The sequence below is a fragment of the Lactobacillus helveticus genome (assembly GCF_046109915.1).
GTDB lineage: Bacteria > Bacillota > Bacilli > Lactobacillales > Lactobacillaceae > Lactobacillus > Lactobacillus helveticus.
This window is the reverse complement of the sequence record NZ_CP151471.1, coordinates 1-57,671: the sequence shown is the minus strand read 5'-3', so window position 1 is coordinate 57,671 and position 57,671 is coordinate 1. Positions and strand designations below refer to the sequence as shown.

The window sequence follows — 57,671 nt, the reverse complement described above, 5'->3', positions numbered from 1 at the left end:
ATAATTAAAATAACTTTCTTTTCCTGAAAGATAAGTTGTCGCATGTAACTTCATTAAAATATCTAAAACCTTATTTTTCTTTTTTGAAGTTATATGAAAATCTGAACTTTTTATTAATTTAGTATTTACGTTCAAATACTCTAATAATTTGGTTACAAAATTCATGTTAAAATCAGCTAAATTATTAGTAGGATACATAATTAATTTTTTTATTAATGGATACACATCTAAAAAATATTTTTCATGATTATATGCTTGAAAAATGAAACTGTCAAATAATCGTGTCGGGCTAAATATAGCTAATAAAATTGTTATAAAACCTATTATCCAAATAACAATCTTATTCGTAATTCCTTTATATACACCAGATATATTACAAAAAATAAAAAGATCAGTAATTATTGAAAAAACAGTAAGTAATAATATCAAAAAGAAATTAATTATCATGATGCTTTCTATGATGCTTTCTATGATGCTTTCTATGATGTTTTCTATGATGTTTTCTCATACTATTTTTATATGCTTGCCACAAAGGTTCCGAATCGAATCCAATTAAATTTACATATGGATCAGTCGTGCTACTATCAACAACATATTTTCCTAAACTCACATTATACTCATCTACTACAGCAGTTGCATATTGTTCACTCACGCTTCTTCCATTAGATGCAGCACTTACTTGTTTAGGTATAGCCATTAACATCGCTACAGCTCCCGCTAACATTAATAAACCGATCCCTATTTTTTTCAATTTCATTATTTTATACCTATTTTTAACAATAAACGTAATCGGAAGTATAATATCATATTTTAATCCACTATGAGCAAATCATCATATTCGCCTGCATTTGACATCAAATTTGAAATTGAAGTGCATGGACGCTGGATTAAGGTGGAAAGATAATCACTTCTCACTCACATAAACCTGATGACTTCGTGGAAACTCACGCTTAAACGCCGCAGTGAAAGCATGCCTTGCAACATTATCAGCAATCGCAAATGTATTAACAGTATTCTCATACCCTTGCTCAGTTAATTTCATCTGTCCACTATCAACTTCAATTGTTAACGAACGATCTTTCTTCTTAGTAAGCAACACCACACATTTCGGTTCTTTGCTTTTCAATAGCTGTTTTATTAATGACTTTACTTGTTTAATTGGTATTTCACGCATAATTATTCGCCCAGCAACACTTTTGCTCTTCTTAAAACCGGTAACTCTCTGGCCGCAATTAATTTACCAATTTTAGTTTCCGCACATTTTTTATATTCTTCTTCGGCATCCCGATAACTCAACCTTAAAGTCGACAAATGAAAATCTTCTATTTCATCCCTAGTTAAATGTTTTTTCACCAAAAGAAGTGACTTTGCAAAGATAATAATTATTAATATTATGGCGATGAATCAAATTATAGTAGTCACTAACTACACCAATCTTCGTAATAATTTCAACTTCAGCACCTAATTCTTCCTTGAGCTCTCGCTTAAGCGCAGTCTCTAGATCCTCACCGGCTTCAACACCGCCACCAGAAGTTTCGATTAAAGTTGCCTTACCAAAATCATCATCACGCTTAGCTCTAACAAAATAATAATTCTGTTGATCATCGACCACAATTGCTCGTACAATTTGGCGATCATGATCAGTATAAGTTAATGGCCATTCATTGTCTGACAATTGAATACTTAATTCCTGCATATCTAAATCCTCTTTTGCAAAAAAATAAAGCCCAGCAAAAGCTGAGCTTTATTTTAATTAATAATCAATGATTATTCTTCGTTTAATGATGAACGGTCGAATGAAGCATCCTTAAGTTCGTCATCGATGGTCTTAGTACCCATCCAAGAAATCATTTCCTTCATCTTAGCAGTAATTGCTTCAGCACCTGGCAATAATAACTTACGTGGGTCGTAACCCTTGTTCTTCTTGTCAAGGTCCTTTTCAGCTTCGATGTACTTACGAGTAGCATCTTGGAATGCTAATTGGAATTCAGTGTTGATGTTGATCTTAGCAATACCAAGCTTAATAGCCTTCTTAACTTGGTCTTCAGGAATACCTGAACCACCGTGCAATACAAGTGGAGTGTCAGGAACAGCTTCAGCAATTTCCTTAAGACGGTCGAAGTTCAAGCCCTTCCAGTCTGCTGGGTAAACACCGTGGATGTTACCAATACCACAAGCAAGCTTGTCAACGCCAGCTGCAACGAACTTCTTAGCATCTTCAACAGAAGCTAATTCACCGCCGCCTTGGTTTTCACCGATCTTACCGATTTCAGCTTCAACTGAAATACCACGTTCGTGAGCTAACTTGATGATTTCCTTAGTCTTAGCTAAGTTTTCTTCAGTTGGAAGTGCGTGACCATCAAACATAACTGATGAGTAACCAAGTGCAATACATTCCTTAGCTGATTCAAAGTCACCGTGGTCCAAGTTCAAGATAACTGGAACTGAGATGTTCATTGAATCCATTTGGTCAGCTACCATGTCCTTAACGAACTTGTAACCACCCATGTACTTAGCAGCACCAGTTGAAACTTGGATAAGTAATGGAGTTCTAGTTTCTTCTGCAGCACGTAATTCTGCACGAGTCCATTCCAAGTTGTTAGTGTTGTAAGCACCTACAGCGTAGTGGTTCTTACGAGCATCTTTAAAGATTTGATTACCGTTGTCAAAATAAGCCATTAAAAAATACCTCCTAAATATCTTACATGCATATTGTACCCTAATTCTCGAATTATTAACAATTTTTCACAAAATGTAAGCGTTATTTTTATATTTTCATGATTTTCAATTACATTTCCTTAGGAGCGTTAACGCCCAAAAGTCTAAGTGCTTCAGTCAAAACAATTGATGTAGCTTGAACTAAAGCAAGACGAGCACCAATCTTGTCATCCTTAGTTAAAATCTTCACGTTTGCGTAGTATTTATTAAATTTCTTAGCTAAATCAAGAGCAAACTTAGCAATTACAGATGGTTCAAACTTATCAGCACTTCTTGCAATAATTCTTGGGAAGTCAGCTAAGTCCTTAGCTACGGCAAATGCCCAGTCATCATCTAAGGCAAAGTCGCCTTCACTTGGCTTTTCACCCATTGCAGCGGCTTTACGCAAGACACTTTGTGCACGAGCATTAGTGTATTGAACGTAAGGACCAGTGTCACCTTCGAAACGTACAACTTCATCTAAGTCAAAGTCAAAGTTGTCTAAACGATCATTCTTCAAATCGTGGAAAATAACTGCGCCGACACCTACGTCATGAGCCACTTGATCCTTATCAGCTAAATCTGGGTTCTTTTCTTCAATTTGCTTTTTAGCAAGAGAAACAGCATCCTTTAATACTTGATCAAGGAAGACAACGTTACCCTTTCTAGTAGATAACTTCTTACCGCCTTGGGTAATCAAACCAAATGGAACATGGTGAATTTCATCGGACCAATCATAGCCCATCTTCTTAAGAACAGTCTTAAGTTCTACAAAGTGTTGAGCTTGTTCGTTACCTACAACGTAGAGCATCTTAACAAAGTCGTATTCCTTCATTCTCCACTCAGCAGCTGCTAAGTCACGAGTTAAGTAAATTGAAGTACCATCTGATTTAACGATAATGGCTGGGGTTTCATCAGGTCCCATATCTACAACTTGTGCACCGCGTGATTCATGAAGCAAACCTTTTTCCTTCAATTCATCGATTACTGGTTGCATCTTGTCATTGAAGAATGCTTCACCGTTGTATGAATCAAAAGTTACACCCAATTCCTTGTAGATGCGCTTGAAGTCTTCAAGAGAAACTTCACGGAACCATTTCCACAATTTAACTGCTTCTGGATCACCGTCTTCAAGTTTCTTGAACCATTCACGACCTTCATCATCGAGTTCAGGATTATTTTCAGCTTCTTTGTGGAAACGAACGTAGTAATGGAAAAGATTCATAATTGGATCTTTCTTAACGTCTTCTTCGTTGCCCCAGTGCTTGTAAGCAGCAATCAACTTACCAAATTGAGTACCATAGTCACCAAGGTAGTTAATCTTGATTGGAGTATAACCAACCTTTTCCATTGTCTTAGCAATTGAATTACCAATTACAGTTGAACGAAGGTGGCCCATTGACATCGGCTTAGCAATGTTTGGTGAAGACATATCAATTGGTATGTTGCCTTCACCCAACTTTTGATCACCGTAATGTTCTTTTTCAGATAAAACATCCTTCAGAGTTGAAGAAACAAGCTTTTCATGATCAATTGCAAAGTTTACGTAAGGTCCAACTGCCTTGATGCTAGCAAAATTATCACTACTTAAGTTTTCTGCAATATCTTGGGCAATCATTGCAGGATTCTTGCGCAAAGTTTTAGCCAAAATAAATGCTGGGAAAGCATAGTCACCCATCTTAACATTCTTAGGACGTTCAATTAATGCAGCAATTTTTTCTTTTGGTAAATCAACTTGGCTAGCAACTAAGTCAACAACTTCATTCTTAAAGTCCATATTTTCCTCTTTTCTAAACAAAAAAGCCTCTTCCTATCCTAGATAGAAAGAGACGAGCATTAACCCGCGGTACCACTCAAATTGATACAAAGTATCCGCTTATTTAAAATCATTATTATTCAGTTAGACACGCCTTCGTTATTCCTTAATACCTATCTTCCACCAACATAGGCTCGCTTAAAAAAGAAAATAATTACTACTTCTAACTTACTGGCAAAGATGATTATAGCAGGAAAGAATGGTGCTGGCTACTAATTTAGGTAAAAAACTATTCTTGTTCCGCTTCTAGCATCAACTTTTTTAATTCAGATTTACTAAAAGTAGCTCCATAATCTTTGATTAGCTTCGACATAATCCAATCATCAGACTGATCAAGTTCGCGCACATTTTGAACGAATTTTTTTACACCTATTCTTTGAGCTTCCAGTTTGCCTTCCGCTTTGCCTTCTCGACGCCCTTCTTCACGGCCTTGGCGACGTCCTTCTTTTCTAGCTTCTGCTCTTTCATCAGCTAACAGTACATCTAAGCTCATCTTTGCATCCCTTCACTCCGTACCTCTAATGTAATCTAAACGTTCCCGATCAATCTTCTTAATGAAATTACTACTATCTTTAGTCAACCCATATTTTATATAATCCAAAAATTCTTTTAGCTCTGGTGTAATCTGGCCTTTATAGCCTCTAGCATTAATCGAAATCCAATGTATTTTCGTATTAGCTTGCGAATCAGGATTATCTTTATCTAAAAGAAACATACCTTCATAGATATATTTTCCTTCGCCGAATGGATCGAATGGATAAATGAAAATAATATATGTTTCTCTAATTTGATCCAGATCTTCACCAGGCTTCAATGAATCTTGATCTGCGATAGATTGATAGTAGCGAAATCTGACACCAGGCCATTTTTGCTTGGTCGTTTGCATTTCTACATCAAAGATTTTTCCATCCTTGTTCTTTGCACACAGATCCATGATTACATTCTTCTCTAGCAAATTCTTGTTTAACTGCTTCTGAGGTGTAACTTCGACTTCAGTTATCCCCAGATCTGGAAGAATACTCTGCAACAAGTGCAAGCAATTCTCTATTTTGCTAAAAACATGCCCAAGGATGGGATCGCGAGTAATCGTTAGATTATGGTTTTCGTTTCGTACCACAATTATACCTTCCTTAACATAATTTGAGGTAAAAAATACCTCTACTATTTATTACGCAAAAGGGACAATTTTTTCGTGGGAAGTTACAAAAATTTTAAGCATAAAAAGTTCTTGCATTTTATGTAAATATCGCCATATAACATTTGTGTCGATAACGACTAATAAAAGATTGAATAAAAATTTACTAGCAGGAGGAAAAATAATGGCAAAATTAAACAACATGAATAAAGAATTCCACACCTTAGAAGACTTCGTGGGTACTCACTTCATCTACACTTACGACAATGGTTGGGAATATGAATGGTACTGCAAAAATGATCACACTGTTGATTACCGCATTCACGGTGGCATGGTAGCTGGCCGCTGGGTAAAAGACCAAGAAGCTCATATCAATCTTTTAACCGACGGAGTATACAAGATTGCTTGGACAGAACCAACCGGTACTGATGTTGCACTTGACTTCATTCCTAATGAACACAAATTAAACGGAACAATTTTCTTCCCTAAATGGGTCCAAGATCATCCCGAAATCACAGCTTGTTACCAAAACGAACACATCGATTTAATGCATGAATCTCGTGAAAAATACGATACCTACCCAAAGATGGTAGTTCCAGAATTTGCCAAAATCACTTATATCGGAGATGCTGGCACAGATAATGGAGAAACTATCGCTGAAGCACCTTATGAAGGTATGACTGACGACATTAGAAATGGCAATTATTACGATGAAAATTACCGCATCATCAAAAAAGATGGTCACAAGTACGTTCAAAAATAATTAATTTTTCTTTTTTGGTAAAATGAACTTATCAATTAAAGAAAAGATGATTCCATGCCAAAAAAACGCATACTTCCCTACATCATTATGGGAATTTTAAAACAAAACCCTAATTCAACAGGTAAAGAATTAACCAATCAATTTAACGAAGAAATCGGTGAATTCTGGAAAGCATCCCACAGCCAAATCTATCCTGAACTCAAAAAGATGCTAGCTGATGACTGGATTACTGGAACTCAAAAGGAAAACAACGAAAAAGAGATCAATTACTCACTAACTAAAAAAGGCGCTCTCCAATTAGAAAACTGGATAAAGCAGCCTATCACAGAATTAGCAGTCAGCCATGATCTCTTTTCACTCAAATTATTCTTCATTAATGATCAAAATGATCCACGGATTGCGGAATTAATCAATGAAGAAAAAGCATTGATCAAAACACAGTTGCAACACTTGTATGCTCGCAAGAAATTACTATTCAGTAATCAAAAAGATATAGAAAAAAACTATGGTCATTACTTGATCTTAACGCGGGCTATCTCTCGTAATGAGGGTCAACTTGAATGGCTCAACTCACTATGAAAAAAGCGCTACTCAAAACTGAGTAACGCTTTTTCTGTATTAATGATCTTTAATAACTACCTTAGTGCCATCAGGAATATTATCCATTAACCACTTAGAGTCTGGTACACTGAGTCGAATACAACCATGAGAACCTTGAGTTCTACCCAACTTAGCAGCTTCCTTCATATTATAGCTACCATCACCCTTAGTTGGCACAGAGTGGAATAAGTAAACATTATCTGGACTCCAACTAGTCCAATTGTTAGCCCCTTCATTCAAATTATAGTTAAAGAAGCTATCACCACGACCAGCTTGAATAGTATAAGTTCCAGTTTGAGTAAGAGACTTGCCCTTCTTATAAATACCACCTGTTGACAGCATAGTATAAATTACTTTACCTTTTCTAAGCAAGTAGGTACGGTTGCCTTCAAGTGATACTCTTAAAGTCAAATCTTTTTCAGTAGGACTAATCTTAGGATGATTTTTAGTTTCGCTCTTTTTATTCCAAGTCCCCGCCTTTCTTAGATCCTTAGGATCTTTATAAGGGCGCAAAATATCACCATCTGCTTTGGTATTTTTATGTTTAGTTTTATTTTTCTTTTGTTTAGCAATTTTTTGGGTAGAAACAGCCTCTTGAGAAACGTCAGACTTCGGCGCACAAGCCTTAGCCAAACCAATAATAGCTCCGAAAGCAATTATAATACTAGCTACAACAACAATATTTTTCTTCATAAATATATTAATCTTCTTTATCTGTAGTTTTTAATAAAAATTATGCTACGCGTCTTCATAGCATTATGTTAAAAAACATCCCTAAATAGTGGGATGTCTTTATGACTACTAAAATTTTAACATGTTTAGTCTAATTCGGAATATTTTTTCATTAATTTAGGCAATATTTTAGAAATTTTTGTTGGTCTAACCACATAATTATCTTTATTAATTAAATCACCAGCCAAAGAATGAATGTAAACTGCAGCTAAAACCGTATCCACGCTTGGGCCAAATTGTGCTACAAAGCCAGCAATAATGCCAGCCAAAGTATCGCCCATGCCGCCGGTAGCCATGCCAGGATTGCCAATTGGATTAACGAAAAATTGACCTGTTCCATCATAAACATGCGTATGATTGGATTTTAAAACCAGCATTGCATTGCTATCTGGAATCAATTGATTAAGAGCATCAATATTTGCGCTATCTGTTTGAAATGGAATACGAATTTGGCTTAATCTCTGCCATTCCATTTGATGCGGCGTCAAAATCAAATGTCCAGCATTAGCAGGTAACACAGTTTTATCTTCACCGATCAAATCCAATGCACTAGCATCTAAAATTACCGTTTGATTTTCTGAAGTACATCTTCTTAAAATTACCAAAATTTGTCTAGCCAAATCGCTCATTCCAAGACCTGGTCCGCAGACAACTACGTCTACCTTTTTAATCAAATCAGCTAACTTGCTATCGCGCCAGTCAATGAACATTGCCTCTGGCAAACGAGCATGTAAAGCTGACATATTAAGGGGATGCGTTGCAGTCGCTACTAAACCAGCACCAGCATTAACAGCACCTTCAGTAGACATAATAATTGCACCGCCATAGTTTTCGCTACCGCCGATTAAAAGCACGCGACCATATTTTCCTTTATAACTGTCGCTGGCTCTTTTTTTGATAACTTTCTTTAAAATGTCTTCAGTTATTTCTGTCATTTTATCTGCCTCCGAAAAGCATCCGCCAAATTCTTACAAAGAAGTTAACCTTACCATTTGCGGCAAGTGCCTTAGCTTTTACATTCATTCCGTTAGGATTTGATAATGAAACAATCTTTTCATTGCCAGACTTAAATTGATAATTGCCAACTACTTGACCTTTAGTAATTGGTGCTTCGATTGTTTGCTTGTTTAATTTAGCTACTAAAGTCTTGCCATCAGCAGGATCCCAAATAGTGGTCTTTTCCTTAAGACCTAAATTAGTAGTAGCGTTATCTCCATCAGTTACCTTGATGTTTTTGGCACCAGCCATTTGACTGCCTTCATTAAAAGTTACAGGACGATACTTAGTGAAGACATAGTTCATTAACTTCTTAGTTTGCATAAAACGTGCAGGATCAGTACCATCCTTATGACGTGCACCCATGACTACAGTGATTAAACGCGCACCAGCATGATTAACAGTTCCGATAAAGCAAGCACCTGCAGCATCAGTGGTACCAGTCTTCAAGCCATCTACTGGGTATGCTTGGTCATATTGAGAAAGACCTTTTAGCATCCAATTAAAGTTAGCCATCTTAGTAGTATGACCTTGGTCTTTGAAATCTAAATGAGCTAACTTAGTAGTATCTAAGACTTCAGGGAAATCTTGAATTAATTTTTGACCTACAATTGCCATATCCTTAGCTGACATGGAATTTTCAGCATTTTTATTTACACCAGGATATGCATCCTTACCTAAATTACCATTTGGTAAACCACAAGCAGTGTAAATTTTAGCGTCTTTAATGCCCCATTTCTTAACTTGTGCACGCATTTGATCGATAAATGCCTTTTGTGAACCAGCAATGATTTGGCCAAGAAGCATGGCAGCACCATTAGCTGATTCGATTAAAGTTGCTTGATAAAGCTGCTTAATAGTGTAAGAATGACCCATTTTAAGAGGGACATTTGAATATTCTGCATTGTTAGCCACTTTTACAATTGGAGCAGTTGGCTTAACTTTTTGATCCCAAGATAATTTTTGATTCTTAATCGCATTTAAAGTTAAGTAAACTGTCACTAGTTTAGTCATAGAAGCAATTGGCAATGTTTTATCTGCATTTTTTGCATACAAAACTTGACCGCTATTACTATCAATAGCAATCGCTGACTTGACATCTAATTTAACTTGATCCGTTTGATAATTAGCCACATCCGCCTTAACAGGTGCTGAAAATGTTGCACCACACGATACTAATGAAATAAGAGCAACGAGACTGATAACAGCTCGTTTTATCTTTTTACTAAAAAACATGAAACCCGTCCTTTTGAATAATAAAGTATATTTATGCTTACATTTTACCAAATATTTGGTATTATTATTCATGTACATGAGAAAAATGCCCGCTTGGCGGAATTGGCAGACGCGCAGCGTTCAGGTCGCTGTTCAGGTGACTGAGTGAAGGTTCGAATCCTTTAGCGGGCATAAGTAAAGACCTAGCAGTATTTGCTAGGTCTTTTTGCTATAATCAAAAAATCACTGCATATTACTATCACCGTCACTTGCTGTATAATTATAAGTAAGCAATAGCAAATAGAAATGAGGCTATTATTATGCAAAAAAGATTAACTAAATCACCTGATAAAATTTTAGCTGGTGTATTTGGCGGTATCGCTAATTACTTCGGTTTTGATCCAGCTTGGGTAAGAATTATAGGTGCAGCTGTAATTCTGTTCACTGGTATTTTCCCTGGCATCGCACTTTACATCATTGCCGCAATGGTAATGCCAGAACCTGGTGCATCATCCCCTAAAGCTGAAAAACACGACACAGATTATCACACCGGTCGTTCTAACAGTATGGATAGTGATTTTACCAAAACAAATGATGAAAAAGAATCAGATTCTAAAGACAATGAATAACTAGAAAACGAGGAAGTTGCATTAAAAATAACTTTCTCGTTTTTTGTCTAATATCATTATTATTCAACATGTGCAATGGCTTCACGTACCTTAATATTCGTCGTATCAAGACCTGGCGTTTGACCATGCATATCAAAGTCAAGTTTAACTTCTGGTCTAAATAGCAAAACATGAGTAGATCCGCAGAAGTGGAACATCCCTAACTGGTCACCTTTGTTAACATGTTGTCCAATGCGAACAGTGATCTCATTATTAGAAATATCCCCCATACCGACAGCTACAAAGCACATCAAACCAATCTTAGGATTATCGGCTTGAATGAAGATAACTGCTCTAGTAGCAGTCGATGTCAAAAATGCTTGAGAATTATTTGCGGCAACCTTATCAGGGCCATTTGGATTTTCAAATCCTTGTGCTAAAGCTTCACCATAATAAGTACCATCGAGGTTATAAGCCTTAACAATCTTGCCACTAACTGGACTATTCCAGCGGTGATAACTAAGAGCACTTAAGAATGCTTGATATAAGGTTCCGCCCTCAAATTTAGAAGTCCATGGATCATTGTGCAATAGATCGATCAATGAATATGGTTGACCCTTAATCCAGAACTTGGCTTTAAGTGGGACATCGTGTGCAATACGAAATGGCGCTGATTCACATGCATTGGCAATTACGTCATCATCATCTGGTGAGGCAACCGGTCTAATACCTGCTTTAAATTTCCGAGTAAAGAAATCGTGTAGCCCAACTTTTGTTTAACATCAGTTGAGCGCACAGCAAACAAATCTAAGAAATTATCTCTATCTGATTCTTTAGCCATTTCATTTAAAGCATACGGTGAAAGCCAACCTTTATCTGAAGTATTCAAAACATAGCTAGAATCTTCGCTTTGTAAATACCGACCCCAATAGTCAAGAATTCCTTTCATTTTGGCATTAACACGTGGGTCGTTGAATAAAACGTAACCTGCACGTGTTCCCATTGGATAATCAAGTACGGCATTAATTGACGTACCAACCAAGCCAGTTGTATTAAATTCTGGGGCACGCTGAATAAGACGATTAAGTACTAATAATAGTTCATGATAGTCGCGAACCTGTGGTGTCCCTGCAGGTGTATCAACATCTTTTTGTGGAATCTCATCAAACATCATCTGAAATAGATTCCAAATATAACGATCTGATTCAATTAGTTCTTTTAAGGCTTGAAGCGGTGGAAGCAAATTTTTATTTTCTTCACTCTTAGCTTCCTCATAAACCTTTTTACCCATTTATTTTCAAATTCTTGATCGCTGGGAAGCCACTTTCCAACGTTAAATTTATGTCTTGTCATAATGCTAGGCCTCTTTTTCTGTTAAATACTGATAGTATCTTTACCCTCATTATAGTCTTTTAAGTATCCGCTTACAGTATTCAACACTTTTATTGATTAATTGCCGGAGAAAACACGGGATTTTAATCCCGTGATGAATCCGGCCTTTTTTAGTTTTTTTGCTTGTTCCCCCCTTCTTTCTTAAACATATGTTTGATATAATCTTAAAAAGAAAGGAGGGAACAAATGTGCTAAAAGGGATCAAATTAAGACTCTATCCTAATAGAACACAACAAAACCAGCTTGAGCAGATGTTTGGCAATGATCGCTTTGTTTGGAATCAAATGCTGGCCATGATGAATGAGCGCTATCAGAATAATAAAGCTTTGCCTTTTTTAGGCAAGTTCAAGCTGAATTATCTGCTTAAGCCGCTTAAAAAAGAATATCCTTTTTTGAAAAACAGCGATTCTTCAAGCTTGCAGGTAGTTAATGAATTCCTAACTCAATCTTGGAAGAACTTCTTTCAAGATAAAACTGGTCAAATTGGCAAGCCTCGTTTTCATTCACGCAAGTATCTGAAAAAGTCTTATACAGGCAAGTCAATCATAAAAACTGCAGGTAAAAGGTACTTGCAGATTCCTAAATTAGGCTATGTCAAAACCAGCAAGACTGGAGTTTTGCAAAACACTAAGATTAAGCGCTACACTGTTCTGCTTGAACCAACAGGAAAATATTATTTGTCTCTACAAGCTGAAATATCTGAACCAGAGAAGTACAGCTTAACTGACAAACAGGTTGGGATTGATGTTGGCGTGGCTGATTTAGCAATTCTGTCTAATGGGCTAAAATATCCTAGTTTTGACAGTTCTTATTTTGAAAAGAAAGCCAAAGTCTGGCAAAGAAAATATGCTCGTCGCAGACATTTAGCTAAATTATTAGCTTTGCAAGACAGTAATAAAAAGGTGCTTTGTCCTAGAAGCTTAGAAAGCTTTGCTAATTGGCAAAAAGCGCAAAATTCAAAAGCCAGATACCAAGCAAAAATAGCTAATCAGCGCAGAGATTATCTGCATAAACTAACTACGCATTTAGTTAAGCAATATGATGTAATTGCGATTGAAGATTTGAAAACCAAGAATCTTCAGAAAAATCATCACTTAGCTAAATCGATTGCAAATGCTTCATGGCGGATGTTTAGACAAATGCTAGAATACAAATGCGAATGGTATGGCAAGAAACTAATTGCAGTTGATCCCAAGAACACTTCCAGAATTTGTTCAAAATGCGGCTATAATAGTGGCGCTAAGCCATTAGAGATTCGTGAATGGATTTGCCCTAAGTGTCAAACCAAGCATGATCGAGATATTAATGCGGCAGTTAATATCCTGCATAAAGGAAGTACAAAGCTAAATGGTCAGGGACTGGCCATGGTAACAAGCTGAGTTCCGTGAGTTAGGTATTTGACTAGTTCAATGTAAGATCCTAAACACTACTCAGTGTTCCCAGAAACCCGGCACTTCAGTGTCGGTGTAGTTCATTAGACCAACAAAAATACCTCATAATTGTGATCCAACTATGAGGTATCTTCCTATATCCCAGATAATTTTTGCATTTCTTGATGTAAATCTAAGACACTGTCAGGCGTGTCATCACCGTGACTGGTAATGTATCCTGCTAAAGCCTTATCAAGAGCTAGAGCTACTTCTTGCATCGGTTTGCCAGCATCCCTTCTACCATAAGCTGTCCGCAAGCTGTCCGCACGATCTCTATCAATTCTGGATTTTTCTTTACTTCTTCATCATGATTAACGATATATTCAATTTTGTCTCTAATAATTCTTTCTTCATCTTGAACCATAAGCGAGATCTTCTTTCTAACTCTATTATAGAGCTATCCGTATCCGCTTACACTACAAAACATTTTTAATCGCTTGAGCCACTCCATCATGATCATTATCAGCAGTTACCACATTTGCAGTGCTTTTAACTAAATCAGTTCCATTCCCCATTGCAACACCGGTTCCTGCATATTCAATCATACTCAAATCATTCGCTTCATCTCCGATTGCCATAACGTTTTCTGGAGTTAGTCCCAATTTTTCTGTTAAAGCTTTTAAAGCAGTTCCTTTATTTACTCCTTTACGAGTAGCTTCTAAATAAAACGGAGTACTCTTAACTAACATGTATTCCTTAGCTAATTGGTCAAAATCAGCTTGATACTTAGCCATTGCATTGCTTAAAATCTCAGGATCATCGACATACATGCATTTATAAATCTTTTTATCTGCCATTTCTTCTTGTGTGCGGTATTTAATACCTACACTACACAAAACAGATTCGTGCACAGTATATTTACCAATATTGCGATTGGCAGTATAAACACAATCATCACTGCTAGCATGAAAATGCAAATTAGCTTTTCTAGCTATTGCTTCGATTTTAATATAGTCATCATACGATAAAGTCTCTTCGATCAAGCCGTAACCAGTAGTAGTTTCAACTAGCGCTCCACCAAAACTGATAATATATTGGTCATCCTGCCCATCAAGACCTAATGGCTTAAGATATTCACGTGCTCCAGCGAGTGGGCGTCCTGTACAGATAACTACCTTTTTCCCAGCTGCGTTAGCTTGCTTAATGGTAGAAATTACGCCTGGAGTTAACTTGCGCTCACTATTTAATAATGTACCGTCTATATCAATGGCGATTAATTTAATATCTTTCATATTTTCCTCGTTTATATTTTTGTTACTTTGGCTATTTATCGATTATGTATTTAACTCTAATTCTATCATTTATATTTTTTCAATTATTGAAAAACATTTTATTGTAAGTGTCAATATTTTTGCGGTAGCCTAAAAACCATTAGTCTGACCTTAATTTCTTAATAATTTATGTGGTTTAACTTTCGATTGAATTTACTTAAATAGCTTCCCCCCCGACAACCTCTGCTGCTAGTGCTCCGTGTTGAATGCCAACATGAATTTCATGGCGACGCTTCAAGCTGTCTCTGGTCGCTGCCAGCAGCTTCTTGTGATCTAAGCTGATTAATTTGCCTGCTTCAAAATCACTATTTAGCCATTGTTCTAAGTCACGATTCTTGATACAGGTCAAAATCCGAAGCATGCCTTCTGCACCAGCTTCAGACCAGTATTTGCCTTGGCCTTTAACACGATAAGTGTACTTACGGTGATTACTCTCACAGCTACCGATTGCTTTAGTAACCTTCAAATTACGCATCTTGAACGGCTTGATATCGTCCCAGCGTCGATTAATATAGCTGCGAAGCCGTGCAAAATGCTCGTGATTTTTTGGCGTATCTAACTCATCAATTAGTTTACTTTCAGCGGTATTCAAGATTGTATTCACTAAGTCGCGGTCGTATTTAAACTCTAAGGCATAGATTAATTTACCCTGCAGTTCTGGAGCGAAACAAAGTCGGTCTTTAATCTTTTTGTTCAAATGGAAGACATCCAAAAAGTGCTCATGTTTAGCGCAACGACCGGCAATTTCATCAAAGTCCTTTTTCGCGTAACCAGCACCGCCATCGCCTTCAAGATAAAGAACTGGCACTTGCTTCTTTGCAGTTTGAGCATCATAACGACTATCAGCTTCTTGTTGTTCTTTGATCTTTTGACCTGCAGTCTTAACTAAATTGCCAATCTGAGCGTGACTAATATTAAAACCCGAAAGACAATTAACAGCTAAGGCAGTATTGCGATAAGTAGCGACGCTGCTTACTTCCAGGATATTTCTTACTGCCAAGACGCTATAATGCTTGTACTTATCAAAGCCCATGAATTTATCTAAAGGATAGCGACTTTCTTGCCCAGCTTTAACGTACCTTCTTCTGACATAAGTCGCTTCGCCAAAAGCCATATTGATTGAACGTTGATTCTTCTTTTCAATTTGGTAGCCCTGATTCTTCATTGATTCACTTAGCTCTTAATCTACTCGTTCCAAGGCTAAGGACATCAATTCTCTGATCAAATTGAGAAAGAAAAAGGCTATAGCTTTTTCACGCTTAATAATATTAGTTTCAGACTTTATAATTTTGACGATTTCAGTTACAATTAATTCCATAAAAGACCAGCTTCTAATGTGTTTTTTTGCTTAACATCAGACTACTGGTCTTTTTGTTTTGGAGTCAAGTCCTGAAATGGATTTGACTCCTTTTAATTTATATTTAAACGTTACCGCAAACTATTTTACACTTAGCATTTTATTTTAAATTCTTGAAAAAATTTTGCCAACTTTTTGCGTATTAGATTGATGACATTATAATAAATGCTAAAGGAAAGCCCAACGGTGAAAGCAAAGACATGTTAGGATTAGTCGATTTGATCAATGATCGTCCAGTGCATTTAAACAAATACTTTGACTGGGCACAGAAGAAAATTAAGGAATTAAATGATGATTCAAAATGGAGGGACAAGATTATGGACTATGAGACAAGACTTTTAGAAGAAAAAAAAGAAGGGAAAGAAGAAGCTACAATTGCTGGTCTTAAGAAGTTGATTTCTGCTTTAAGAGACTTTGGTGGAACCAATCAGCAAATTCTACATCGATTAGAGATTGATTATGGTGATCAGTTCACTAAAAAGGAATTAGAAAACTTCATGAAACAAGCTTAACCAATAATTTGCAAACAAAAAGTCGTTACTCACTTTTGAGCAACGACTTTTATTATTAACTTACTTTTCTTCTGCCTTAACTTTTTCTAACGCTTGTACAAATACTTCATATGGTTGTGCACCGCTTGATTGCATATTTATTGTTGATCACAAAGAATGGCGCACCTTGAATGCCTAATTGCTGTGCTTCAACTTCATCCCCAACAACTTGGCGTTCATATTGATCAGAAGCAAGAATTTTTTCTACTTCATCTTTATCAAGACCAGCTTCAACTGCAGCTGCAGTCAACACGTCTTTATCCGCAATTGATTTTCCATCTGTGAAGTATACCTTGTAAAAACGATTGATTACTCTTTCCACCAAGTCACGATCATTTTTACTCTCAGCTAACTTGATCAAACGGTGAGCATCCATCGTATTAGTAGGTACAACTTTATCTAAATGAAATTCCAAACCTCACCAGCAGCCATTTGTGAGATGTACGCCATCTTCTGCTTAGCATCTGCTTCAAGTTCTTTCTTGCCACTAGTAAAGTGATTGATATAGTCTCCACTTTTAGCAGTCTTAGCTTCCATTGGATTCAATTGAAATTACTTAAGTTCCAACTTAGTATCATCGTAGATGCCAACTTCCTTCATGGCCTTCTTCATTCTAGTTGAGCCAATGTAGCAAAATGGGCATGCAATATCTGACCAGTATTTAATTTCCATCTTCTACCTCATTAATCAGTTAATTCGCTAATATATTCGAAGGCGTTTTGACCGGCAATACCACCTTCACCAACAGCTGTTACAATTTGACGCAATTTCTTTTGACGAACATCACCAACAGCATAAATTCCAGGAACTGTGGTTTCCATTTGATCATTAGTGATAATCCAGCCTTGATCATTGGTAATCTTTAATTCCTTAAAAGGTTCACTGTTTGGCACATTACCGATGTAAATGAAGACACCTGAAGCATCAATCACTTTATCTTCGTCAGTCTTCTTATTGTGTACCTTAACACCAGTGACTTTGTTTTCATCGCCAACAATTTCTAATGGAACACTGTCCCAAGTAAATTCCATCTTAGGATTCTTGAAGGCACGTGTTTGCAATACTCTTTCAGCACGAAGTTGATCACGACGGTGAATTACATCGACATCCTTAGCCAAATTTGCTAAGTAAAGTCCCTCAGAAATGGCGGAATCACCACCACCTACGACAGCAACATTTTCATCTTTGAAAAATGCACCGTCGCAGACAGCACAGTAAGAAACGCCTCTGCCGCTATATTCTTCTTCACCAGGAATACCGAGCTTACGATTAGTTGAACCAGTCGCAATAATTACTGCCTTAGCTGTGATATCTTCTGGATCCATCTTAACGATGCGTTTTTGACCATCTAATTCAATCTTTTGCACATCGCCATAGACAAATTCAACGCCTTGTTCAGTAGCACTCTTGTACATTTTTTCGCCCAAATCTGGTCCCATAATTGATGGAAAACCTGGGTAGTTTTCAACTTCAGCAGTATTATTCATTTGACCGCCATAAACTCCACGATCAATCATTGCAACCTTCAAATTAGCTCTAGCTCCATACATTGCGGCAGTCATACCACCAGGACCTGCACCAATTACAACTAAATCATATTCTTTCATCGTTATTACCTCGTTAAGTTTTATCCTAAATAGTTATTCTACAAATTCGTTGAGCTATATATTATAGTATCACTAACTTTTTGTAAGTCAATTACTTAGCTAAAAAAATTAAATCTACTTCGCAGCTTTTTCATTTTGCCACTCAGCTACACTATGGTTAAAGACACTAACATGCTTGTAACCCTTAGCCTTCAGCTCTTTACCAACAAAGTCTGCATAGCCACATAGACGTCCGCGACAATAAACCATCACATCTTGATTTGGCTTAAATGGCAAATTTTCAAAATCAATTTCATTAAATGGAATATTATGAGCTCCAGGCAAATGAACATTGTTAAATTCATCGGTCGGACGCAAATCTAATATATATGTCGTTGCCATATTTTGATTTTTCAAATCTGATATTTCAGTTTGTGGCAACGTATCATACGATTTCTCAAGATTTCGCATTTCTGGCAATGATTTTTCGGCTAAATTCGTCAGCAATACTAGCAATTGACTTACCTGTTCATTGGCTAATGCATAAAAAACAAAATTTTTGCTTTTTTCCTCTTTAACTAAATTTCCCTGCTTTAATATTTGCAAATTCTTAGAGGTGGTACCAACGCTAATATTAATTGCCTTCGCGATCTCCTCCACAGATTTTGGGCCTTGGTCCAAAATGAAAATAATTTTCAAACGAGTCAGATTGCTGACGGCTTTACCGATGCGCAGCACTTGATCAAAAGCATTATTTTGATAGGTAATTGCTGGATTATCTTGCATGCTCCTTCACCTCTTTTGATTTTAACGCACTAAAGTAATAATCAAATAATGTTTTGAACTGATTGAGATCTAAAAATTTATTAAATTGATCAACTTTATGTCCGTTCTTAATCAAGACAATGCTAGGTGCTGACCAAACTGCAAATTTAGTAGCCAATTCCGGTTTTTCATTTACATTTATTTCGTAAAAAGGCACCGCATCGCCAACTATTTGAGCAAATTCTTTTACAACATTAGTTTCGCTATAACATTGAGCGCACCAATCATTGTCAAAATATAAAACTGCATTTTCTGGCATTATATCCAGATTATTTTTGATCATCTTTGACATTTTTCTTAGCTTTGCTCCAATCAATTTCACAGCCATCTGGACCACAAACGCCTGCACTTAAGTTGTTGTCATCATTAAGAGAAGCAAAAGCTGATTGCAATTTCTTTTTGTCTTGATTCTTTTCAGTCATTTCATTTTTCTCCTTAAGTATTCTACGTTTTTGTTTAATTATATGATCACCACATCACTTACTTTTTATTAGTCAATATTTTTGTACAAAAAAGCGATGCATTTGCATCGCTCTTCATTAGGGGAAAATGTTATCTAAAAATTATTGGTTTAATTCGTGTGACGTCTCTTCACACCGGTCAAGCCAATAAGACCGAGGGCTACGGCGGTTCCTCCTAAAACTGCTGCAACTACATTTTCATTGTTGCTTTCGCCAGTTTGTGGCAAAGTATGATGAATCTTTCCATTTGCATCAACGTAGCCAACTACATTGCCGTTATGATCAACTACTTCGCCGTTTGGCAAAACAGATTCGCCATTGCCTGGGGCAGTTTCACCAATTGGTTTGTAATTACTATTCTCACCATAAGGGCTTCTATTGTTTGACCAATTATTCATCGTTTTTGAAGCTGACGTATGCTTCTTGTTCTTGTGGTGACGACGTGGCGTTGGAACATCAGGTTCATCTGGCTCTGGTTCATCAGGTTCTGGAACATCTGGAGTTGGCTCGCTAGGCTCTTGAGTATTATCCTTTTCTGGAGTCTTTGGTACGCCTGGAATTGGGGTACCTTCTGGATCTACTGGAATAATGTCGGCAAGTTTGTCATAAATAACTGTGTCTTCTAGATTTCTTTGTACCTTGATTTGACCAGGAACAATATTAGTAACAGGTGCACCATCTTTGGTAGTCTTTTCAGCTACATAACCAATTTCAACTGGAACATTGAAGTTATTGTATCTATCATCGTTGCCAACTAATTGCCACTTAGTAGTATATTCACCATCTGGCACTACCTTATTAGTAACTTCATCAACAGTGACTTGACGAATCCAATTTGATGATTGAACTGCATCTGGAGCAAGCTGTTTGCCTTCTTTAGTTTGGTAATGCAAGGTTGAAGTAAATGTCTCAGTTAATTGATCAGGATTTACTCCATGCTTATCTGGAGTATTTGGATTTACCGGAATCATATTATGAGCCAAGTGAACAGTTACCGTCGTGTCTTGAGCAGGAATAGTTGTTGGAAGAGTACCATCAGTTCTTACATAGTGGTAGTGCTTCTTTTTCCAACCTTCGATGGCTTTATTGATATCATCTTGAGTGTACTTAACAGGTGTACCTTCATCTTGTTCACCTGAAGTCCAGCCTCCTGGCAAATTCTTGTCATCGGTATCATCGTGATAAATAACAGTTACAGTTGCTTGTTGAACATCTGGATTCTTAGCTTTATAAACAACATAAACATCGCCTGGTGTCATCTTATGAGCTGGCTTGCCTTCTTTCTTGAACCCAGCCCTCACCTGCAACACAAACCAAAGTTTGAGGAACAGTGTGCATGTGCCAATGATTAATGCATCCCGGCTCAAATGAAACATTTGAAATACTGCAATTAGCCTTATTAGCAAGTGGGTTCAAATAACTTTCACCAGTAAAATATTTCGCATAAGCTGTGTTAGGTTCACCAAAACCAAATGAACTGTTTTTTTACTTCTTCTTCGTTTTTAGCCATTTTTCTTCTTCTTTGCTTAACTCAATTACATTGTATGCTTAGAAATTAAGCTTGAGAAATATCTATAATTACTGGCTAGCCATAACTTTTACTTATGCAAAATGCTATAATGGACTTCCTTGGCAGGGGCGACAAAGACAATTTCTCAGAGATTTCGTCTTTTTTCTCCGTTTTTTAATGTAAGCGCTTTATATTTATTAAATTATATGCTAAAGTAAAAATTGTAAAGATAAAGAGTATGAATAAGATAAATATCAAAATTATTTATCTCCAAACTAAGGGGATGGCAATTATGACTACAATTATTGGAATTTCTTTTTTGGCACTTGAATTGCTCGGTGTATTTATTTTATCAGCAGTTTCACCAAATTGATTTTTAACCTTTTAGACTCCTAAAATTATTAATATCACTCAAAGACTACTAGATTCCTAGATGGATCTAGTAGTTTTTTCTATTATTTTTATTTTTCAAAAAAATTTTACCTGTTTTTTGCGTATTAGTTTTACCTTTTTTTCAGATGGTTTAGTTGAAAGCTTTTCTTCCACCGCTTTCATTCCGCGATCCATATTAAAACCATGGTCACCATCACCAATTGGTGTATCAAGATCACTCAAGTATTGCTTATTTGTTTCAATTTTATCAGCAAATTTATTCATCCATACAATTAATGTATCAACCGTTAATGTCATTTTATGTCCTTTCTACCAACCAATAGTCTCAACAGGATAATTCAAGTAGTCAAGCCACTTGTCATCTTTAATTTCAAATAAAGTTAAAGAAATACCAGCCATATCAATTGAAGTCATATAATTACTGACTTTCATAAAGCTTGGCTTAATATTGAATTCTTCTAATTTATTTAAAACATCGTTGGCAAAAACGTATTGTTCCATAAGTGGCGTAGCACCCGTGCCATTTACAAGAAAAGCATATTTCTTATTACCATCTAGCTTCATTTCATCATTTAATTTGCCAACTAGCTCTTCAACTAAAGCCTTTGAAGGCTTAATCTTCTCACGACGATATCCTGGTTCACTATGAATACTAACACCGTACTCTATCTCATCTTCTTTTAAAACAAAGCCTGGTTTACCAACTTCGGGATTAGTTGCAGCAGAAAGAGCAACCGCAATCGTTTTAATATTAGGCAAAACTTTATGTGATAATTCATCAATTTCATCTAAACTTGCACCCTGTTGAGCAGTAGCACCTAAAATTTTATGCATGAAGATCGTTCCTGCAACACCACGATGCCCTTGTGTATATGTGCTATTTTCGACAGCAATGTCATCATCAACAACAATTTCTTTAACAGGGATATCATCCATACTTGCTAAGTCTTTTGCCATATCAAAGTTCATAACGTCGCCAGAATAATTTTTAACAACTAAAAATACACCTTGGCCTTGGTTAACTGCCTTAATTGCAGCATAAATTTGATCAGGAGTTGGTGAAGTAAATATTTGTCCACAAACAGCTGCACTCAGCATCCCTTTGCCTACATAGCCTGCATGAGTTGGCTCGTGACCTGAACCTCCGCCGCTGACAATACCAACTTTACCTTTCATTGATTCTTTATCACTACGGACAACTGCTTCTGTACCCTCAATTTTTTCAATATATTGTGGATATGAACGTGTCATTCCATCAACCATTTCTGGAACAACATCGTGTGGATCATTAATAATCTTTTTCATGAAGATCCTTCCTCCTTAACTAATAAAACGGTTCCATTATTTTTCTAACCTAATTCTGTATTAATACTTAAATTATGTATTTATTTTTATCATTTAAATGGCATACAAAAAACGAGCAGCATCATGCTACTCGTTTTGACTTTATTCAATTTTTAAGACTGAATATGCAATTTAACTAAAATTCGTTCAATCTTGCTACCCATTACCTTTTGGGCTAAATCTGTCTTTATCGTGGCAAAACCATAAAAGATAATTCCCACGCCTACCGATAAAATTACCAAAATCAAAGCGGAAATTCGATGATCTGGGTTTAAGAATCTGCCTAAGCCCATCTCAACTAATTTAACAATTAGGAACATCCCTATCGAAAATGCGGTAATACCTACTAAGCGTCGGCTCGTTCTATTCAAGTTGAAGTCGTATTGTACTTCTAGGTGCTTCAATGCCAGCAAAACGATTACTACTAGTCCTAAGTTGGTAGCAACCAAAGGTCCGTACACCTTGAATAAAAAGATCATTGGGTATTGCAAAATCCCCTTCAGGATTAAACCTAAAACCAAGTATTTGATTGCTAATCCATTCTCTGATAGACCTTGCAAAACTGCCATCAATACCGTAAAAAGTCCTAAAATAATTGCAGTAAATGATGACAAGTATAAGACGTTGCTACCTAATGGATCTGGACCATAGAAAACCGTGTAAATTGGCTTACTAATGGCAGCCATACCAAATGCGGCAGGAATCATTACGAACAAGAACAAGTCCATCGTATTAGCAATTTGCTTAGAAATGCTCTTAAAGTCGCCTCTAGTGTGTGCAGCTGATAACAGCGGAATCGCCGTTACTGCCATTGCACTTGCCAAAGATACGATAATCATGATCAACTTATTGGCATTAAGACCAAATAAGGCATACCAATCTTCAATCGTGTCTGAACTTGCATGTACCAAGCCAGCAATCATTGGGTGGAATGTATATTGGTCAACCAATGAGAATAAAGTGATTCCCGAATCGATAATGATAAATGGAATTGCTTGTTCGATAATCTCCGCAAACAGTTCAGTTGTAGAAACCTTTAATCGGTTATTCGAATTGGCAACCAAGTCATCTAGCTGTTTTCGCTGTGAAAACAAGAACCAGACTAACAAGCCAATCCCAAATGTGGCACCAATTGCAGCAGCTAAATTTGACTGAATAACAGCATGAACATAGGAGCCGTGCTGCACCTGCATGATGACAAATGCAGTTAATAGCATCCAGACTACTCGGGCAAACTGCTCCACGAATTGCGACATCGCACTTGGCATCATATCCGCGTACCCTTGGAAGTACCCACGCATGATACTCAGAATCGGAATAATCAAAATTGCGTACGACAAACTGCGCATAACCGCAATCTGTCTAGGATCGCTTTGACTACCGTTAGATGCTAATAGCGGTGAAGCAAAATACATAATCGCGGCAGAAATCACACCTAAGAAGGCCATTAAAATCAGCCCTTTATGGAACAATTTTCGTCCAATTCCATACTCATTCAAAGCATTATACTTGGCTACTTGTTTGGCAATCGCTCCCGGAATTCCGGCCGTCGAAATTAGAATAAAAATAGTATAAATATTATAACTTCGAGCAGTTAAAGCATTGGCAATATTCCCATAGTCGCCCATCCAGGCATACCAAGGAATAATATACAATGCACCCAAAATTCTAGAAGCAATCGAACCAAAGGTCATCCAGGCAGAGCCTTTTAAAAAAGTACTTTGTGTATCCTTGCTATCTAAATTATTTTCTTCTTCCATCAATTTTTCCTAATAAAAAGTATTAACTAATTAATTGTCACGCAATTTGCCCTTTGAAGTTCAACTTCACCGAGCTTTTAGGAAAAACTTAATTTATTTAGCAACAATATTAACGATCTTGTTAGGTACAACGATAACTTTCTTAACGTCCTTGCCTTCCAAGAATTTTTGTACGTGTGGTAAAGCCATAGCTTGCTTTTGAACGTCATCTCTATCTGCATCCTTAGCAGCTTCGAACTTGCCACGAAGCTTACCGTTAACTTGAACCATGATTTCTACAGCAGATTCAACTAATTTAGCTGGATCATAAGTTGGCCACTTAGCGTAAGTAATTGATTCATCATGACCAAATACTTGCCAGATTTCTTCCATCATGTGTGGAGCAACTGGTGCCAAAAGCTTAACGAAACCTTCTACGTATTCCCGTGGAATAGTCTTAGCCTTTTGAGCAGCGTTGATGAAGACCATCATTTGAGAAATAGCGGTGTTGAAGTGAAGAGCGTCAAAGTCTTCAGTAACCTTCTTAACAGTTTCTGCGTAAACCTTGTCGAGTTCACCATCGTTTTTATCCACAATTCTTTCTTGTGGAATTGCCTTCAAGTCAAGATCATTAACGAACAAACGCCATACACGGTCTAAGAACTTCTTGGTTGAAGCTGGACCGTTGTCATCCCAGTCGATTGAAGCATCAAGTGGGCCCATGAACATTTCGTACATTCTAAGTGAGTCTGCACCATATTCATCGATTACTTCGTCTGGGTTAACTACGTTACCCTTTGACTTAGACATCTTTTCATGGTTCTTCAAGATCAAACCTTGGTTGTACAAACGTTGGAATGGTTCCTTGGTTGGAACAACACCCAAGTCGTAAAGAACCTTGTGCCAGAATCTAGCGTAAAGAAGGTGACGAACTGCGTGTTCTGCACCACCGATGTAAAGGTCAACTGGAAGCCATTGTTTCAATAAGTCGTAATCAGCTAATTCTTTATCATTGTGTGGATCAACGTAACGCAAGTAGTACCAGCTTGAACCAGCCCAGTTAGGCATAGTGTTGGTTTCACGCTTACCTTTTCGACCATTTTCATCAACTACATTTACCCAGTCAGTCAAGTTAGCTAATGGACTTTCTGGAGTACCTGATGGCTTAATATCAGTTGCATGTGGCAAACGAAGTGGAAGTTGATCTTCTGGAACAAGTGAAGTAGTACCGTCTTCCCAGTGGATAACTGGAATTGGTTCACCCCAGTAACGTTGACGACTGAAGTCCCAGTCGCGAAGCTTGTAGTTAACTTTCTTTTCACCGCAGTTGTGTTCTTCAAGCCAGTCAACCATCTTCTTCTTAGCATCCTTGATGTTCAAGCCATTCAAGAATTCTGAGTTAATGTGTGGACCATCTTCAGTGAAGGCAGCCTTAGAAAGATCGCCGCCTTCAAGTACTTGATTAATTGGCAAATCAAACTTTTTAGCAAAAGCGTAGTCACGATCATCGTGAGCTGGAACTGCCATTACGGCACCAGTACCATAGCTTGCTAAAACGTAGTCAGAAATCCAAATTGGCACTTCCTTGCCGTTAACTGGGTTAATTGCATAAGCACCAGTAAATACACCAGTCTTATCCTTGTTCAAATCAGTTCTTTCAAGGTCAGACTTAGATTCAATCTTCTTGATGTAGGCATTAACTTCGTCTCTATGACCATCTGTGGTAATTTCTTGAACCAACTTGTTTTCTGGAGCAAGAACAGTGTATGAACAACCAAATAAGGTATCAGGACGAGTGGTAAAGATGTCAAAAGTCTTGTCACTATCTTTAATCTTGAAAGTTACTTGTGCACCAACTGAACGACCAATCCAGTTACGCTGCATTTCCTTAACTGGTTCTGGCCAGTCCAAGTCATCAAGGTCTTCCAAAAGACGATCTGCATAAGCAGTCATCTTAAGCATCCATTGACGCATGTTACGACGGTAAACTGGGTATCCACCACGTTCAGTCTTACCATCGATAACTTCTTCGTTAGCTACAACAGTACCTAGGTCTGGTGACCAGTTAACTGGTACTTCAGCTTCATAAGCAAGACCCTTTTTGTACATTTGTTCAAAGACCCATTGAGTCCACTTGTAGTAGTTAGGATCACTAGTAGTAATTTCACGATCCCAGTCGTATGAAAAGCCTAACTTGTTAAGTTGACGCTTAAAGTTTGCAATGTTGTTCTTAGTAACAACAGCTGGATCTTCACCAGTCTTCAATGCATATTGTTCTGTTGGAAGTCCAAATGCATCCCAACCCATTGGGTGAAGCACATTGTAGCCTTGTGCACGCTTCATACGTGAGACAATATCCGTTGCAGTATATCCTTCTGGGTGACCTACGTGAAGTCCCTTACCAGATGGGAATGGGAACATGTCCAATGCATAATAATTTTTCTTCTTGGGATCTGTACCTGTCTTGAAGGTATCATGTTTTGCCCAATAATCTTGCCATTTCTTTTCAACTGCTTTGTGGTTATACAAGATTTTTCTCTCCTTTTACAAATAAAAAAGCCCTATGACGTTAATCATAGGACGAGTTATCGCGGTACCACCTAAGTTTCACAATCTGTGACACTTAATTGCTCCTTAACGCGGATGGCGACGATAGGTTTCAATACCAGGACAAGTTCGCAATTCCACTTTAAGACTTCACAGCAACCAGTCTCTCTCTGAAAAAATATCCTTGTTACTACTTCCTGACCTTTATTTTCTTATAGATAATGATTATAATTTACCACAAATGCTAAAAATTACAAGGGGAGACTTTCTTTGATTAATACAAAAAATCCACCAAGAGATACCCTGATTCCAGGGATAATCTTTGTGGTCATCTACGCAGCGTGGGCGATGCTAGTGTCATCTGGGTCACAGTTTATCCACAGCTTTGACAACGCAGTCATCGGCATCGTTTGCAACAACAATCCAGCTAACGTGGCTTTTGCAAAAACTTTTACCAATTTAGGCAATACTAGCACGATCACGATAGAAACGATTATCTTATTTATAATTTTAATTACGTTTAAACAATATGCCTACGCCTGGTTTACGGCGGGGGTGATGATTTGTGCCAACGGTTATAACTGGATTATCAAACATGCAGTTGAGCGTCATCGTCCCACTGTTCACCATTTAGTTTATGCCGACGGCTACAGTTTTCCATCCGGTCACTCAGTTGGTAGTGCCGCATTATTCGGAGTTTTAATTATTTTGACTATTTTATTAATTAAAAGCAAATTCTGGAAAACTCTATTGATCATCATTTGGGCGCTGTTCCCAATCCTGATTGGCTACACAAGAATATTCGTCCATGTACATTATCCATCTGATGTTTTTGGTGGCTGGCTTGAAGGAATCACCTTTGTTTTAGTTGGTTATTCTTTCTTGTATCACTTTTACATCGAACCAAAGATGTTAGAAAAATCGCAAAAATAAACAAAAAACTAGTGAATTTAATTTTTCACTAGTTTTTTTGTTGGTAAGATTCACAATCTGCGTAACAATAAGTAATGGAACTATTTGAACAAATCAATTAAACGATAATAATTTTATTAGTTTAAGGAAACGATTTATGAAAAATTTTAAGCCTTGGAAAAAATATCCACTTATTGCTGGTGAACTAGCTGAAGTCGATACTTTGATTCAGCACACCATTCAAACTCCCCATCAGAGTTTACAAGCTACTTTATTAACAATGGCTGATAATGGCGGCAAATATTTACGCCCTAGCCTTTTATTATTAGCAGCCCATGTAGTCGGGAAAGTTAATCAGCAAACTATTAATTTAGCCTCATCCATTGAAATTTTGCATATGGCAACTTTGATTCATGATAATATCATCGATGATTCTGATTTGCGCAGAGGCAATATCAGCATTCAAGCAGAATTTGGCAAAGACGTTGCAGTTTATGCTGGTGATTTATTGTTTACCAACTTCTTTGACTTGATGCTTGAAACCACTACGGAACATGAATATTTAGTGCGCAATGCCCAGACCATGAGCCGTATTTTAAATGGTGAACTAGATCAAATGGCTGAACGCTTTAATTTAGAGCAGACTTTTACGGATTATCTAAATGATATTAAAGGCAAGACTGCCGCCCTCTTTCGCCTAGCTGCCGAAGAAGGTACCCATTTTGCTGGTGGCAATGCTGAACAAAGCACAGCTTTGGCCAATTTTGGAGAGAATTTAGGAATTGCCTTTCAAATTGTGGATGATCTATTGGATTATACAGGCAGCGCTAAGCTTAACAAGCCTACTTTAGAGGATTTAGCTACCGGCATATATTCACTGCCACTTTTACTTGCGCTCGATCAGCCTGAGCTAAAAACGAAACTGTTGCCTATTTTAAACAAAAAGCGCCAAATGTCAGTTTCAGATATGCAATTAATTCAAGAAATCCTTGTTAATAGTGCCGTAATTGAAAAAAGCAGAAAATTAGCGCAAGAATATGCTCAAAAAGCAGTCGATTGCTTAGACATTTTTCCAAATAATAGTGCAACAACATTGCTTAAGAAAATGCCGCAACAATTATTGAAACGTAGTTTTTAAAAGATGGAAAAGCCAGATGCATTGAATGTGCATCTGGCTTTTTTTACTTGGTATTAATTTTTTGTTCGCGATAAGTTCGGTTCAAAATAATAGAAACAATTATTACGATTAATGACACAACATAGACGGCTTTTAATCCACCTAAAAGGGCCTGCCTCAATTGCGGAATCGTATCTGCTGCTAAAGTTTTGGCATTTTCTGCGGAAACGATTTTGTTCATCATCCCTTGCGTCAAGCCAGGGTGCTTAGCTAAACCATGAGCTACTGAAGTATTAAAAGCAATACCGTAGATGGAAATCATCATGGTTTGACCTAGATACTTCATCAAAGTGTTAAACGAAGTAGCCACACCAATGTCGGATTTAGGCACCAATACTTGTGAACGAACCTGAGAGGCTGTTGTAATAACCCCAAATGCGGTTCCGTTAAAGGCTGCGACAATGCAAAATACCCAAAACGGCGTGTAAATTGGCACTAACAGCAACACCAAATCAGTGATCACTAATACACCTAACATATAGTCATAAGTCCTCTTAATGCCCCAACGGCCAAGCATCCAGCCTAGAATGAATGAACCAACAATCCACATCAGTGAACTTGGCGTAACGGCAAAACCTGCAAGAGAGGCATTCGTTCCGTTAATTCCCTGCATCCAAGTGGGAATATAGAATTCAAATCCGATAACTACCCCGCAGATCAGCAAAGTAATCAAATTCAATGCAAGGAACTCTCGATTTTTTAACATTGAGAGTGGCATTATCGGGTCCGTAGCGTGTTTTTCAGTCTTAAAGAAGGCAATTACCGATACCGCAACTAAAAGAGCTAAGACAGCCATTATTGCAATATTGGTATTCTCACCAAGATCTTGCAAAAAGAACATTAATGCCAATAACAAAATCACCAACCAGGTGGTTCCTTGCAAGTCTAACTTAGATTTGGCATTATGCTTCGGCTCTTTCAAATAGAAAATTACCAGCAAAAATGCAATAATTCCGATCGGTACATTAATGTAAAAGACCCAATGCCAAGATAAGTGTTGAACAATAAATCCACCTAATAATGGAGCAATTACTGAAGCTACTCCCCAAAAGCCAGAGTTAAGTCCTAAGAGTTTGGCACGTTTTTGCAAAGTATACAAATCGGCAATCAGCGTAATAGCAACTGGCTGAACTGCTCCTGAACCTAATCCTTGAATTGCTCTAAACACAATCAATTCAACCATGTTTTGAGCTAGGCCACACAATGACGATCCAATGACAAAAAGTGCAATTCCAAACAAAAAAACTGGCTTTCGCCCAATGCTATCAGCCAGTTTTCCATATAAAGGAGTTGACACGGCTGTCATCAAAAGAAAGATTGACACGACCCAGTTCATAATTTCCAATCCATTCAGATCAGAAACTATAGTTGGCATCGCGGTAGAAACAATTGTTCCTTCAACACCAGACATAAAAGTAGTCATAAAAATCGCAAGCGTGACAAGTGACACGTTTGTTTTCTTCATTTTTACTCCCTCTTTTTATTATTTATTGTTTTTGATGTAATCAAGTAAATCTTGAGTTTTATCGGTCTTTTCCCATGGCAAATCGACGTCTGTTCTGCCGAAGTGACCATATGCGGCAGTTTGTTCATAAATAGGACGACGCAAATCAAGCATCTTGATAATACCTGCTGGGCGAAGGTCGAAGACATGACGAACTGCTTCAGTCAAAAGATCATCGTCAACCTTACCAGTACCTGCAGTATCGATCATAATTGATACTGGGTGAGCCACACCAATAGCGTAAGCCAATTGAACTTCACAGCGATATGCAAGACCTGCTGCCACAATATTTTTAGCAACATAACGAGCTGCATAACTAGCACTACGGTCAACCTTTGTTGGGTCCTTACCTGAGAAGGCACCACCACCGTGACGAGCATAACCACCGTAAGTATCAACGATAATCTTACGTCCAGTTAAACCAGAGTCACCCTTTGGTCCACCAATAACGAAACGCCCTGATGGGTTAATCAAGAACTTAGTCTTTTCATCCAAGTAACGAGCTGGAATAACTTCTTTAATTACTAAGTCAATCATAGCTCGACGAATTTCTTCGTTAGATACTTCCGCATCAGTTTGAGTAGAAATAACTACAGTATCAACGCGAAGTGGATTATTGTTTTCGTCGTATTCAACTGTAACTTGTGCTTTAGCATCTGGGCGAAGCCAGTCTAAGGCATGATCCTTTCTTAATGAAGCAACACGTCTCATTAAGCGGTGAGCAAGTGAGATTGGTAAAGGCATTAATTCTGGTGTTTCCTTAATAGCAAAACCAAACATTAAACCTTGATCACCTGCACCAATTTGATCCAATTCGTCTTGATCAGACTCATTTTCTCTTGTTTCAAGTGAATGATCTACACCACCTGCAATATCAGGTGATTGTTCATCGATATCCACCATGACAGCACAGTTGTTGCCGTCAAAACCTAATTCAGGACGATCATAACCAATTCTCAAGATGGTCTTACGTACTACGTCTTGAATATCAACATAAGCACTAGTTGAGATCTCTCCGAAGACAAAAACCATACCTGTAGTTACGATCGTTTCACATGCTACGTGTGAATTAGGATCTTTTTCCAACATTGCATCCAGAATAGCATCTGAAATTTGATCAGCAACTTTATCTGGGTGTCCTTCAGAAACTGATTCTGAAGTAAACAAATGTCTTTCCATAATAGTCCCCCTATATAGACATTAGCTATTCGGTTACAAGGCATCTTCACTAATAATAGTGAATCCTTTCAGGACTTGAACCGATAAAATTATTTTGTTCGTTCTTTTTGCATAAAAAAAGACTACCGTCTCCGCGGTAGTCCCGAACAATGGAGGATACAGGGCTCGAACCTGTGACCTCCTGCTTGTAAGGCAGATGCTCTCCCAGCTGAGCTAATCCTCCATAAGTGACCCGTACGGGATTTGAACCCATGTTACGGCCGTGAAAGGGCCGTGTCTTAACCACTTGACCAACGGGTCATATCTCTTAATCAAGAGCGCTTTATTATAATAACTAAATCAGTTTTAAAAGTCAAGAACTTTTTTAACTTTTTTATTTTTTAGTTATCTGAGTGACATCTCAATCACGACGTTTATTATATTACTAGATATCCATAATTTATGCAAGGGTTATTTTGAAAAAATTTGAAATAATTTTTGATAATTGCTTTTCATCCAGTGATAATAGCTCACACCATTAGGCATCGTCTCCCGTACATCAAGTACTGGCACATCTGAGCGCTTAGCCAAGTTAACCATATTATTAACCGTACTGCTTGATGCTTGAATATTATTAACAAAGAAGGCAATTTTTCTTTGTTTAATATCCATTTGCATCTTGTGGACCACTTTTGCATTAGGATCTGTTTCATTTTCCACAGCCTCTTCAAAAGCGTGATTTCCAATCTTAAAATGGCACCGCTCTAAAGCATAATCAAATACTGGCTCACTTACATAAACCGGCTTTGCTTTTTGTCCATCTATTTTATCCGCTAACTTCTTTATTGTAGTTATTTTGTTCAAATACATTTTGGCATTATTTTTAAAGTAAGGTGCGTGCTTGGGATCAATTTGACTAGCTTTTTTAACAAGATAGGCAACATATTTTTGTGGCATATCCAGGTTATACCAAATATGAGGATTATCTCCCTGTTTTAGCCCCATAAGCTGCTCTCCCACTTTAGTAACGTGAATATCATTAGCATTAGCTAAATTGGTCATCCAGCTGTCATATCCTAAGCCATTTGCTATCACAATATTGGCATTCGCTACTTTTTTAGCGGAACCAGTAGTAGGTTCAAAATCATGAGGATCTGTATCTCCATTGTTAATAACTGCCTCTACTTTGCCATGCTTACCTACAATATTTTTAGCAATATTGGCATAAATATTAGTTGATGTGACAATATCGACTTGGTGTTTTCTAGTATTTTCATCTTTTTTGGTTGAACAAGCTGATAAACAAAACAGTAAAACTACTATTAACAAAGATGAAAATATAAATGTTTTCTTATTTTTCATTTAAATACCTCTTGTTAATTATTATAAGGTAAGAAAAAAGAGATCATAACGAATATGATCTCTTTTTTTCATTTATCTACGGAGTGTGAGGGATTTGAACCCTCGATACAGGTATAAGCCCGTATACATGATTTCCAATCATGCTCCTTAAGCCACTCGGACAACACTCCATACAAAAGTACTCCGGCTGTCAGACTCGAACTGACGACATCTTGATTAACAGTCAAGCGCTCTACCAACTGAGCTAAGCCGGAATATTAAAAAAGAGCACGACAGCTTCCTTTCCTCGCAGGCAGTTGCCCACCAACTACTTTCGGCGTTAAGAAGCTTAACTTCTGTGTTCGGCATGGGAACAGGTGTATCCTTCTTGCTTTCGCCACCGTACTCTTTTGAGCTACTACGCTCAAAACTAAACATAATCTTTCGCAAAAAACCTTCTTCTGATTGCTTGGCCTTTGGTCAAGTCCTCGACTGATTAGTACTGGTCCGCTCCATTCTTCACAGAACTTCCACTCCCAGCCTATCTACCTCATCGTCTTTGAGGTGTCTTACTGCTTGCGCAAAGGAAATCTCATCTTGAGGGGGGCTTCGCACTTAGATGCTTTCAGCGCTTATCCCTTCCGCACATAGCTACCCAGCGATGCTCCTGGCGGAACAACTGGTACACCAGCGGTGCGTCCATCCCGGTCCTCTCGTACTAAGGACAGCTCCTCTCAAATTTCCTACGCCCACGACGGATAGGGACCGAACTGTCTCACGACGTTCTGAACCCAGCTCGCGTGCCGCTTTAATGGGCGAACAGCCCAACCCTTGGGACCGACTACAGCCCCAGGATGCGACGAGCCGACATCGAGGTGCCAAACCTCCCCGTCGATGTGAACTCTTGGGGGAGATAAGCCTGTTATCCCCAGGGTAGCTTTTATCCGTTGAGTGATGGCCCTTCCATGCGGTACCACCAGATCACTAAGTCCTAGTTTCCTACCTGCTCGAGCTGTTTCTCTCGCAGTCAAGCTCCCTTATACCTTTACACTCTGCGAATGATTTCCAACCATTCTGAGGGAACCTTTGAGCGCCTCCGTTACACTTTAGGAGGCGACCGCCCCAGTCAAACTGCCCACCTGACACTGTCCCTGGCCTGGCTTACAGGTCGAGGTTAGAGCATCCTTCAAACAAGGGTAGTATCCCAACATTGCCTCCAGCAAAACTAGCGTCCTGCTTTCCTTGGCTCCTACCTATCCTGTACATGTTTAAAAGATACTCAATATCAAGCTACAGTGAAGCTCCATGGGGTCTTTCCGTCCTGTCGCGGGTAACCCGCATCTTCACGGGTATTATAATTTCACCGAGTCTCTCGTTGAGACAGTGCCCAAATCATTACACCTTTCGTGCAGGTCGGAACTTACCCGACAAGGAATTTCGCTACCTTAGGACCGTTATAGTTACGGCCGCCGTTTACTGGGGCTTCAATTCAAACCTTCGCTTGCGCTAAGCTCTCCTCTTAACCTTCCAGCACCGGGCAGGTGTCAGCCTCTATACGTCATCTTACGATTTTGCAGAGACCTGTGTTTTTGATAAACAGTTGTTTGGGCCTATTCACTGCGGCTAACCATTCTCATGGCCAGCACCCCTTCTTCCGAAGTTACGGGGTCATTTTGCCGAGTTCCTTAACGAGAGTTCTCTCGCTCACCTTAGTGTTCTCCACTCGACTACCTGTGTCGGTTTGCGGTACGGGTATGTTCTCTCTGGCTAGAAGCTTTTCTTGGCAGTGTGACTACCACACCTTCGCTACTTTTATTTCGCTCCTCATCACGACTCGTGTTGCTGGTTAGAAGCATTTGACTCTTAACCGCACTTGTCGCTTGAACATCGTTCCATCGCGATGCGTGCTTCACCTCCTGCGTCCCTCCTTCGCTCTTAACGATTGAACACAGTACAGGAATCTCTACCTGTTATCCATCGACTACGCCTTTCGGCCTTGCCTTAGGTCCCGACTTACCCTGGGCGGACGAGCCTGCCCCAGGAAACCTTAGTCTTTCGGCGGATAGGATTCTCACCTATCTTTCGCTACTCATACCGGCATTCTCACTTCTAAGCGCTCCAATTATCCTCTCGGTTAACCTTCGCCGCACTTAGAACGCTCTCCTACCACGTACTTACGTACATCCACAGTTTCGGTACTATGCTTAGCCCCGGTAAATTTTCGGCGCAGCGTCACTCGACTAGTGAGCTATTACGCACTCTTTGAATGATGGCTGCTTCTGAGCCAACGTCCTAGTTGTCTGCGCAACTCCACATCCTTTTCCACTTAGCATAGATTTTGGGACCTTAACTGGTGATCTGGGCTGTTTCCCTTTCGACTACGGATCTTATCACTCGCAGTCTGACTCCCGTGTATGGATATCTGGAATTCGCAGTTTATCTGGATTCAGTAACCCCTGACGGGCCCCTAGTCCAAACAGAGCTCTACCTCCATTATCCTCTCCACGAGGCTAGCCCTAAAGCTATTTCGGAGAGAACCAGCTATCTCCAAGTTCGTTTGGAATTTCACCGCTACCCACAACTCATCCCCGCAATTTTTAACTTACGTGGGTTCGGCCCTCCAGCGCGTTTTACCACGCCTTCAGCCTGGTCATGGGTAGGTCACTTGGTTTCGGGTCTACGTCACCTAACTTCTCGCCCTATTCAGACTCGCTTTCGCTCCGGCTCCGTCTTTTCTGACTTAACCTCGCTAGATAACGTAACTCGCCGGTTCATTCTACAAAAGGCACGCCATTGCACTTTAATGTGCTTTGACTACTTGTAGACACACGGTTTCAGGTTCTATTTCACTCCCCTTCCGGGGTTCTTTTCACCTTTCCCTCACGGTACTGGTTCACTATCGGTCACTAATTAGTATTTAGCCTTGCGAGATGGTCCTCGCGGTTTCAACCGGGATTTCTCGTGTCCCGGCCTACTCAGGATTCTGCTAGGCGCGCTTGCAATTTCGCTTACGGGGCTCTCACCCTCTCTGGCTTACCTTCCCAGATAATTCTGCTATCGCTCACGCTGCCACGTCGCAGTCCTACAACCCCAAATGATAAATCACTTGGTTTGGGCTCTTTCCTCTTCGCTCGCCGCTACTAAGGAAATCGATTTTTCTTTCTCTTCCTGCAGCTACTTAGATGTTTCAGTTCACTGCGTATTCCTTTGATTGACTATCTATTCATCAACCAATAATGCATCGCTGCATTGGGTTCCCCCATTCGGACATCTCCGGATCACTGCGTACTTACCGCTCCCCGAAGCTTTTCGTAGTTCGTCACGTCCTTCATCGGCTTTTAGTGCCTAGGCATTCACCGTGCGCCCTTTTCTACTTGACCTTACTCAAGAATTCTCTTCTCGGTCGCCTTACAATCTGTTCTCTTTGATTTTCTCGGTTTTTTACTTGGATTATATTCAGTTTTCAATGTACTAGCTCTTTGACCCTTTCGGATCAATGGAGGCTAACGGGTTCGAACCGATGACCTCCTGCGTGCAAAGCAGGTGCTCTCCCAACTGAGCTAAGCCCCCAAGTCTTTTATTTCAGCCAGACATAACTTTATCGCTTTTTAGCCGTTATGTCAATGGGCCTAAATGGACTTGAACCATCGACCTCACGCTTATCAGGCGTGCGCTCTAAACCAGCTGAGCTATAGGCCCGACTAACGCTTGGTGTTTTTATTTAAATCTTTGAGGTACTACCCTCAAAACTAAACAAAGTTTCTCAGTGTGCTTCCGCTTGCTTTTGTGACTTCTCTTAGTATCTCTACTCTCCATCACTTCAGCTTCCTTAGAAAGGAGGTGATCCAGCCGCAGGTTCTCCTACGGCTACCTTGTTACGACTTCACCCCAGTCATCTGCCCTGCCTTAGACGGCTCCTTCCCGAAGGTTAGGCCACCGGCTTTGGGCATTGCAGACTTCCATGGTGTGACGGGCGGTGTGTACAAGGCCCGGGAACGTATTCACCGCGGCGTTCTGATCCGCGATTACTAGCGATTCCAGCTTCGTGCAGTCGAGTTGCAGACTGCAGTCCGAACTGAGAACAGCTTTCAGAGATTCGCTTGCCTTCGCAGGCTCGCTTCTCGTTGTACTGCCCATTGTAGCACGTGTGTAGCCCAGGTCATAAGGGGCATGATGACTTGACGTCATCCCCACCTTCCTCCGGTTTGTCACCGGCAGTCTCATTAGAGTGCCCAACTTAATGCTGGCAACTAATAATAAGGGTTGCGCTCGTTGCGGGACTTAACCCAACATCTCACGACACGAGCTGACGACAGCCATGCACCACCTGTCTTAGCGTCCCCGAAGGGAACTCCTAATCTCTTAGGATGGCACTAGATGTCAAGACCTGGTAAGGTTCTTCGCGTTGCTTCGAATTAAACCACATGCTCCACCGCTTGTGCGGGCCCCCGTCAATTCCTTTGAGTTTCAACCTTGCGGTCGTACTCCCCAGGCGGAGTGCTTAATGCGTTAGCTGCAGCACTGAGAGGCGGAAACCTCCCAACACTTAGCACTCATCGTTTACGGCATGGACTACCAGGGTATCTAATCCTGTTCGCTACCCATGCTTTCGAGCCTCAGCGTCAGTTGCAGACCAGAGAGCCGCCTTCGCCACTGGTGTTCTTCCATATATCTACGCATTCCACCGCTACACATGGAGTTCCACTCTCCTCTTCTGCACTCAAGAAAAACAGTTTCCGATGCAATTCCTCGGTTAAGCCGAGGGCTTTCACATCAGACTTATTCTTCCGCCTGCGCTCGCTTTACGCCCAATAAATCCAGACAACGCTTGCCACCTACGTATTACCGCGGCTGCTGGCACGTAGTTAGCCGTGACTTTCTGGTTGATTACCGTCAAATAAAGGCCAGTTACTACCTCTATCCTTCTTCACCAACAACAGAGCTTTACGATCCGAAAACCTTCTTCACTCACGCGGCGTTGCTCCATCAGACTTGCGTCCATTGTGGAAGATTCCCTACTGCTGCCTCCCGTAGGAGTTTGGGCCGTGTCTCAGTCCCAATGTGGCCGTTCAGTCTCTCAACTCGGCTATGCATCATTGCCTTGGTAAGCCGTTACCTTACCAACTAGCTAATGCACCGCGGGGCCATCCCATAGCGACAGCTTACGCCGCCTTTTATAAGCTGATCATGCGATCTGCTTTATTATCCGGTATTAGCACCTGTTTCCAAGTGGTATCCTAGACTATGGGGCAGGTTCCCCACGTGTTACTCACCCATCCGCCGCTCGCGTCCCCAGCGTCATTACCGAAGTAAATCTGCTGGTTCTGCTCGCTCGACTTGCATGTATTAGGCACGCCGCCAGCGTTCGTCCTGAGCCAGGATCAAACTCTCATTTTGAAATTTAAGTTTGAATGATTGCTCATTCGATTATTTAAGATCTTTGTCTCAAATTTATTGCTTGCGAATTGACTTCGCTTCTTGTTTGGGTTTTTACACCCGCACACTTTTAGCGAAACTTTGTTCAGTTTTCAAAGTACTACCTCCGTCTGGCTGAACCAAACGGCTTTTATATTTTATCAAATTCATAATTCTTTGTCAAGAACTTTTTGAATTTGTTTTTTTGCCGCTCAAGCTCTCGCCTGACGACATTTAAATATATTACTCGTTTTGCTCTAACTTTGCAAGTCTTTTTTCAAAAACTTTTCTAAAGCTTGCGAGCTCTTCGTCATCTCTCAAGACGACTTTATTAATTTACCCTACTTTCTCTCTTTTGGCAAATCCTCTTTTTGTTCGCGTTATTGATGATACACATGGCTGTGTTGTAACACAATTGTTTTTATTCATTAACTTTTTTAGGGTTCGTTTTTCTTTTTCAATAAATAAATAGGTCATTTATCTTTGATTAGCGAACTTTGTGCTGCAAATATTTCTTTAAAAATTTTTCGAAAATATAAAAATAGCATCGCAATCTTGTGATTGCGATGCCTCTAAATACCATATTTGCGGTGAATTTCACGTTTTTGATCTCGTTCTTTGATTGTTTGACGCTTGTCGTATTCTTTTTTACCTTGTCCTACACCTATCAAAACTTTGGCAAAACCATGCTTCAAATAAACCTTTAATGGAATAATAGCTATTCCACGTTCAGACTGCGCCTTTGCAAGACGTGCAATTTCCTTTTTATGTAAAAGAAGACGTCTACTTCTCAAAGGATCATGATTATAACGATTTCCTTGTTTATATTCACTAATATGAACGTTCTCTAAATAAGCAGAGCCACCATAAATTTGAACATATCCATCACGCAAGTTTATTCTACGCGCACGAACAGATTTTATTTCAGTTCCAGTTAATGCAATTCCTGCTTCAACGGTCTCCTTAATAAAATAATCATGCCGCGCTTTTTTATTTTGCGCGATTAAATTATCATCTTTTTCTTTCTTCATTAAGAATCACTCCTAATGCTTAAAGTTTCTTTGATTTCTTCTATTTCCTTGGCCGTGATTGCGGCGATTGCCACGACTATTATAATTACCGCCACCGCGGTGCCCACGATTATTGTGGAATCCAAGATTCCCGTGACGACGATTGTTCATTCCTCGATCATTATGCTTCTTCTTAGGCGCATTAGGATCATAGACTTCAAAGTCTAATTGATGCTGTTCAACATTCGCATTAATCAAGGTAACCTTAATAGGCATCCCTATCTTATATTGCTTGTGCGTACCACGACCAGTTAACGTTAATGATTTTTCATTAAAGCTATAGAAGTCATCAGTTAAATTAGAGATGTGCACTAATCCTTCAACGGTATTAGGCAATTGAATGAACATACCAAAACTAGTGACTGATGAAACTACGGCATCAAAATGTTGACCAACTTGGTCTGCCATGTATTCAGTCATCTTCAAGTCATTTACTTCACGTTCAGTATCAATTGAACGACGTTCTTGGGTAGAAGTTTGTTCAGCAACATCTGGCAAATAACTAGCAAAATGTTTTTGCATATCTTCAGTAGTCCCGTTTTCTTGATATGCATGAATCATTCTATGAACCATCAAATCGGAATAACGTCTAATTGGTGAAGTAAAGTGAGTATAGTATTTAGCTGCTAAACCAAAGTGTCCTAATGCATCTTCAGAATAATGTGCTTGCTTTAAACTGCGCAGCATCATCATTTGAACTACAGCTTCTTCTGGTGTACCTGTAGTCTTAGATACAACTTTTTGTAAATCAAGTGGCTTAATGTTTTCTGGATCAGCATGAATATTTAAGCCAAATGCACTACAGAATTCAAAGAAGCTCTTAATTCTTTCAGCATCTGGAGTTTCGTGAACACGATACAAAAATGGAACGTGCTTTCTAAAGAAATCTTCAGCAACAGTTTCATTAGCCATCAGCATAAATGATTCAATCATCTTTTCGGCAGTACCACGTTCATGCAAAACGATGTCAGTTGGCTTGCCTTGATCATCGACAATAATTTTTGCCTCAGGTGCTTCAAAGTCAATTGCACCGCGCTTATGCCGTTGCTTGTATAAAATAGCATGCAAATCGGCCATTTCTTCAAGCATTGGACGTAATTTTACATACTTGTCTTCTAGACCATCCATCTCGCCCTTAAGAGTCTTGTTAACCTTGTTATAAGTCATACGGCCGTGTGAGCGCATAACAGAAGGATAAATCCTGTAGCCTACTCTCTTACCCTCTGGTGTAATTTCCATATCACAGGACAAAACAAGACGGTCTACGCCTTCATTTAATGAACAAATACCATTTGAAAGTCTAAATGGCAACATTGGAATAACTCGGTCTACCAAGTATGTACTATTGCCACGAGCAAATGCTTCTTCATTTAAAGGCGTATTTTCTTTTACATAGTGTGATACATCCGCGATGTGAACACCTAAATGATAATTTCCATTAGGTAATTTCCATAAAACAACGGCATCGTCAAAGTCCTTAGAATCATCCCCATCAATGGTTACTGCAGGTTGATCAGTAATATCAACTCTGCCCTTCTTTTCTTCTTCAGTAACATGATCAGGAATTGCATTTGCTTGAGCCATTGCATCTTCTGGCCAATCAGTACGAACATCATGGGCAGAAACAATTGACATAATATCAACGCCTGGATCATTCTTGTTACCAATGATCTTAGTAACTGCACCAGTCATTGATTCAGGATAATCTTCTTCAGGATAATCCTTGATAGATACCCTTACCATGTCTCCCATTTGTGGAATAAGTCCATTTTCAGTCAAATAGACACGGTATTTATGCAATTTCTTGTTATTGCTCAAAGCGTAGCCGATAAAAGGACTGATTTTTCTTTGTTCATCAGTTAATGGGTGAAATTCACCGACTAAGCTTTCAAGACTACGTTTTAGGATCTCTTCGATTCGACCTTCTGACCCTTTGCCATTCCAAGGATTACCGTCAGCTACGATCTTTACCTTTACTCGGTCACCATCAACGGCATACTTGGTATAATCAGCTGCGATAAAAACATCATCAACATTTTCATCGTCTAACTTTACAAAACCAAAGCCCTTGTCATTAGCCTTAAAGATACCTTCAACAATTGTGTTGGCTTGAGCCAATTGATATTGTCCCTTGCCATCAGTAATAATTTTATTTGCATGTTCTAAGAAAGAAAGAGCCTTAATTAATTCTGTAAAATTACCCAATCTTTCATGACGCGCTTCTCGTTCAATTTGATCTACGCGAAATTGTTTTTGTGGATTATGGCGAAAAATTTCTAAAACACCGGCCAAAATTTTTTTGTTTTGTGCCATGTAATTAATCTCCAATCTTTTAATATAAATATAAAAAAAGCCTCCCCATCACTTTTGATCGGGAGGTACAAAATTTATTTTGTAGACATATAAGCTAGAATAATAGCAAAGACGAAAAAGAGAACCAATAAAACTGCGGTTACTTTTTCCATAAATGCCTCAAAACCACGTTTTTTGGTTTGACCACTAAAAACGGCACCGCCAGATAAGGCGTTCAATGCATCTTGTTGTTTTTGTGGCTGCATCATTGTTGCAATAACGATCAAGATTGAAACAATGATTAGTAGCGTCATAATTAAATTATACAATGCGCTGCCTCCAATACACACATACACTTACCTATTCATTTTATCACAGATTGCTTATTTTTGCAGTTATTTTTTGAGCTCTGGAGCATCGGTCTTAAAATCTTTTTGCGTTGATTTTTTATGATTTTGATACCAGAGCGATGTCTTACTTGGATCATCAAACAACTTCTTCAAAGAAGCTGCTTTGTTATAATCATAATCCTTTGGCTTCACCTTAGTAAACCACTTTGGACGATAAAAGCGGAGCAAATTACCATCAATTACACGATCAGACAAGGAGAGCTGAGTTGTTACCTTGTTAGAAATAGCGGTTAATTTTGCCTTCAATTTCTTATCTGGTTTAATTCTTTCTCCAGTCTTAATGTAGTAATAATCACTACCAACTTTAGAATATTCTGGAGTAATAAAGTCACCGTTTCGTTGAGCAACAATTTGCGGTGCATCCTTGCTAAGCAAATCGTAACCAAATTGAATAGTATCTTTATCCTTGATGCCTAATAAATTCAACAGGGTTGGCAAAACATCAATTTCACCACCATAAGTATGATTAATGCCGCCCTTCAAGCCCTTCATATGGAACATCAACGGAACTCGTTGGAACTGCAGATTATCAAAATCACTGAATGAATCTTTTTTAAGCAATTCAGCACTTGCCTTATGGTGATTACCAGAAATACCATAGTGGTCACCATAGAAGACAAGCAAAGTCTTCTTATCAAGCCCCGTCTTTTTCATCCAACGCATTAATTCACCAATGGCTTGATCAAGATAATGCGCAGTTTGGACATATCCATCTACAGTTTCATCCCCTGTATTGGTCTTATCAATTGATTGATTCTTTTTATCCAAATTATATGGATAGTGGTTAGTCACCGTAATCATTTTCAAATAAAATGGCTGCGGTAAGCGTTCAATGTACTTAATTGACTGATCAAAGAAGATCTTATCTTTCAAGCCATAACCAATATAATAGCCTGGCTTATTTTTGTAGAAAGAAAGTGGCATAAAGTATTGATAGCCAAATGACTTATAAGCATTATCTCTATTCCAAAATGATCCTGCACCACCATGCATTACGGCAGTCGTATAACCGGCTTGCTGATGCAAAATAGCTGGTGCACTTTCAAAGGTATTAGAAGTGCCATAAGTCGACATAGCTGAACCTGATTGCAATCCAAATAATGAATTTTCCAACATCATTTCAGCATCAGAAGTTTTCCCCTGACCAACTTGATTAAAGAAATTATCAAAGCTGATCGTATCTTTTTGATGATAGATTTTATTTAAGTTAGGAGTTACTTCTTTGCCCTTCCATTTGTAGCCGATTAAAAATTGTTGGAAACTCTCTAAGTGAATTACCAAAACATTTTTTCCTTTAGCTACACCATTATAAGCTGGATTCGGCTTTACATAGTTTGACTTCAAATATTCTCTAACCGAACGCAGGTCAGATACATTAGCCTTAGCCATCTGCGCGTTCGTTTGAGCTGTCTTATAGCCATCATAAATAGCATATTCATTAATGCCCAGATACTTAACAATATAATTATTATCAAAAGTTCTAGTTAAAAGACCTGAACGATCTTTTTGTGCCATTAACAAATTGAGCCCCATCAAACTGAGAGCCAATAATTCAACTAGTAAATTGACTTTAAGCTTTAGTGGACGCACATCTATTTTGATGACCTTAGTAATTAATAAAACAATAATTGCTGCAATATCAATAAAGACTAAGAAATCACTAGCTAGCGTAATTCCCGCAATACTTTTTCCTAAATTATCTGAAGTTGAGCCTGAAGTCTTAATAATCGAAAAAGACAAGAAATTCGAAAACTCACGATAATAAAGTATATTTGCAAAAAGCCACAGCGTTAATAAAAAGTCTATCGCTAAAATAATCCAGTACGATTTTCGCCCTTTGAATAAGCCAATACCTAACAAGAGCATCCCTGATGGTATAGGGTTAATCAAAAGCAAAAACTGCTGCATTGGACCAACCGCGCCCAAATTAAACTTTGTTAAATATATAAAATATGTTTTTAGCCAAAACAGTACTAAAACAATCGTAAAAAAGCCAAGTTTAGTTTGCGTTAGCCATTTAAAAAAAGACTTGGTACGTTCCATTGCTTTCTCCTCTCATTACGATATTTTATCTTACTACGGATTTAAGCAAGACGCATTTCTTTTAAGAAAAATTAATTACTTTCCGAACTTTTTATCTTTTTTGGTTTAAAAATCCAACCAAAGATACCCAAAATCATGCCAAAAAAGTAAGTCGAAAAGCGCCAGATAAACATTGCTAAAATCAGAGCACCATGAGAAGAAACAAACGTTGAAAATAAGGTTTGGAAACTATATTCCGCACCACCAGATGCACCTGGAATTGGGATAATGGCCATGAACATAATAATCATGATATTCATTTGCGTTACATTAGCCCATGAACATGGCACATTTAAGGCGGTTAATACCATGAATGGAATCGAATAAAAGAATAATAACTGTAAAACAGTCAAAATCGAAGCTACAATTAGCTTCTTTTTTTCTTTTTTTAATTTTTGGCTTTCTGCATAAAAAGTATCAATTTTTTCTAAAGTAGCAGCACGCCATTTTTTCACACGTTCTTTTTTGAAAAATTTTTCCAATAAATTCATCAAGGCATTAGTGGAATTCTTCGTAAAATGATAGGCAAACATAATTGCCAACAAGAAAATAATGGAACTAACGTGGATTAGAAAACCGATTGCGATAAATATAGCTAGCCCCGCAAATTTGGTCATTACCATATGAAAACCGAAAATAATCGTAAAGACATAGGCAAATAAAACCACAATCTGATAAATGATAAATTTCATTAACAGAATGGAAGTTGATCTACCGCCTTCCATACCCATTTGAATCATCACAGCTAATTGTGATGGTTGACCACCAGTTGACATAGGCGTGATTGCATTGAATAAAGCTTGGATAATTGGAATTCTTAAAAATGACCATGCAGATCTTTTAGGCTCTTCTTTACGATGCGCTAATGTAGCTAAAATCCCGGCTTCACACACGTATGATAAAAGCATCAAGCCAAAAACCATTATTAAGGCTACAATATTAAGACCATGAGCTGCCTTTAATATTTCTGATAATGGCGTTGACTTTAGATCCATATATAAGACAAAGGCACTGATTGCCAATACAATCAAGATGCCCCATAAATGCTTTTTATTCATTAATGAATTTGTCCCAGTTCCTTACCCAATTTGTATTGCTCATGATAAAACTCATTCCAAATATGGGCTAAGCGATCTTCTGAATATTCCTGACTTGCTTTAATAGATAAATCACTATATTTCTTTAATAAATGCGGATCATTTTTTGCCTTCTGCAAGACCTGATTCATCTCGCCAAAATCTTTTCCGTCCATATAATAGCCGTCGATGATTGCTTTATATAAGTCGAGATCACGTAAAAGTACTGGCGTACCACAGCTAAATGCTTCCAAAACAGACATTGGAAATAATTCATCATATGATGGCAAAACAAATAAATCAGCAATATTCAAATATTTAACTAGTTTCTTACGATCTACAATTCCAGCAAAGGTTAAATTCTCAGGTGGATTATCTACCATGTCTTTATAGTGACTGTAGCCATCCGTAATCTTGCCAAAAGAAAAGCCACCTGCCCAGATAAACTGAACATCTGGATTAGCTTTTGCCATTTTGACAAAATCATCTATTCCTTTTCTTTCCTGAACTTGTCCATCACCAAAAACTACAAATTTATCTAACGGAATGCCTAACTCATGACGAAATGCATTTTTGCTTGCAAGTGATTCTTCATAAAATTCAGTTTTAGAAACGAAATTAGGAATATATTTAACCTTTTCGCGCTCAATACCATAGTTGACCAATTTATCAATAAAAATTGGATTAACCACTACGATTTGATCCATACGTTTATAAAAATCAATTACATATTGATAAAATACTTTTTTCGCAACGCCAGGCAATTTGATTGAGCCTTCTAAAGTATCTGGTAAAAAATGAACATAACCTATTTTTCTACCACGTGCTGGTGAAAAACTATTAGCATAATAAGTTGGATTGATCGTATGATAATGAGTTAAATCACTATTGCCATATTTATTTATTGTTACATAAAATTCATCTACTAAATGAGTTCTCAATAATTTAATTAATTCGTTATATGCTGAGCCAACCCCTTGACCTTTAACGGAATCAGCTTGTGAGAACATATTAATTCTAATCATCTATATCCTCTTTTTAATCTTCTTCATGCTTAGGTTGATAATGATCAATTACATATTGATAAAAATCATGCACATTTGTAGCAAATTGATCTGATGAAATACTCTGCAATTTATTTTGCAGCAATTCTTGTGGAATTTTTGAACGCTTCTGTTTAAGCAAAGAAATAATTTCTTCTTGCATCTCTTGTTGCGTATTAAATCTTCGTCCAAAAATGTCTTTGTCAAAAATATTTTCCGTATAATCAGTATCATAAACTACGCATGGTGTACCGGCTGCTAAAGCTTCAACGTATGTTAATCCTTGAGTTTCAGTATCACTGGCAGAAACAAAGATGTCTGCCATTCGATAGTAATTTCCTACATCTCCATGATCAACATTTCCCGCAAAAATAACGTAATCCTCTAACGTTAAACGCTCAACTTGCTCTTGAAGCACCTTAATATCGGGACCATCACCGGCAATTACGAATTTAACATTAGGAATTTCATCTATGATTTCTGGCAGTACATTTAAAATATGATTTATCTTTTTTTCTGCAGCAATTCTGCTTAATGTCAAAATAACCGGTGCATCTTTATCAATACCGAGATCTTTACGTACATCGCGGTCTGCATCTCTATTCATGCTTTGAATGTCCACTCCAGTTGGAATTACCCGAATTGGAATTTGAACACCGTAACGGCGCAATAATTCTTCTACTCGGCCACTAGGAGCAATACAGCCATCCATATTTTTTAAATAGCTTTTCACAAATTGCTTCACATGATATGGCCTTAGCAAATGGCCATTCAAAATATAGTGTAAGTAATCTTCATACATCGTATGATAAGTGTGAATAGCCGGAATATCTAATTGATGAGCTACGTATTTTCCAATTGTTCCCAATGCAAATTCAGTTTGAGTATGAACTATGTCTAGATTTACTTCTTTAGCCACTTTAGTAGCTTCAAAGAGTCCTCTAAATGCAATTCTACGATCGGTAAATGAAACAAAAGGAATACTGCTAAAACGAAAGATATTAGGCTCAACCGTTCCCTTTTTCACATTAGGATCTGTTGTTGTAAAAATAAATACATTATGCCCCTGTCTTTCCAGCGCATCTTTCAGCGTCTTAATAGAAGTAGCTACGCCACTTATCTGGGGAAAATATGTATCGGTATAAAGACCAATATTCATTTAAATACCTCCATATTTAGCATTATAAAGATTACTTAAACTAACTGCAATTTATAATGGAAAATTACGTATATATCGCAATAAACAAAAAAAAGTGATTCAAAAATGAATCACTTTAAAAGAATAGCGGTGATCGGGGTCGAACCGATACGTCCGTAATGGACACCAGATTTTGAGTCTGACGCGTCTGCCAATTCCGCCACACCGCCATAATATTAAATTAAATAATCAACTTACTCGGTTGATAAGGCGGAGGTCGGATTCGAACCGACGATTAAGGTTTTGCAGACCTCTGCCTTACCACTTGGCTACACCGCCATAAGTTATCAAATTATTTAGAATTGGGATAGCTGGATTCGAACCAGCGCATGTTAGAGTCAAAGTCTAATGCCTTACCGCTTGGCTATATCCCAATACTAGGGCGGAATATGGGATTCGAACCCATGCATGCCGGATCCACAAACCGGTGTGTTAACCCCTTCACCAATTCCGCCATGAAGGTAAACAGGGATAGTAGGAATTGAACCCACATCAACGGTTTTGGAGACCGTTGTACTACCATTATACGATATCCCTATTATGGAGGAGGGTGGATTCGAACCGCCGAACTCAGAGAGAGCGGTTTTACAGACCGCCGCGTTTAGCCACTTCGCTACTCCTCCAGCTTGATGGCGCGGGACGGAATCGAACCGCCGACACAAGGAGCTTCAATCCTTTGCTCTACCAACTGAGCTACCGAGCCATCTTACGGTCCATGTGGGATTTGAACCCACGATCTCCTCCGTGACAGGGAGGCGAGATAAACCACTGCTCCAATGGACCAAATTGCGGGAGCTGGATTTGAACCAACGACCTTCGGGTTATGAGCCCGACGAGCTACCAGACTGCTCCATCCCGCGATATTATATAAGGAGGATGTGGGATTTGAACCCACGCGCGGCAGAACCGCCTAACGGTTTTCAAAACCGTCCCCTTAAGCCACTTGGGTAATCCTCCATTAGCTGTAAGTACCAATAATGTATTAAACTGGTAAATGACCCGTACGGGATTTGAACCCATGTTACGGCCGTGAAAGGGCCGTGTCTTAACCACTTGACCAACGGGTCATATCTCTTAATCAAGAGCACTTTATTATAATAACTAAATCAGTTTTAAAAGTCAAGAACTTTTTTCATCTTTTAAAACTTTTAAGTCATCGCTGTGATCTCTCAATCACAACGTATTTAATGTTAATAGATATTAATCTAAAATGCAAGACTTTTTTCAAATTTGTAAGTGTCAATATTTTTGCGGTAGGCTATTAACCATTAGTCTGACCTTAATTTCTTAAATATTTATTTGATTTATTTTTCTGCTAAAATCGTTTAAATAGCTATGTCCTGCTGTTAAGCTTTCGATTGCTCCATGATGAATGCCTAGATGAGCTTCATGCGTCTTTCTTAGGCTGGCACGAACTGCACCTTTCAATTCTTCCTGATCACCAATATCGAGCTGTCCACCTGCAAACTCACTGCTAAGCCAGTATTCCAGCTCTTTGTTTTTAATGCAAGTCAGTACACGCAGAATTCCTTCGGCACCATCTTCTGACCAGTATTTTCCTTGCCCTTTGACGCGATAAGTATATTTACGGTGATTGCTTTCACAGCAGCCAATTGCCTTAATTACGGACAAATGACGCATTTTGAATGGCTTAATATCCACCCAGCGACGATGAAGATAGCTGCGCAGGCGCCTTAAATTCTCATGATTTTCTGGCGTATTCAGCTCATCAATCAGATTGCTTTCAATCGTGTCTAAAATCACGTCAGTCAAGTGACGGTCATATTTAAACTCAACTGCACTGATCAATTTGCCTTGCATGGCCGGCATGAAGCTTAGACGATCTTTAATCTTTTTGTTCAAGTGAAAGACATCCAAGAAGTGTTCGTGCTGCCGGCAATAGCCAACTATTTCATCAAAGTCTTTCTTGGCATAGCCAGCACCGCCATCGGCATTACTGATGATTAAAGTATCGCTTAAGTCATAGGTATTGGCTAAATAAGCTTTAATTTCTTGCAAAGCATCCAAGCGGCTTAAAGAAACAAACTCTTTGGCCTGTACTCTCTTTCTGCGTGTCTTGCTTAAATTAATAATATCCTCGCAGACTTGATAGCGATGAAATTCCAGTCGCTTCTTGGTGCCTTTAATCACAACGCCATCGCCTTCAAGATAAAGCACTGGCACCTTTTTCTTTTGAGCAATACCATCGTATCTTTCCTCAGACTGCTGCTGTGCTTTAATCTGTTTGCCTGCTTGCACAATCAGCTTGCCAACTTGACTATGGCTAATATTGAAACAGGAGAGAGTATTAACAGCTAAAGCAGTATTGCGGTAAGTTGCCACGGCGCTAACCTGCAAAATATCCTTCACTGCCAAAACACTGTAACGCTTATATTTGTCATAGCCCATCAGCTTATCCAGTGGATATTTAGCCTTTTTGCCAGGACAAACATGTCTTCTGCGCCAATAGCTGATTTCACCAAAGGCAGTCACAACTGAACGCTTATTTTTCTTCTCGATCTGATAGCCTTGCTTTTTAGTCTCTTCAACTAGACCAGCATCAACTTCTTCTAGTGCTGCTGTCATCAATTCTCTAATCAGATCAAAGAAATAGCACATTAATGCCTTTTCACGGGCAATAACATTATTTTCAGACTTAATAATTTTCACGATATCAGCTATAATAGATTCCATAAAAGACCAGCTTCTAATGTGTTTTTTTCGTTAACATCAGACTACTGGTCTTTTTGTTTGAGCTCAAGTCCAATTTCAAAGGATTTGAGCTTTTTTAATTAATTATTCAACTTACCGCAAAAAATTATACACTTAGTTCAAATTTTTTCTTATCCCCTTTTTCCTATTAATTGTTTATTGATACTCAGGTTAGACCACTATCTGCAATATTATCTAATATAGGGCCATTTGCCGGTATTTAGACTATTAATGCACCTAAATCTTTTTCTTTAGCTTTTCTTCTTATATCGCAAATATTCAATTTTGAGAGCATCTATGTTACTATGCCTCACTAAATTACAGTTTTTTGAAAACACTAAAAAAGTATATAGGATCTTATCTGAATTCTACTCACAAAGCTAAGCTATTTACCCTAGCTAGTTAATATTATCTTTGAATTTTTAATATTTTAATTAAAGTATTGTCGTCTTATTTGTAATATATTGGACGACCAAGTATTTAATCTTTCTATCCGCTTACTAGTTTTAATATAGCTCCGGATCAACAAATACGTCTTACTTACATTTTTTAGAGTTGCTTTAATAACATAAACCTTTTTTACTTGCACGATTAAATTGTTTAATTTCTTTTCTTTTCCCTGATCAAAGAAGATGATTAAAGCCGTTTAATCAAAACATGTTGCAAAAACAAAAAAGCCTTAACGCAGATTCAACATCTTACGTTAAGACTTTTAATTAATTACGGAGACTGAGAGATTCGAACTCTCGCACCGGAATAACCCGATCTACACCCTTAGCAGGGGCGCCTCTTCAGCCACTTGAGTAAGTCTCCAATGGGCCTAAATGGACTTGAACCATCGACCTCACGCTTATCAGGCGTGCGCTCTAAACCAGCTGAGCTATAGGCCCATATAAAAGCGGGTAACGAGAATCGGACTCGCGACTAAAGCTTGGAAGGCTTTCGTTTTACCACTAAACTATACCCGCACCTAATATAAAAAATGAATGGCGCGGGACGGAATCGAACCGCCGACACAAGGAGCTTCAATCCTTTGCTCTACCAACTGAGCTACCGAGCCATCTTACGGTCCATGTGGGATTTGAACCCACGATCTCCTCCGTGACAGGGAGGCGAGATAAACCACTGCTCCAATGGACCAAATTGCGGGAGCTGGATTTGAACCAACGACCTTCGGGTTATGAGCCCGACGAGCTACCAGACTGCTCCATCCCGCGATATTATCATAAATGTAATGGACCTTGTAGGACTCGAACCTACGACAGGACGGTTATGAGCCGTCTGCTCTAACCAACTGAGCTAAAGGTCCAAGTTTACAATATAGCGGCGGGGGGGATCGAACCCTCGACCTCCCGGGTATGAACCGGACGCTCTAGCCAGCTGAGCTACACCGCCAAAATGTAACTAATACAATTTAGATACAATCGGGAAAACAGGATTCGAACCTGCGACCCCCTGGTCCCAAACCAGGTGCTCTACCAAACTGAGCCATTTCCCGTTATATGCGCCCTGAAGGATTTGAACCTTCAACCTTCTGATTCGTAGTCAGACACTCTATCCAGTTGCGCTAAGGGCGCATCATCAATGCCGGGGATCGGAGTCGAACCGATACGGTTGAAACCAACCGCGGGATTTTAAGTCCCGTGCGTCTACCAATTCCGCCACTCCGGCGTGTTGATGAAAGCGGAAGACGGGATTCGAACCCGCGACCCCCACCATGGCAAGGTGATGTTCTACCACTGAACTACTTCCGCAAAATATAAATGCCGATTATACGACTTGAACGTACGACCCCCTGTTTACAAGACAGATGCTCTACCAACTGAGCTAAATCGGCATATTGTCAATATGTGATTGGCAATACGGGTGGTGGGACTTGAACCCACACGTCCGAAAACACTAGAACCTAAATCTAGCGCGTCTGCCAATTCCGCCACACCCGCAAATTAGGGTCATGAGCCGTGAGGGACTTGAACCCTCGACCCACGGATTAAAAGTCCGTTGCTCTACCAACTGAGCTAACGACTCGATGGAGGATACAGGGCTCGAACCTGTGACCTCCTGCTTGTAAGGCAGATGCTCTCCCAGCTGAGCTAATCCTCCATGAGCACGACAGCTTCCTTTCCTCGCAGGCAGTTGCCCACCAACTACTTTCGGCGTTAAGAAGCTTAACTTCTGTGTTCGGCATGGGAACAGGTGTATCCTTCTTGCTTTCGCCACCGTACTCTTTTGAGCTACTACGCTCAAAACTAAACATAATCTTTCGCAAAAAACCTTCTTCTGATTGCTTGGCCTTTGGTCAAGTCCTCGACTGATTAGTACTGGTCCGCTCCATTCTTCACAGAACTTCCACTCCCAGCCTATCTACCTCATCGTCTTTGAGGTGTCTTACTGCTTGCGCAAAGGAAATCTCATCTTGAGGGGGGCTTCGCACTTAGATGCTTTCAGCGCTTATCCCTTCCGCACATAGCTACCCAGCGATGCTCCTGGCGGAACAACTGGTACACCAGCGGTGCGTCCATCCCGGTCCTCTCGTACTAAGGACAGCTCCTCTCAAATTTCCTACGCCCACGACGGATAGGGACCGAACTGTCTCACGACGTTCTGAACCCAGCTCGCGTGCCGCTTTAATGGGCGAACAGCCCAACCCTTGGGACCGACTACAGCCCCAGGATGCGACGAGCCGACATCGAGGTGCCAAACCTCCCCGTCGATGTGAACTCTTGGGGGAGATAAGCCTGTTATCCCCAGGGTAGCTTTTATCCGTTGAGTGATGGCCCTTCCATGCGGTACCACCAGATCACTAAGTCCTAGTTTCCTACCTGCTCGAGCTGTTTCTCTCGCAGTCAAGCTCCCTTATACCTTTACACTCTGCGAATGATTTCCAACCATTCTGAGGGAACCTTTGAGCGCCTCCGTTACACTTTAGGAGGCGACCGCCCCAGTCAAACTGCCCACCTGACACTGTCCCTGGCCTGGCTTACAGGTCGAGGTTAGAGCATCCTTCAAACAAGGGTAGTATCCCAACATTGCCTCCAGCAAAACTAGCGTCCTGCTTTCCTTGGCTCCTACCTATCCTGTACATGTTTAAAAGATACTCAATATCAAGCTACAGTGAAGCTCCATGGGGTCTTTCCGTCCTGTCGCGGGTAACCCGCATCTTCACGGGTATTATAATTTCACCGAGTCTCTCGTTGAGACAGTGCCCAAATCATTACACCTTTCGTGCAGGTCGGAACTTACCCGACAAGGAATTTCGCTACCTTAGGACCGTTATAGTTACGGCCGCCGTTTACTGGGGCTTCAATTCAAACCTTCGCTTGCGCTAAGCTCTCCTCTTAACCTTCCAGCACCGGGCAGGTGTCAGCCTCTATACGTCATCTTACGATTTTGCAGAGACCTGTGTTTTTGATAAACAGTTGTTTGGGCCTATTCACTGCGGCTAACCATTCTCATGGCCAGCACCCCTTCTTCCGAAGTTACGGGGTCATTTTGCCGAGTTCCTTAACGAGAGTTCTCTCGCTCACCTTAGTGTTCTCCACTCGACTACCTGTGTCGGTTTGCGGTACGGGTATGTTCTCTCTGGCTAGAAGCTTTTCTTGGCAGTGTGACTACCACACCTTCGCTACTTTTATTTCGCTCCTCATCACGACTCGTGTTGCTGGTTAGAAGCATTTGACTCTTAACCGCACTTGTCGCTTGAACATCGTTCCATCGCGATGCGTGCTTCACCTCCTGCGTCCCTCCTTCGCTCTTAACGATTGAACACAGTACAGGAATCTCTACCTGTTATCCATCGACTACGCCTTTCGGCCTTGCCTTAGGTCCCGACTTACCCTGGGCGGACGAGCCTGCCCCAGGAAACCTTAGTCTTTCGGCGGATAGGATTCTCACCTATCTTTCGCTACTCATACCGGCATTCTCACTTCTAAGCGCTCCAATTATCCTCTCGGTTAACCTTCGCCGCACTTAGAACGCTCTCCTACCACGTACTTACGTACATCCACAGTTTCGGTACTATGCTTAGCCCCGGTAAATTTTCGGCGCAGCGTCACTCGACTAGTGAGCTATTACGCACTCTTTGAATGATGGCTGCTTCTGAGCCAACGTCCTAGTTGTCTGCGCAACTCCACATCCTTTTCCACTTAGCATAGATTTTGGGACCTTAACTGGTGATCTGGGCTGTTTCCCTTTCGACTACGGATCTTATCACTCGCAGTCTGACTCCCGTGTATGGATATCTGGAATTCGCAGTTTATCTGGATTCAGTAACCCCTGACGGGCCCCTAGTCCAAACAGAGCTCTACCTCCATTATCCTCTCCACGAGGCTAGCCCTAAAGCTATTTCGGAGAGAACCAGCTATCTCCAAGTTCGTTTGGAATTTCACCGCTACCCACAACTCATCCCCGCAATTTTTAACTTACGTGGGTTCGGCCCTCCAGCGCGTTTTACCACGCCTTCAGCCTGGTCATGGGTAGGTCACTTGGTTTCGGGTCTACGTCACCTAACTTCTCGCCCTATTCAGACTCGCTTTCGCTCCGGCTCCGTCTTTTCTGACTTAACCTCGCTAGATAACGTAACTCGCCGGTTCATTCTACAAAAGGCACGCCATTGCACTTTAATGTGCTTTGACTACTTGTAGACACACGGTTTCAGGTTCTATTTCACTCCCCTTCCGGGGTTCTTTTCACCTTTCCCTCACGGTACTGGTTCACTATCGGTCACTAATTAGTATTTAGCCTTGCGAGATGGTCCTCGCGGTTTCAACCGGGATTTCTCGTGTCCCGGCCTACTCAGGATTCTGCTAGGCGCGCTTGCAATTTCGCTTACGGGGCTCTCACCCTCTCTGGCTTACCTTCCCAGATAATTCTGCTATCGCTCACGCTGCCACGTCGCAGTCCTACAACCCCAAATGATAAATCACTTGGTTTGGGCTCTTTCCTCTTCGCTCGCCGCTACTAAGGAAATCGATTTTTCTTTCTCTTCCTGCAGCTACTTAGATGTTTCAGTTCACTGCGTATTCCTTTGATTGACTATCTATTCATCAACCAATAATGCATCGCTGCATTGGGTTCCCCCATTCGGACATCTCCGGATCACTGCGTACTTACCGCTCCCCGAAGCTTTTCGTAGTTCGTCACGTCCTTCATCGGCTTTTAGTGCCTAGGCATTCACCGTGCGCCCTTTTCTACTTGACCTTACTCAAGAATTCTCTTCTCGGTCGCCTTACAATCTGTTCTCTTTGATTTTCTCGGTTTTTTACTTGGATTATATTCAGTTTTCAATGTACTAGCTCTTTGAGGTACTACCCTCAAAACTAAACAAAGTTTCTCAGTGTGCTTCCGCTTGCTTTTGTGACTTCTCTTAGTATCTCTACTCTCCATCACTTCAGCTTCCTTAGAAAGGAGGTGATCCAGCCGCAGGTTCTCCTACGGCTACCTTGTTACGACTTCACCCCAGTCATCTGCCCTGCCTTAGACGGCTCCTTCCCGAAGGTTAGGCCACCGGCTTTGGGCATTGCAGACTTCCATGGTGTGACGGGCGGTGTGTACAAGGCCCGGGAACGTATTCACCGCGGCGTTCTGATCCGCGATTACTAGCGATTCCAGCTTCGTGCAGTCGAGTTGCAGACTGCAGTCCGAACTGAGAACAGCTTTCAGAGATTCGCTTGCCTTCGCAGGCTCGCTTCTCGTTGTACTGCCCATTGTAGCACGTGTGTAGCCCAGGTCATAAGGGGCATGATGACTTGACGTCATCCCCACCTTCCTCCGGTTTGTCACCGGCAGTCTCATTAGAGTGCCCAACTTAATGCTGGCAACTAATAATAAGGGTTGCGCTCGTTGCGGGACTTAACCCAACATCTCACGACACGAGCTGACGACAGCCATGCACCACCTGTCTTAGCGTCCCCGAAGGGAACTCCTAATCTCTTAGGATGGCACTAGATGTCAAGACCTGGTAAGGTTCTTCGCGTTGCTTCGAATTAAACCACATGCTCCACCGCTTGTGCGGGCCCCCGTCAATTCCTTTGAGTTTCAACCTTGCGGTCGTACTCCCCAGGCGGAGTGCTTAATGCGTTAGCTGCAGCACTGAGAGGCGGAAACCTCCCAACACTTAGCACTCATCGTTTACGGCATGGACTACCAGGGTATCTAATCCTGTTCGCTACCCATGCTTTCGAGCCTCAGCGTCAGTTGCAGACCAGAGAGCCGCCTTCGCCACTGGTGTTCTTCCATATATCTACGCATTCCACCGCTACACATGGAGTTCCACTCTCCTCTTCTGCACTCAAGAAAAACAGTTTCCGATGCAATTCCTCGGTTAAGCCGAGGGCTTTCACATCAGACTTATTCTTCCGCCTGCGCTCGCTTTACGCCCAATAAATCCGGACAACGCTTGCCACCTACGTATTACCGCGGCTGCTGGCACGTAGTTAGCCGTGACTTTCTGGTTGATTACCGTCAAATAAAGGCCAGTTACTACCTCTATCCTTCTTCACCAACAACAGAGCTTTACGATCCGAAAACCTTCTTCACTCACGCGGCGTTGCTCCATCAGACTTGCGTCCATTGTGGAAGATTCCCTACTGCTGCCTCCCGTAGGAGTTTGGGCCGTGTCTCAGTCCCAATGTGGCCGTTCAGTCTCTCAACTCGGCTATGCATCATTGCCTTGGTAAGCCGTTACCTTACCAACTAGCTAATGCACCGCGGGGCCATCCCATAGCGACAGCTTACGCCGCCTTTTATAAGCTGATCATGCGATCTGCTTTATTATCCGGTATTAGCACCTGTTTCCAAGTGGTATCCTAGACTATGGGGCAGGTTCCCCACGTGTTACTCACCCATCCGCCGCTCGCGTCCCCAGCGTCATTACCGAAGTAAATCTGCTGGTTCTGCTCGCTCGACTTGCATGTATTAGGCACGCCGCCAGCGTTCGTCCTGAGCCAGGATCAAACTCTCATTTTGAAATTTAAGTTTGAATGATTGCTCATTCGATTATTTAAGATCTTTGTCTCAAATTTATTGCTTGCGAATTGACTTCGCTTCTTGTTTGGGTTTTTACACCCGCACACTTTTAGCGAAACTTTGTTCAGTTTTCAAAGTACTACCTCCGTCTGGCTGAACCAAACGGCTTTTATATTTTATCAAATTCATAATTCTTTGTCAAGAACTTTTTGAATTTGTTTTTTTGCCGCTCAAGCTCTCGCCTGACGACATTTAAATATATTACTCGTTTTGCTCTAACTTTGCAAGTCTTTTTTCAAAAACTTTTTTAAAGCTTGCGAGCTCTTCGTCATCTCTCAAGACGACTT

At 39.7% G+C, this 57,671-nt stretch carries 39 protein-coding genes, 34 tRNA genes, 6 rRNA genes, 6 pseudogenes and 1 riboswitch (1 of these 86 running past the window's edge); of the genes and pseudogenes, 9 read left to right on the top strand and 76 right to left on the bottom strand.

The window, feature by feature from the left end; translation table 11 throughout:
- The 8 genes and pseudogenes from AADV52_RS00425 to AADV52_RS00390 all read right to left on the bottom strand — a co-directional run.
- On the bottom strand, positions 1 to 447 hold the 5' portion of the coding sequence (locus tag AADV52_RS00425; RefSeq protein ID WP_014918389.1) for a WbqC family protein. It extends 165 nt beyond the left edge of the window; only the first 447 of its 612 coding nucleotides appear in the window; it begins with the start codon at positions 445 to 447; its stop codon lies beyond the left edge, outside the window.
- A complete protein-coding gene (locus AADV52_RS00420; RefSeq protein WP_014918388.1) occupies positions 437 to 757 on the bottom strand; it encodes a hypothetical protein in 321 nt (106 codons plus the stop codon). The genes AADV52_RS00425 and AADV52_RS00420 overlap by 11 nt, the downstream gene beginning before the upstream one ends.
- 147 nt (positions 758 to 904) lie before the next feature.
- A complete protein-coding gene (locus tag AADV52_RS00415) occupies positions 905 to 1,174 on the bottom strand; it encodes a hypothetical protein (protein WP_014918387.1) in 270 nt (89 codons plus the stop codon).
- 2 nt (positions 1,175 to 1,176) lie between these two features.
- Positions 1,177 to 1,696: pseudogene (locus AADV52_RS00410) on the bottom strand (NUDIX domain-containing protein).
- A gap of 71 nt (positions 1,697 to 1,767) precedes the next feature.
- A complete protein-coding gene (locus tag AADV52_RS00405; protein ID WP_014918386.1) occupies positions 1,768 to 2,679 on the bottom strand; it encodes a class II fructose-bisphosphate aldolase in 912 nt (303 codons plus the stop codon).
- Between the two features lie 109 nt (positions 2,680 to 2,788).
- The gene (gene argS, locus AADV52_RS00400; protein WP_014918385.1) at positions 2,789 to 4,474 is read right to left on the bottom strand and encodes an arginine--tRNA ligase; all 1,686 of its coding nucleotides are present in this window, start codon (positions 4,472 to 4,474) and stop codon (positions 2,789 to 2,791) included.
- 268 nt (positions 4,475 to 4,742) lie between these two features.
- Complete coding sequence (locus tag AADV52_RS00395) at positions 4,743 to 5,006, bottom strand: hypothetical protein (RefSeq protein ID WP_014563157.1); 264 nt, start codon at positions 5,004 to 5,006, stop codon at positions 4,743 to 4,745.
- A 12-nt stretch (positions 5,007 to 5,018) separates the two neighbouring features.
- Positions 5,019 to 5,630 carry an Rpn family recombination-promoting nuclease/putative transposase gene (locus AADV52_RS00390; protein ID WP_041808655.1) on the bottom strand — a complete coding sequence of 204 codons (612 nt, stop codon included), beginning with the start codon at positions 5,628 to 5,630 and terminating at the stop codon, positions 5,019 to 5,021.
- Positions 5,631 to 5,850: 220 nt separating this feature from the next.
- Here AADV52_RS00390 and AADV52_RS00385 point away from each other — a divergent pair, with 220 nt between their 5' ends.
- Together AADV52_RS00385 and AADV52_RS00380 are read left to right on the top strand one after the other, a co-directional pair.
- A complete protein-coding gene (locus tag AADV52_RS00385) occupies positions 5,851 to 6,411 on the top strand; it encodes a phenolic acid decarboxylase (protein WP_041808923.1) in 561 nt (186 codons plus the stop codon).
- A 54-nt stretch (positions 6,412 to 6,465) separates the two neighbouring features.
- Positions 6,466 to 6,990, top strand: a complete 525-nt coding sequence (locus AADV52_RS00380; protein ID WP_014918382.1) for a PadR family transcriptional regulator — start codon at positions 6,466 to 6,468, stop codon at positions 6,988 to 6,990.
- A gap of 39 nt (positions 6,991 to 7,029) precedes the next feature.
- Here AADV52_RS00380 and AADV52_RS00375 read toward each other — a convergent pair whose 3' ends face one another.
- The 3 genes from AADV52_RS00375 to AADV52_RS00365 all read right to left on the bottom strand — a co-directional run bounded on the left by AADV52_RS00375 (position 7,030) and on the right by AADV52_RS00365 (position 9,975).
- Entirely contained in the window at positions 7,030 to 7,704 is a 675-nt protein-coding gene (locus AADV52_RS00375; RefSeq protein WP_014918381.1) for a L,D-transpeptidase, read from the bottom strand.
- 125 nt (positions 7,705 to 7,829) lie between these two features.
- Positions 7,830 to 8,678 (bottom strand): NAD(P)H-hydrate dehydratase, encoded by an 849-nt coding sequence (locus tag AADV52_RS00370; protein ID WP_107775374.1) that lies wholly within the window; start codon positions 8,676 to 8,678, stop codon positions 7,830 to 7,832.
- Between the two features lies 1 nt (position 8,679).
- Entirely contained in the window at positions 8,680 to 9,975 is a 1,296-nt protein-coding gene (locus AADV52_RS00365) for a serine hydrolase (protein WP_014918379.1), read from the bottom strand.
- An 87-nt stretch (positions 9,976 to 10,062) separates the two neighbouring features.
- Here AADV52_RS00365 and AADV52_RS00360 point away from each other — a divergent pair.
- Positions 10,063 to 10,146: transfer RNA gene (locus AADV52_RS00360), tRNA-Leu, on the top strand.
- A 128-nt stretch (positions 10,147 to 10,274) separates the two neighbouring features.
- Positions 10,275 to 10,583, top strand: coding sequence for a PspC domain-containing protein (locus AADV52_RS00355; RefSeq protein WP_014918378.1), 309 nt, complete (start codon positions 10,275 to 10,277; stop codon positions 10,581 to 10,583).
- Between the two features lie 59 nt (positions 10,584 to 10,642).
- On the opposite strand, the pseudogene AADV52_RS00350 reads toward AADV52_RS00355, so the two are convergent.
- Positions 10,643 to 11,915 (bottom strand): annotated as a pseudogene (locus AADV52_RS00350) (phosphatidylserine decarboxylase family protein).
- Positions 11,916 to 12,073: 158 nt separating this feature from the next.
- Here AADV52_RS00350 and AADV52_RS00345 point away from each other — a divergent pair.
- Positions 12,074 to 13,333, top strand: coding sequence for an RNA-guided endonuclease TnpB family protein (locus AADV52_RS00345; protein ID WP_126096228.1), 1,260 nt, complete (start codon positions 12,074 to 12,076; stop codon positions 13,331 to 13,333).
- Positions 13,334 to 13,479: 146 nt separating this feature from the next.
- Here AADV52_RS00345 and AADV52_RS00340 read toward each other — a convergent pair.
- The 3 genes and pseudogenes from AADV52_RS00340 to AADV52_RS00330 all read right to left on the bottom strand — a co-directional run bounded on the left by AADV52_RS00340 (position 13,480) and on the right by AADV52_RS00330 (position 15,973).
- Positions 13,480 to 13,748 (bottom strand): annotated as a pseudogene (locus AADV52_RS00340) (bacteriocin immunity protein).
- A gap of 52 nt (positions 13,749 to 13,800) precedes the next feature.
- Positions 13,801 to 14,616 carry a sugar-phosphatase gene (gene yidA, locus AADV52_RS00335; RefSeq protein WP_014918374.1) on the bottom strand — a complete coding sequence of 272 codons (816 nt, stop codon included), beginning with the start codon at positions 14,614 to 14,616 and terminating at the stop codon, positions 13,801 to 13,803.
- A 158-nt stretch (positions 14,617 to 14,774) separates the two neighbouring features.
- Positions 14,775 to 15,973, bottom strand: a pseudogene (locus AADV52_RS00330) (UPF0236 family transposase-like protein).
- Positions 15,974 to 16,212: 239 nt separating this feature from the next.
- Here AADV52_RS00330 and AADV52_RS00325 point away from each other — a divergent pair.
- Positions 16,213 to 16,524, top strand: coding sequence for a hypothetical protein (locus tag AADV52_RS00325; RefSeq protein ID WP_014918371.1), 312 nt, complete (start codon positions 16,213 to 16,215; stop codon positions 16,522 to 16,524).
- A gap of 60 nt (positions 16,525 to 16,584) precedes the next feature.
- Here AADV52_RS00325 and AADV52_RS00320 read toward each other — a convergent pair.
- The 7 genes and pseudogenes from AADV52_RS00320 to AADV52_RS00290 all read right to left on the bottom strand — a co-directional run.
- A pseudogene (locus AADV52_RS00320) lies at positions 16,585 to 17,235 on the bottom strand (DsbA family oxidoreductase).
- Positions 17,236 to 17,246: 11 nt separating this feature from the next.
- Positions 17,247 to 18,170 carry a thioredoxin-disulfide reductase gene (gene trxB, locus AADV52_RS00315; RefSeq protein ID WP_014918367.1) on the bottom strand — a complete coding sequence of 308 codons (924 nt, stop codon included), beginning with the start codon at positions 18,168 to 18,170 and terminating at the stop codon, positions 17,247 to 17,249.
- A gap of 114 nt (positions 18,171 to 18,284) precedes the next feature.
- Positions 18,285 to 18,935 carry a metalloregulator ArsR/SmtB family transcription factor gene (locus AADV52_RS00310; protein ID WP_014918366.1) on the bottom strand — a complete coding sequence of 217 codons (651 nt, stop codon included), beginning with the start codon at positions 18,933 to 18,935 and terminating at the stop codon, positions 18,285 to 18,287.
- Positions 18,925 to 19,266 carry a thioredoxin family protein gene (locus tag AADV52_RS00305; protein ID WP_230856754.1) on the bottom strand — a complete coding sequence of 114 codons (342 nt, stop codon included), beginning with the start codon at positions 19,264 to 19,266 and terminating at the stop codon, positions 18,925 to 18,927. Before AADV52_RS00305 ends, AADV52_RS00310 begins: the two co-directional genes overlap by 11 nt.
- Positions 19,244 to 19,396 (bottom strand): hypothetical protein, encoded by a 153-nt coding sequence (locus tag AADV52_RS00300; RefSeq protein WP_014918364.1) that lies wholly within the window; start codon positions 19,394 to 19,396, stop codon positions 19,244 to 19,246. The genes AADV52_RS00305 and AADV52_RS00300 overlap by 23 nt, the downstream gene beginning before the upstream one ends.
- Positions 19,397 to 19,545: 149 nt before the next feature.
- Positions 19,546 to 20,694 (bottom strand): mucin-binding protein, encoded by a 1,149-nt coding sequence (locus tag AADV52_RS00295; RefSeq protein ID WP_014918363.1) that lies wholly within the window; start codon positions 20,692 to 20,694, stop codon positions 19,546 to 19,548.
- A pseudogene (locus AADV52_RS00290) lies at positions 20,668 to 20,945 on the bottom strand (cupin domain-containing protein); the annotation flags it as partial. The pseudogene AADV52_RS00290 and the gene AADV52_RS00295, both read right to left, overlap by 27 nt.
- A 238-nt stretch (positions 20,946 to 21,183) precedes the next feature.
- Between AADV52_RS00290 and AADV52_RS00285 the strand changes: the two are divergent.
- Complete coding sequence (locus AADV52_RS00285) at positions 21,184 to 21,318, top strand: hypothetical protein (RefSeq protein ID WP_003627275.1); 135 nt, start codon at positions 21,184 to 21,186, stop codon at positions 21,316 to 21,318.
- A gap of 95 nt (positions 21,319 to 21,413) precedes the next feature.
- Here the strand turns inward: AADV52_RS00285 and AADV52_RS00280 are convergent, their stop codons facing one another.
- The 4 genes from AADV52_RS00280 to leuS form a co-directional block, all read right to left on the bottom strand.
- Entirely contained in the window at positions 21,414 to 21,635 is a 222-nt protein-coding gene (locus AADV52_RS00280) for a DAK2 domain-containing protein (protein ID WP_014918360.1), read from the bottom strand.
- Positions 21,636 to 21,647: 12 nt separating this feature from the next.
- Complete coding sequence (gene dhaK / locus AADV52_RS00275) at positions 21,648 to 22,643, bottom strand: dihydroxyacetone kinase subunit DhaK (RefSeq protein WP_014918359.1); 996 nt, start codon at positions 22,641 to 22,643, stop codon at positions 21,648 to 21,650.
- A gap of 152 nt (positions 22,644 to 22,795) precedes the next feature.
- Positions 22,796 to 24,442, bottom strand: a complete 1,647-nt coding sequence (locus AADV52_RS00270; protein ID WP_014918358.1) for a putative polysaccharide biosynthesis protein — start codon at positions 24,440 to 24,442, stop codon at positions 22,796 to 22,798.
- A gap of 93 nt (positions 24,443 to 24,535) precedes the next feature.
- The gene (leuS, locus tag AADV52_RS00265; protein WP_174225724.1) at positions 24,536 to 26,953 is read right to left on the bottom strand and encodes a leucine--tRNA ligase; all 2,418 of its coding nucleotides are present in this window, start codon (positions 26,951 to 26,953) and stop codon (positions 24,536 to 24,538) included.
- A 285-nt stretch (positions 26,954 to 27,238) separates the two neighbouring features.
- Between leuS and AADV52_RS00260 the strand changes: the two genes are divergently transcribed.
- Both AADV52_RS00260 and AADV52_RS00255 read left to right on the top strand, forming a co-directional pair.
- Positions 27,239 to 27,901, top strand: a complete 663-nt coding sequence (locus tag AADV52_RS00260; protein ID WP_014918356.1) for a phosphatase PAP2 family protein — start codon at positions 27,239 to 27,241, stop codon at positions 27,899 to 27,901.
- 136 nt (positions 27,902 to 28,037) lie between these two features.
- Positions 28,038 to 29,018 (top strand): polyprenyl synthetase family protein, encoded by a 981-nt coding sequence (locus tag AADV52_RS00255; RefSeq protein ID WP_014918355.1) that lies wholly within the window; start codon positions 28,038 to 28,040, stop codon positions 29,016 to 29,018.
- Positions 29,019 to 29,061: 43 nt separating this feature from the next.
- Here the strand turns inward: AADV52_RS00255 and AADV52_RS00250 are convergent, their stop codons facing one another.
- From AADV52_RS00250 to AADV52_RS00005, 50 genes are all read right to left on the bottom strand, one after another.
- The gene (locus AADV52_RS00250; RefSeq protein ID WP_014918354.1) at positions 29,062 to 30,522 is read right to left on the bottom strand and encodes an MDR family MFS transporter; all 1,461 of its coding nucleotides are present in this window, start codon (positions 30,520 to 30,522) and stop codon (positions 29,062 to 29,064) included.
- A gap of 18 nt (positions 30,523 to 30,540) precedes the next feature.
- A complete protein-coding gene (gene metK / locus AADV52_RS00245) occupies positions 30,541 to 31,740 on the bottom strand; it encodes a methionine adenosyltransferase (protein ID WP_014918353.1) in 1,200 nt (399 codons plus the stop codon).
- Positions 31,738 to 31,826, bottom strand: a riboswitch (SMK box riboswitch). (Overlaps the previous gene by 3 nt.)
- A 64-nt stretch (positions 31,827 to 31,890) precedes the next feature.
- Positions 31,891 to 31,963: transfer RNA gene (locus tag AADV52_RS00240), tRNA-Val, on the bottom strand.
- 5 nt (positions 31,964 to 31,968) lie between these two features.
- A tRNA-Glu gene (locus AADV52_RS00235) sits at positions 31,969 to 32,040 on the bottom strand.
- A gap of 150 nt (positions 32,041 to 32,190) precedes the next feature.
- Positions 32,191 to 33,081 (bottom strand): metal ABC transporter solute-binding protein, Zn/Mn family, encoded by an 891-nt coding sequence (locus AADV52_RS00230; protein ID WP_014918352.1) that lies wholly within the window; start codon positions 33,079 to 33,081, stop codon positions 32,191 to 32,193.
- Positions 33,082 to 33,160: 79 nt separating this feature from the next.
- Positions 33,161 to 33,251: transfer RNA gene (locus AADV52_RS00225), tRNA-Ser, on the bottom strand.
- 11 nt (positions 33,252 to 33,262) lie between these two features.
- A tRNA-Asn gene (locus AADV52_RS00220) sits at positions 33,263 to 33,335 on the bottom strand.
- 13 nt (positions 33,336 to 33,348) lie between these two features.
- Positions 33,349 to 33,465: ribosomal RNA gene (gene rrf, locus AADV52_RS00215) — 5S ribosomal RNA — on the bottom strand.
- A gap of 71 nt (positions 33,466 to 33,536) precedes the next feature.
- Positions 33,537 to 36,440, bottom strand: a 23S ribosomal RNA gene (locus AADV52_RS00210).
- A 117-nt stretch (positions 36,441 to 36,557) separates the two neighbouring features.
- A tRNA-Ala gene (locus AADV52_RS00205) sits at positions 36,558 to 36,630 on the bottom strand.
- A gap of 54 nt (positions 36,631 to 36,684) precedes the next feature.
- Positions 36,685 to 36,759, bottom strand: a tRNA-Ile gene (locus tag AADV52_RS00200).
- 134 nt (positions 36,760 to 36,893) lie between these two features.
- Positions 36,894 to 38,457 (bottom strand): 16S ribosomal RNA (locus AADV52_RS00195).
- Together the 16S, 23S and 5S rRNA genes with 4 tRNA genes alongside form the textbook arrangement of a ribosomal RNA operon.
- A gap of 590 nt (positions 38,458 to 39,047) precedes the next feature.
- Positions 39,048 to 39,506: an SsrA-binding protein SmpB gene (gene smpB, locus AADV52_RS00190; protein ID WP_014918351.1), complete on the bottom strand. Its 459-nt coding sequence runs from the start codon at positions 39,504 to 39,506 to the stop codon at positions 39,048 to 39,050.
- 12 nt (positions 39,507 to 39,518) lie between these two features.
- On the bottom strand, positions 39,519 to 41,858 hold the full coding sequence (rnr, locus tag AADV52_RS00185) for a ribonuclease R (protein ID WP_014918350.1): 2,340 nt from the start codon (positions 41,856 to 41,858) through the stop codon (positions 39,519 to 39,521).
- A gap of 74 nt (positions 41,859 to 41,932) precedes the next feature.
- The gene (secG, locus tag AADV52_RS00180; protein WP_003632304.1) at positions 41,933 to 42,166 is read right to left on the bottom strand and encodes a preprotein translocase subunit SecG; all 234 of its coding nucleotides are present in this window, start codon (positions 42,164 to 42,166) and stop codon (positions 41,933 to 41,935) included.
- 66 nt (positions 42,167 to 42,232) lie between these two features.
- Positions 42,233 to 44,290 (bottom strand): LTA synthase family protein, encoded by a 2,058-nt coding sequence (locus AADV52_RS00175; protein ID WP_014918349.1) that lies wholly within the window; start codon positions 44,288 to 44,290, stop codon positions 42,233 to 42,235.
- Positions 44,291 to 44,361: 71 nt separating this feature from the next.
- Entirely contained in the window at positions 44,362 to 45,387 is a 1,026-nt protein-coding gene (locus AADV52_RS00170) for a lysylphosphatidylglycerol synthase transmembrane domain-containing protein (RefSeq protein WP_014918348.1), read from the bottom strand.
- Positions 45,387 to 46,430 carry a glycosyltransferase family 4 protein gene (locus AADV52_RS00165; RefSeq protein ID WP_014918347.1) on the bottom strand — a complete coding sequence of 348 codons (1,044 nt, stop codon included), beginning with the start codon at positions 46,428 to 46,430 and terminating at the stop codon, positions 45,387 to 45,389. Before AADV52_RS00165 ends, AADV52_RS00170 begins: the two co-directional genes overlap by 1 nt.
- A gap of 13 nt (positions 46,431 to 46,443) precedes the next feature.
- Positions 46,444 to 47,607 (bottom strand): glycosyltransferase family 4 protein, encoded by a 1,164-nt coding sequence (locus AADV52_RS00160; protein WP_014918346.1) that lies wholly within the window; start codon positions 47,605 to 47,607, stop codon positions 46,444 to 46,446.
- 124 nt (positions 47,608 to 47,731) lie between these two features.
- Positions 47,732 to 47,816: transfer RNA gene (locus AADV52_RS00155), tRNA-Leu, on the bottom strand.
- A gap of 38 nt (positions 47,817 to 47,854) precedes the next feature.
- Positions 47,855 to 47,925: transfer RNA gene (locus AADV52_RS00150), tRNA-Cys, on the bottom strand.
- 23 nt (positions 47,926 to 47,948) lie between these two features.
- A tRNA-Gln gene (locus AADV52_RS00145) sits at positions 47,949 to 48,020 on the bottom strand.
- A gap of 7 nt (positions 48,021 to 48,027) precedes the next feature.
- Positions 48,028 to 48,100 (bottom strand) — tRNA-His (locus AADV52_RS00140).
- A 12-nt stretch (positions 48,101 to 48,112) separates the two neighbouring features.
- Positions 48,113 to 48,183: transfer RNA gene (locus AADV52_RS00135), tRNA-Trp, on the bottom strand.
- Between the two features lie 4 nt (positions 48,184 to 48,187).
- A tRNA-Tyr gene (locus AADV52_RS00130) sits at positions 48,188 to 48,269 on the bottom strand.
- Between the two features lie 7 nt (positions 48,270 to 48,276).
- Positions 48,277 to 48,349: transfer RNA gene (locus AADV52_RS00125), tRNA-Phe, on the bottom strand.
- A gap of 6 nt (positions 48,350 to 48,355) precedes the next feature.
- Positions 48,356 to 48,429: transfer RNA gene (locus tag AADV52_RS00120), tRNA-Asp, on the bottom strand.
- A 3-nt stretch (positions 48,430 to 48,432) separates the two neighbouring features.
- Positions 48,433 to 48,506, bottom strand: a tRNA-Met gene (locus tag AADV52_RS00115).
- Between the two features lie 10 nt (positions 48,507 to 48,516).
- Positions 48,517 to 48,603 (bottom strand) — tRNA-Ser (locus AADV52_RS00110).
- 38 nt (positions 48,604 to 48,641) lie between these two features.
- Positions 48,642 to 48,713: transfer RNA gene (locus tag AADV52_RS00105), tRNA-Glu, on the bottom strand.
- A gap of 220 nt (positions 48,714 to 48,933) precedes the next feature.
- Positions 48,934 to 50,340, bottom strand: a complete 1,407-nt coding sequence (locus AADV52_RS00100; protein ID WP_126096222.1) for an ISLre2 family transposase — start codon at positions 50,338 to 50,340, stop codon at positions 48,934 to 48,936.
- Between the two features lie 741 nt (positions 50,341 to 51,081).
- A tRNA-Ser gene (locus tag AADV52_RS00095) sits at positions 51,082 to 51,171 on the bottom strand.
- A gap of 2 nt (positions 51,172 to 51,173) precedes the next feature.
- A tRNA-Ile gene (locus tag AADV52_RS00090) sits at positions 51,174 to 51,248 on the bottom strand.
- A 7-nt stretch (positions 51,249 to 51,255) separates the two neighbouring features.
- Positions 51,256 to 51,326: transfer RNA gene (locus AADV52_RS00085), tRNA-Gly, on the bottom strand.
- A 19-nt stretch (positions 51,327 to 51,345) separates the two neighbouring features.
- Positions 51,346 to 51,418, bottom strand: a tRNA-Phe gene (locus AADV52_RS00080).
- A 6-nt stretch (positions 51,419 to 51,424) separates the two neighbouring features.
- Positions 51,425 to 51,498: transfer RNA gene (locus AADV52_RS00075), tRNA-Asp, on the bottom strand.
- A gap of 3 nt (positions 51,499 to 51,501) precedes the next feature.
- Positions 51,502 to 51,575: transfer RNA gene (locus AADV52_RS00070), tRNA-Met, on the bottom strand.
- 18 nt (positions 51,576 to 51,593) lie between these two features.
- Positions 51,594 to 51,667 (bottom strand) — tRNA-Ile (locus tag AADV52_RS00065).
- A gap of 12 nt (positions 51,668 to 51,679) precedes the next feature.
- A tRNA-Met gene (locus tag AADV52_RS00060) sits at positions 51,680 to 51,753 on the bottom strand.
- 29 nt (positions 51,754 to 51,782) lie between these two features.
- Positions 51,783 to 51,856 (bottom strand) — tRNA-Pro (locus AADV52_RS00055).
- Between the two features lie 5 nt (positions 51,857 to 51,861).
- A tRNA-Arg gene (locus tag AADV52_RS00050) sits at positions 51,862 to 51,935 on the bottom strand.
- A gap of 8 nt (positions 51,936 to 51,943) precedes the next feature.
- A tRNA-Leu gene (locus tag AADV52_RS00045) sits at positions 51,944 to 52,029 on the bottom strand.
- A gap of 11 nt (positions 52,030 to 52,040) precedes the next feature.
- Positions 52,041 to 52,112 (bottom strand) — tRNA-Gly (locus AADV52_RS00040).
- Positions 52,113 to 52,122: 10 nt separating this feature from the next.
- Positions 52,123 to 52,195: transfer RNA gene (locus tag AADV52_RS00035), tRNA-Thr, on the bottom strand.
- A gap of 24 nt (positions 52,196 to 52,219) precedes the next feature.
- Positions 52,220 to 52,301: transfer RNA gene (locus AADV52_RS00030), tRNA-Leu, on the bottom strand.
- A gap of 12 nt (positions 52,302 to 52,313) precedes the next feature.
- Positions 52,314 to 52,386: transfer RNA gene (locus tag AADV52_RS00025), tRNA-Lys, on the bottom strand.
- Between the two features lie 2 nt (positions 52,387 to 52,388).
- Positions 52,389 to 52,461 (bottom strand) — tRNA-Val (locus AADV52_RS00020).
- 4 nt (positions 52,462 to 52,465) lie between these two features.
- Positions 52,466 to 52,582: ribosomal RNA gene (gene rrf / locus AADV52_RS00015) — 5S ribosomal RNA — on the bottom strand.
- A gap of 71 nt (positions 52,583 to 52,653) precedes the next feature.
- A 23S ribosomal RNA gene (locus AADV52_RS00010) occupies positions 52,654 to 55,557 on the bottom strand.
- A 203-nt stretch (positions 55,558 to 55,760) separates the two neighbouring features.
- Positions 55,761 to 57,324: ribosomal RNA gene (locus AADV52_RS00005) — 16S ribosomal RNA — on the bottom strand.
- Between the last annotated feature and the right edge of the window lie 347 nt (positions 57,325 to 57,671).

Bases quoted from the DNA above. Each gene is read 5' to 3' on its own strand.
- AADV52_RS00355 (WP_014918378.1), top strand. From the start codon at position 10,275: ATGCAAAAAAGATTAACTAAATCACCTGATAAAATTTTAGCTGGTGTA.
- AADV52_RS00405 (WP_014918386.1), bottom strand. From the start codon at position 2,679: ATGGCTTATTTTGACAACGGTAATCAAATCTTTAAAGATGCTCGTAAG.
- AADV52_RS00255 (WP_014918355.1), top strand. From the start codon at position 28,038: ATGAAAAATTTTAAGCCTTGGAAAAAATATCCACTTATTGCTGGTGAA.
- trxB (WP_014918367.1), bottom strand. From the start codon at position 18,170: ATGAAAGAATATGATTTAGTTGTAATTGGTGCAGGTCCTGGTGGTATG.
- smpB (WP_014918351.1), bottom strand. From the start codon at position 39,506: ATGAAGAAAGAAAAAGATGATAATTTAATCGCGCAAAATAAAAAAGCG.
- rnr (WP_014918350.1), bottom strand. From the start codon at position 41,858: ATGGCACAAAACAAAAAAATTTTGGCCGGTGTTTTAGAAATTTTTCGC.
- AADV52_RS00270 (WP_014918358.1), bottom strand. From the start codon at position 24,442: ATGGAAGAAGAAAATAATTTAGATAGCAAGGATACACAAAGTACTTTT.
- AADV52_RS00310 (WP_014918366.1), bottom strand. From the start codon at position 18,935: ATGCAAGATAATCCAGCAATTACCTATCAAAATAATGCTTTTGATCAA.
- AADV52_RS00230 (WP_014918352.1), bottom strand. From the start codon at position 33,081: ATGAAAAATAAGAAAACATTTATATTTTCATCTTTGTTAATAGTAGTT.
- AADV52_RS00325 (WP_014918371.1), top strand. From the start codon at position 16,213: ATGTTAGGATTAGTCGATTTGATCAATGATCGTCCAGTGCATTTAAAC.
- AADV52_RS00175 (WP_014918349.1), bottom strand. From the start codon at position 44,290: ATGGAACGTACCAAGTCTTTTTTTAAATGGCTAACGCAAACTAAACTT.
- AADV52_RS00380 (WP_014918382.1), top strand. From the start codon at position 6,466: ATGCCAAAAAAACGCATACTTCCCTACATCATTATGGGAATTTTAAAA.
- AADV52_RS00100 (WP_126096222.1), bottom strand. From the start codon at position 50,340: ATGGAATCTATTATAGCTGATATCGTGAAAATTATTAAGTCTGAAAAT.
- dhaK (WP_014918359.1), bottom strand. From the start codon at position 22,643: ATGAAAAAGATTATTAATGATCCACACGATGTTGTTCCAGAAATGGTT.
- AADV52_RS00365 (WP_014918379.1), bottom strand. From the start codon at position 9,975: ATGTTTTTTAGTAAAAAGATAAAACGAGCTGTTATCAGTCTCGTTGCT.
- AADV52_RS00170 (WP_014918348.1), bottom strand. From the start codon at position 45,387: ATGAATAAAAAGCATTTATGGGGCATCTTGATTGTATTGGCAATCAGT.
- AADV52_RS00305 (WP_230856754.1), bottom strand. From the start codon at position 19,266: ATGTCAAAGATGATCAAAAATAATCTGGATATAATGCCAGAAAATGCA.
- AADV52_RS00370 (WP_107775374.1), bottom strand. From the start codon at position 8,678: ATGACAGAAATAACTGAAGACATTTTAAAGAAAGTTATCAAAAAAAGA.
- AADV52_RS00395 (WP_014563157.1), bottom strand. From the start codon at position 5,006: ATGAGCTTAGATGTACTGTTAGCTGATGAAAGAGCAGAAGCTAGAAAA.
- metK (WP_014918353.1), bottom strand. From the start codon at position 31,740: ATGGAAAGACATTTGTTTACTTCAGAATCAGTTTCTGAAGGACACCCA.
- AADV52_RS00280 (WP_014918360.1), bottom strand. From the start codon at position 21,635: ATGACATTAACGGTTGATACATTAATTGTATGGATGAATAAATTTGCT.
- yidA (WP_014918374.1), bottom strand. From the start codon at position 14,616: ATGAAAGATATTAAATTAATCGCCATTGATATAGACGGTACATTATTA.
- AADV52_RS00385 (WP_041808923.1), top strand. From the start codon at position 5,851: ATGAATAAAGAATTCCACACCTTAGAAGACTTCGTGGGTACTCACTTC.
- AADV52_RS00300 (WP_014918364.1), bottom strand. From the start codon at position 19,396: ATGACTGAAAAGAATCAAGACAAAAAGAAATTGCAATCAGCTTTTGCT.
- AADV52_RS00160 (WP_014918346.1), bottom strand. From the start codon at position 47,607: ATGAATATTGGTCTTTATACCGATACATATTTTCCCCAGATAAGTGGC.
- AADV52_RS00295 (WP_014918363.1), bottom strand. From the start codon at position 20,694: ATGACACCAGGCGATGTTTATGTTGTTTATAAAGCTAAGAATCCAGAT.
- AADV52_RS00415 (WP_014918387.1), bottom strand. From the start codon at position 1,174: ATGCGTGAAATACCAATTAAACAAGTAAAGTCATTAATAAAACAGCTA.
- AADV52_RS00250 (WP_014918354.1), bottom strand. From the start codon at position 30,522: ATGAAGAAAACAAACGTGTCACTTGTCACGCTTGCGATTTTTATGACT.
- argS (WP_014918385.1), bottom strand. From the start codon at position 4,474: ATGGACTTTAAGAATGAAGTTGTTGACTTAGTTGCTAGCCAAGTTGAT.
- AADV52_RS00285 (WP_003627275.1), top strand. From the start codon at position 21,184: ATGAATAAGATAAATATCAAAATTATTTATCTCCAAACTAAGGGGATG.
- AADV52_RS00165 (WP_014918347.1), bottom strand. From the start codon at position 46,430: ATGATTAGAATTAATATGTTCTCACAAGCTGATTCCGTTAAAGGTCAA.
- AADV52_RS00375 (WP_014918381.1), bottom strand. From the start codon at position 7,704: ATGAAGAAAAATATTGTTGTTGTAGCTAGTATTATAATTGCTTTCGGA.
- AADV52_RS00420 (WP_014918388.1), bottom strand. From the start codon at position 757: ATGAAATTGAAAAAAATAGGGATCGGTTTATTAATGTTAGCGGGAGCT.